Source organism: Rhodococcus sp. BH5 (genome assembly GCF_027583855.1).
Lineage (GTDB): Bacteria > Actinomycetota > Actinomycetes > Mycobacteriales > Mycobacteriaceae > Rhodococcus_F > Rhodococcus_F qingshengii.
Genome location: NZ_JAJHVW010000001.1, coordinates 173,015 through 230,685, shown reverse-complemented (window position 1 = coordinate 230,685; position 57,671 = coordinate 173,015). Strand labels below are relative to the sequence as shown.

The 57,671-nt window shown below is 63.2% G+C and carries 45 protein-coding genes (2 of these 45 running past the window's edge); 17 read left to right on the top strand and 28 right to left on the bottom strand.

What is annotated here, in order from left to right:
- Positions 1–1,245: the 3' portion of an enoyl-CoA hydratase-related protein gene (locus RhoBH5_RS00955; protein WP_270007856.1), read on the top strand. It extends 549 nt beyond the left edge of the window; the window shows 1,245 of its 1,794 coding nt (coding positions 550–1,794); its start codon lies beyond the left edge, outside the window; it ends in the stop codon at positions 1,243–1,245.
- On the opposite strand, the gene RhoBH5_RS00950 is transcribed toward RhoBH5_RS00955, so the two are convergent.
- Positions 1,235–2,026 carry a hypothetical protein gene (locus RhoBH5_RS00950; RefSeq protein WP_007727857.1) on the bottom strand — a complete coding sequence of 264 codons (792 nt, stop codon included), beginning with the start codon at positions 2,024–2,026 and terminating at the stop codon, positions 1,235–1,237. The two genes, RhoBH5_RS00955 and RhoBH5_RS00950, sit on opposite strands and share 11 nt — an antisense overlap.
- Before the next feature lie 67 nt (positions 2,027–2,093).
- Here RhoBH5_RS00950 and RhoBH5_RS00945 point away from each other — a divergent pair, with 67 nt between their 5' ends.
- From RhoBH5_RS00945 to RhoBH5_RS00935, 3 genes are read left to right on the top strand one after another with little or no spacing between them, the layout of a single operon-like run.
- Positions 2,094–2,921, top strand: coding sequence for a DUF3097 domain-containing protein (locus RhoBH5_RS00945; RefSeq protein ID WP_042449128.1), 828 nt, complete (start codon positions 2,094–2,096; stop codon positions 2,919–2,921).
- 42 nt (positions 2,922–2,963) lie between these two features.
- Positions 2,964–3,395: an NfeD family protein gene (locus RhoBH5_RS00940; RefSeq protein WP_003944877.1), complete on the top strand. Its 432-nt coding sequence runs from the start codon at positions 2,964–2,966 to the stop codon at positions 3,393–3,395.
- The gene (locus RhoBH5_RS00935; protein WP_270007855.1) at positions 3,395–4,678 is read left to right on the top strand and encodes an SPFH domain-containing protein; all 1,284 of its coding nucleotides are present in this window, start codon (positions 3,395–3,397) and stop codon (positions 4,676–4,678) included. The genes RhoBH5_RS00940 and RhoBH5_RS00935 overlap by 1 nt, the downstream gene beginning before the upstream one ends.
- Positions 4,679–4,721: 43 nt before the next feature.
- Here RhoBH5_RS00935 and RhoBH5_RS00930 read toward each other — a convergent pair whose 3' ends face one another.
- Genes RhoBH5_RS00930 through RhoBH5_RS00920 form a run of 3 tightly spaced genes read right to left on the bottom strand, consistent with a single transcriptional unit; the run spans position 4,722 to position 6,646 of the window.
- Entirely contained in the window at positions 4,722–5,255 is a 534-nt protein-coding gene (locus RhoBH5_RS00930; RefSeq protein WP_003944797.1) for a hypothetical protein, read from the bottom strand.
- A gap of 55 nt (positions 5,256–5,310) precedes the next feature.
- Positions 5,311–5,907, bottom strand: a complete 597-nt coding sequence (locus tag RhoBH5_RS00925; RefSeq protein ID WP_003944858.1) for a hypothetical protein — start codon at positions 5,905–5,907, stop codon at positions 5,311–5,313.
- A gap of 31 nt (positions 5,908–5,938) precedes the next feature.
- Positions 5,939–6,646: a TVP38/TMEM64 family protein gene (locus tag RhoBH5_RS00920; RefSeq protein ID WP_270008053.1), complete on the bottom strand. Its 708-nt coding sequence runs from the start codon at positions 6,644–6,646 to the stop codon at positions 5,939–5,941.
- A gap of 423 nt (positions 6,647–7,069) precedes the next feature.
- On the opposite strand from RhoBH5_RS00920, the gene mutA reads away from it, so the two are divergent.
- Genes mutA through meaB form a run of 3 tightly spaced genes read left to right on the top strand, consistent with a single transcriptional unit; the run spans position 7,070 to position 12,224 of the window.
- Positions 7,070–8,965, top strand: a complete 1,896-nt coding sequence (gene mutA, locus RhoBH5_RS00915; protein ID WP_270007854.1) for a methylmalonyl-CoA mutase small subunit — start codon at positions 7,070–7,072, stop codon at positions 8,963–8,965.
- Positions 8,962–11,214 carry a methylmalonyl-CoA mutase gene (scpA, locus tag RhoBH5_RS00910; RefSeq protein WP_042449118.1) on the top strand — a complete coding sequence of 751 codons (2,253 nt, stop codon included), beginning with the start codon at positions 8,962–8,964 and terminating at the stop codon, positions 11,212–11,214. Before mutA ends, scpA begins: the two co-directional genes overlap by 4 nt.
- A gap of 17 nt (positions 11,215–11,231) precedes the next feature.
- Positions 11,232–12,224, top strand: coding sequence for a methylmalonyl Co-A mutase-associated GTPase MeaB (gene meaB, locus RhoBH5_RS00905; RefSeq protein WP_003945003.1), 993 nt, complete (start codon positions 11,232–11,234; stop codon positions 12,222–12,224).
- Between the two features lie 62 nt (positions 12,225–12,286).
- On the opposite strand, the gene RhoBH5_RS00900 is transcribed toward meaB, so the two are convergent.
- The 15 genes from RhoBH5_RS00900 to RhoBH5_RS00830 all read right to left on the bottom strand — a co-directional run bounded on the left by RhoBH5_RS00900 (position 12,287) and on the right by RhoBH5_RS00830 (position 29,176).
- Entirely contained in the window at positions 12,287–13,234 is a 948-nt protein-coding gene (locus RhoBH5_RS00900) for a sulfite exporter TauE/SafE family protein (RefSeq protein WP_007727818.1), read from the bottom strand.
- A 63-nt stretch (positions 13,235–13,297) separates the two neighbouring features.
- Positions 13,298–13,438, bottom strand: a complete 141-nt coding sequence (locus tag RhoBH5_RS00895; protein WP_156423186.1) for a hypothetical protein — start codon at positions 13,436–13,438, stop codon at positions 13,298–13,300.
- A 26-nt stretch (positions 13,439–13,464) separates the two neighbouring features.
- Positions 13,465–14,499 (bottom strand): nucleoside hydrolase, encoded by a 1,035-nt coding sequence (locus RhoBH5_RS00890; protein ID WP_007727817.1) that lies wholly within the window; start codon positions 14,497–14,499, stop codon positions 13,465–13,467.
- Positions 14,492–14,968: an OsmC family protein gene (locus RhoBH5_RS00885; protein WP_007727816.1), complete on the bottom strand. Its 477-nt coding sequence runs from the start codon at positions 14,966–14,968 to the stop codon at positions 14,492–14,494. Before RhoBH5_RS00885 ends, RhoBH5_RS00890 begins: the two co-directional genes overlap by 8 nt.
- A 31-nt stretch (positions 14,969–14,999) precedes the next feature.
- Complete coding sequence (locus RhoBH5_RS00880; RefSeq protein ID WP_064114339.1) at positions 15,000–16,313, bottom strand: CoA transferase; 1,314 nt, start codon at positions 16,311–16,313, stop codon at positions 15,000–15,002.
- A gap of 18 nt (positions 16,314–16,331) precedes the next feature.
- Positions 16,332–17,210: a 3-methyladenine DNA glycosylase gene (locus RhoBH5_RS00875; RefSeq protein WP_270007853.1), complete on the bottom strand. Its 879-nt coding sequence runs from the start codon at positions 17,208–17,210 to the stop codon at positions 16,332–16,334.
- Positions 17,211–17,213: 3 nt separating this feature from the next.
- Positions 17,214–18,302, bottom strand: coding sequence for a hemolysin family protein (locus RhoBH5_RS00870; RefSeq protein WP_003944826.1), 1,089 nt, complete (start codon positions 18,300–18,302; stop codon positions 17,214–17,216).
- Positions 18,295–19,677 (bottom strand): hemolysin family protein, encoded by a 1,383-nt coding sequence (locus tag RhoBH5_RS00865; RefSeq protein WP_003944847.1) that lies wholly within the window; start codon positions 19,675–19,677, stop codon positions 18,295–18,297. Before RhoBH5_RS00865 ends, RhoBH5_RS00870 begins: the two co-directional genes overlap by 8 nt.
- A gap of 311 nt (positions 19,678–19,988) precedes the next feature.
- Complete coding sequence (locus RhoBH5_RS00860; RefSeq protein WP_020969620.1) at positions 19,989–21,425, bottom strand: GuaB1 family IMP dehydrogenase-related protein; 1,437 nt, start codon at positions 21,423–21,425, stop codon at positions 19,989–19,991.
- 3 nt (positions 21,426–21,428) lie between these two features.
- The gene (locus tag RhoBH5_RS00855) at positions 21,429–22,310 is read right to left on the bottom strand and encodes a DMT family transporter (protein WP_003944968.1); all 882 of its coding nucleotides are present in this window, start codon (positions 22,308–22,310) and stop codon (positions 21,429–21,431) included.
- Between the two features lie 4 nt (positions 22,311–22,314).
- Complete coding sequence (locus RhoBH5_RS00850) at positions 22,315–23,817, bottom strand: DEAD/DEAH box helicase (RefSeq protein WP_064114337.1); 1,503 nt, start codon at positions 23,815–23,817, stop codon at positions 22,315–22,317.
- Between the two features lie 62 nt (positions 23,818–23,879).
- A complete protein-coding gene (gndA, locus tag RhoBH5_RS00845; protein ID WP_007730904.1) occupies positions 23,880–25,337 on the bottom strand; it encodes an NADP-dependent phosphogluconate dehydrogenase in 1,458 nt (485 codons plus the stop codon).
- 217 nt (positions 25,338–25,554) lie between these two features.
- The gene (locus tag RhoBH5_RS00840; RefSeq protein WP_064688200.1) at positions 25,555–27,522 is read right to left on the bottom strand and encodes a DEAD/DEAH box helicase; all 1,968 of its coding nucleotides are present in this window, start codon (positions 27,520–27,522) and stop codon (positions 25,555–25,557) included.
- Positions 27,523–27,783: 261 nt separating this feature from the next.
- Positions 27,784–28,737, bottom strand: coding sequence for a M56 family metallopeptidase (locus tag RhoBH5_RS00835; protein WP_007730909.1), 954 nt, complete (start codon positions 28,735–28,737; stop codon positions 27,784–27,786).
- 25 nt (positions 28,738–28,762) lie between these two features.
- The gene (locus RhoBH5_RS00830; protein WP_003944876.1) at positions 28,763–29,176 is read right to left on the bottom strand and encodes a BlaI/MecI/CopY family transcriptional regulator; all 414 of its coding nucleotides are present in this window, start codon (positions 29,174–29,176) and stop codon (positions 28,763–28,765) included.
- A 192-nt stretch (positions 29,177–29,368) separates the two neighbouring features.
- Here RhoBH5_RS00830 and RhoBH5_RS00825 point away from each other — a divergent pair, with 192 nt between their 5' ends.
- Complete coding sequence (locus RhoBH5_RS00825; RefSeq protein WP_270007852.1) at positions 29,369–31,942, top strand: bifunctional lysylphosphatidylglycerol flippase/synthetase MprF; 2,574 nt, start codon at positions 29,369–29,371, stop codon at positions 31,940–31,942.
- A gap of 10 nt (positions 31,943–31,952) precedes the next feature.
- Here RhoBH5_RS00825 and RhoBH5_RS00820 read toward each other — a convergent pair whose 3' ends face one another.
- Genes RhoBH5_RS00820 through RhoBH5_RS00810 form a run of 3 tightly spaced genes read right to left on the bottom strand, consistent with a single transcriptional unit; the run spans position 31,953 to position 35,349 of the window.
- Positions 31,953–32,804 carry an ABC transporter ATP-binding protein gene (locus tag RhoBH5_RS00820; RefSeq protein WP_030536377.1) on the bottom strand — a complete coding sequence of 284 codons (852 nt, stop codon included), beginning with the start codon at positions 32,802–32,804 and terminating at the stop codon, positions 31,953–31,955.
- Complete coding sequence (locus tag RhoBH5_RS00815; protein ID WP_003944960.1) at positions 32,801–33,892, bottom strand: FecCD family ABC transporter permease; 1,092 nt, start codon at positions 33,890–33,892, stop codon at positions 32,801–32,803. Before RhoBH5_RS00815 ends, RhoBH5_RS00820 begins: the two co-directional genes overlap by 4 nt.
- Positions 33,889–35,349 (bottom strand): FecCD family ABC transporter permease, encoded by a 1,461-nt coding sequence (locus RhoBH5_RS00810; protein WP_073512408.1) that lies wholly within the window; start codon positions 35,347–35,349, stop codon positions 33,889–33,891. Before RhoBH5_RS00810 ends, RhoBH5_RS00815 begins: the two co-directional genes overlap by 4 nt.
- A gap of 202 nt (positions 35,350–35,551) precedes the next feature.
- On the opposite strand from RhoBH5_RS00810, the gene RhoBH5_RS00805 reads away from it, so the two are divergent.
- Positions 35,552–36,334: a hypothetical protein gene (locus tag RhoBH5_RS00805; protein WP_003944809.1), complete on the top strand. Its 783-nt coding sequence runs from the start codon at positions 35,552–35,554 to the stop codon at positions 36,332–36,334.
- Between the two features lie 236 nt (positions 36,335–36,570).
- Entirely contained in the window at positions 36,571–36,999 is a 429-nt protein-coding gene (locus tag RhoBH5_RS00800) for a PaaI family thioesterase (protein WP_003945020.1), read from the top strand.
- An 83-nt stretch (positions 37,000–37,082) separates the two neighbouring features.
- Here the strand turns inward: RhoBH5_RS00800 and RhoBH5_RS00795 are convergent, their stop codons facing one another.
- Positions 37,083–38,498, bottom strand: a complete 1,416-nt coding sequence (locus RhoBH5_RS00795; RefSeq protein WP_003944885.1) for an NAD(P)/FAD-dependent oxidoreductase — start codon at positions 38,496–38,498, stop codon at positions 37,083–37,085.
- Between the two features lie 411 nt (positions 38,499–38,909).
- On the opposite strand from RhoBH5_RS00795, the gene RhoBH5_RS00790 reads away from it, so the two are divergent.
- The gene (locus RhoBH5_RS00790) at positions 38,910–39,707 is read left to right on the top strand and encodes an ArsR/SmtB family transcription factor (RefSeq protein WP_082661450.1); all 798 of its coding nucleotides are present in this window, start codon (positions 38,910–38,912) and stop codon (positions 39,705–39,707) included.
- A gap of 451 nt (positions 39,708–40,158) precedes the next feature.
- Here RhoBH5_RS00790 and RhoBH5_RS00785 read toward each other — a convergent pair whose 3' ends face one another.
- Positions 40,159–40,440: a hypothetical protein gene (locus RhoBH5_RS00785; RefSeq protein WP_042450929.1), complete on the bottom strand. Its 282-nt coding sequence runs from the start codon at positions 40,438–40,440 to the stop codon at positions 40,159–40,161.
- A gap of 52 nt (positions 40,441–40,492) precedes the next feature.
- Here RhoBH5_RS00785 and RhoBH5_RS00780 point away from each other — a divergent pair, with 52 nt between their 5' ends.
- The 5 genes from RhoBH5_RS00780 (at position 40,493) to galE (ending at position 45,889) form a co-directional block, all read left to right on the top strand.
- On the top strand, positions 40,493–42,580 hold the full coding sequence (locus RhoBH5_RS00780) for a glycosyltransferase (protein WP_047270411.1): 2,088 nt from the start codon (positions 40,493–40,495) through the stop codon (positions 42,578–42,580).
- A 46-nt stretch (positions 42,581–42,626) separates the two neighbouring features.
- Complete coding sequence (locus RhoBH5_RS00775) at positions 42,627–42,899, top strand: PqqD family protein (protein WP_007732082.1); 273 nt, start codon at positions 42,627–42,629, stop codon at positions 42,897–42,899.
- Positions 42,900–42,963: 64 nt separating this feature from the next.
- A complete protein-coding gene (locus RhoBH5_RS00770) occupies positions 42,964–43,785 on the top strand; it encodes a hypothetical protein (protein WP_042450933.1) in 822 nt (273 codons plus the stop codon).
- Positions 43,764–44,894: a nucleotidyltransferase family protein gene (locus RhoBH5_RS00765; RefSeq protein WP_042450935.1), complete on the top strand. Its 1,131-nt coding sequence runs from the start codon at positions 43,764–43,766 to the stop codon at positions 44,892–44,894. Before RhoBH5_RS00770 ends, RhoBH5_RS00765 begins: the two co-directional genes overlap by 22 nt.
- The gene (gene galE, locus RhoBH5_RS00760; RefSeq protein ID WP_270007851.1) at positions 44,891–45,889 is read left to right on the top strand and encodes a UDP-glucose 4-epimerase GalE; all 999 of its coding nucleotides are present in this window, start codon (positions 44,891–44,893) and stop codon (positions 45,887–45,889) included. The genes RhoBH5_RS00765 and galE overlap by 4 nt, the downstream gene beginning before the upstream one ends.
- 7 nt (positions 45,890–45,896) lie before the next feature.
- Here galE and RhoBH5_RS00755 read toward each other — a convergent pair whose 3' ends face one another.
- On the bottom strand, positions 45,897–46,880 hold the full coding sequence (locus RhoBH5_RS00755; protein WP_058038792.1) for a hypothetical protein: 984 nt from the start codon (positions 46,878–46,880) through the stop codon (positions 45,897–45,899).
- Between the two features lie 603 nt (positions 46,881–47,483).
- On the opposite strand from RhoBH5_RS00755, the gene RhoBH5_RS00750 reads away from it, so the two are divergent.
- Positions 47,484–48,533: a GGDEF domain-containing protein gene (locus tag RhoBH5_RS00750; RefSeq protein WP_270007850.1), complete on the top strand. Its 1,050-nt coding sequence runs from the start codon at positions 47,484–47,486 to the stop codon at positions 48,531–48,533.
- Here the strand turns inward: RhoBH5_RS00750 and RhoBH5_RS00745 are convergent.
- The 3 genes from RhoBH5_RS00745 to RhoBH5_RS00735 form a co-directional block, all read right to left on the bottom strand.
- Entirely contained in the window at positions 48,522–48,995 is a 474-nt protein-coding gene (locus RhoBH5_RS00745; RefSeq protein WP_003945009.1) for a DUF5709 domain-containing protein, read from the bottom strand. The two genes, RhoBH5_RS00750 and RhoBH5_RS00745, sit on opposite strands and share 12 nt — an antisense overlap.
- Positions 48,996–49,068: 73 nt before the next feature.
- The gene (locus RhoBH5_RS00740) at positions 49,069–50,244 is read right to left on the bottom strand and encodes a lipase family protein (RefSeq protein ID WP_054827626.1); all 1,176 of its coding nucleotides are present in this window, start codon (positions 50,242–50,244) and stop codon (positions 49,069–49,071) included.
- Positions 50,245–50,354: 110 nt separating this feature from the next.
- Positions 50,355–57,671 carry the final stretch of a non-ribosomal peptide synthase/polyketide synthase gene (locus RhoBH5_RS00735; protein WP_270007849.1) on the bottom strand. The gene runs 19,260 nt beyond the window's last position, so the window shows 7,317 of its 26,577 coding nt (coding positions 19,261–26,577); its start codon lies off the right edge, out of view — the gene reads right to left on this strand; its stop codon occupies positions 50,355–50,357.

The window sequence follows — 57,671 nt, the reverse complement described above, 5'->3', positions numbered from 1 at the left end:
AACGGGGCAACCAAATCCTCGGTATACAACGAGGAAGTCACCGACGCGGCGATGGAGTGCATTACGGAGGTCGTCGAACATTTCCGTACTCCTGACTTCCAGGCGATCCCATCGGACCGAGTTGCGCGGCCCGTGGCATCGGCCCGATCGAGGCCCAGCATGAAACAGGCCGATCGCGTTTTCAGCTGGGAGGAAGACGCGTCGAGCATCGTCCGCGCCGTCAACGCCGCCGACGGGTTTCCCGGCGTCGCCGTTCAGTTGGGGCTCGACCGGGTCTACGTCTACGACCCTCACCTCGATACCCACGTCGATGCAGCGCCCGGCACCATCGTCGAGTACTTCCACCAGGCAATACGTGTTGCCACCGGTGCGGGCTCCGTATGGATCGGACATGCGCGGCTCGTCGGCGCCGGCAATGTCAAACTTCCGTCGACCGCGGTCGTACGTCCGGACGTGTTCGTTCCACAGGTCTGGGAGAGTCGTTACCCCGAGACCGACTATCACCGCGACGGCGAAATCGGATATCTCTCGTTCCGCTTCTACAACGGTGCGATGAGTACGAAGCAATGCGCGCGACTGGCCTCCAGGCTCCGCTGGGCGATCACGCAGGACACCAAGATCCTTGTCCTCACGGGTGACTTCGACAGATTCAGCAACGGTATCCACCTCAACGTCATCGAGGCCGCGTCGGATCAAGCCGGGGAAGCGTGGGCCAACATCAAAGCCATCAACGAGATCGCGAAAGCGATCGTCACCTGTACGGAACAGGTTGTGGTGGCGGCATTCACAGGCAACGCCGGTGCCGGCGGGGTCATGCTCCCGCTTGGAGCCGACGTAGTCGTGGCCAGGGACGGTGTGGTTCTCAATCCTCATTACGCCACGATGGGCCTGTTCGGCTCGGAACTGCACACGTACACACTTCCGGCTCGGGTCGGCGAGCAGCAGGCCCGCAGTCTGCTGGCCGAGTGCAGTGCGATAGGCATCCGTCGAGCCTTGGACATCGGACTTGTCGACGCGATCGGCCCCAGGCGGCCGGATCTGTTCGAGGCGTGGTTGCGCGAGGTCGCCACCGACTTGCTCGAAGGAGATCGGCTGGAATCGATGCTGGAGCGCAAACGTCTTCGACTGGAACGTGATCCGGTGGAGCCCTACGAGGAGCGTGAGCTCGAAGAGATGAAGATCGACATGTTCGGTGACCGCAACGGGTTTGCCGAGAAACGCCGGAACTTCGTGCTCAAGCTCTGATCGACACGCTGTTCGCCGACGCGACACGGGCAGTGCGAACAACGTCCCACAGTCGTCGCAGCAGGTCGTCACGCCTCTGCGCAGTGGACACGCTCGGGGCCTGGTTGGTCGATACCGACGCAGCCACGGTGAGAATGGCTGCCACGTTGTCGGCTGTGTCGATCACCTGTAGATGGCGAGGTGACAGTGTCGACGGCCAGCGGTGTCCGGCCTGTGCCTGCAGGGCTTCGGCGACCAGCGTACGAGCGTCGTTTCCAGGCATTCCGGTGGCTACGGCCGGAAGCCCGCCGAGCACCTCGGCTGCGTCCCGAACAGCTTGGCGCAGTTCGTATTCGGCTTCGCGGAGTCCGATCGATTCGGCGCTGCCCGCCACAGTGGGAATGGAGAAGACCGTCCATCGCAGGACGTCCGGGCCTTCCTTCGACGGCACGAGTCCGACTCCGGGCTTGCCGACGGCGCCGATCTGTATCCCTTCACCCGTTGCGATCGCAGCGCGCGCGAACTCGGTCCCGGTGGGCAGACCACGTACATCACCGGCCGTAGGAAGGACCAGGCGGACCTCGGCAGCCTCCGAGCGCGCGATTCTGAGCAGGGTGGGCACACCGGAAGCCGTGACTCCCGGCCATTCGAGATCGTGGCGGACCGCGGTTTCCGCATCGGCGGCGCCGATCAGGTGCATCGGTGCCCACGCGGCAAGGGCGTCGATGACGTCGTCCGGCGCAGCGTCGCCGGCGAGCCATGACGCTGCCCACACGGTGAGGGTTGCGCTGGGAGAACTCATGACCGTGAAGTTTAGTTCGGCGTGGCGACATGCGCGGCCCCGGCGTTGTGACCTAGCGTGATCCGGCGTGAGCGGTGGCAACGGATACGGTGACATTTTTGCGGGTCATACCCGCAAACAGAAGCGCGTGACGCCTGAAGTGGCGGCCGAGCGTGATCTTGTCGTCGAGGATGCGGCGACGGGATTCTGCGGTGCGGTAGTCGGTTTCGAGCGCACGTACGACGGCGATTTCGTGCGGCTCGAGGACGGTCGTTCCCGGACGCGGTTGTTCGCGATGCGCGAGGCGGCCTTCCTCATCGACGGCTCACCGGTCACCCTCGTACGCCCGGCCCCCAAGCCCGTGTCCACCAGACCCGCACGGTCGGCTTCGGGTTCGACGCGAGTCGAAGGCTTACGCGCCCGCACGGCACTGCCCAGCCGGATCTGGGTGGAGGGAGTACACGATGCTGCCCTCGTCGAGCGGGTGTGGGGTCACGATCTTCGCGTCGAAGGTGTTGTCGTCGAACATCTCGAAGGACTCGACAATCTGGGGGAGCGGCTTGCCGAATTCGGGCCTGGTCCCGGCCGCCGCGTCGGGGTCCTGGTCGACCACCTGGTCACCGGTTCCAAGGAAACCCAACTGACTCAGGGCCTCGGCCCGGACGTGTTGGTGACCGGGCACCCGTACATCGACGTGTGGGAGGCCGTTCGTCCCAAATCTGTCGGAATCGCCTCCTGGCCGAAGATTCCACGCGGCGAGGATTGGAAGACGGGAATCTGCCGCGAACTGGGCTGGGGGACACCTCAGGAGGGCTGGCGGCGGGTCTACAACTCGGTCGAGAGCTTCCGCGATCTGGAAGCTCCTTTGATCGGTGCAGTCGAACAACTTGTCGATTTCGTTACCGAGCCGAACTGACGTAGCGGCGGCCTGGGTCACACATTCTGGTTAGATGGTGTTGTGGCTGCACTTATTTGGCTGATCGGAGCACTGGTGCTCGCCGGGGCCGAAGCGCTGGTGGGGGATTTCTTCCTGCTGATGCTCGCCGGTGGGGCGCTCGCTACTGCCGGTGTCAGTGCTGTCACCGACTTCCCGGTGTGGGTCGACGCCGTCATGTTCGGAGTGTTCTCCGCCGCCCTCGTCCTGGGCGTGCGACCGATCATGTTGCGTCGCTTCGGTAGTCCGCCGCCGACCCCGACCGGAATACAGGCACTCGAAGGTAAGCACGCTCTGGTTCTGGAAGAAGTGGGCGAGCATTCCGGGCAGGTCAAGTTGGACGGCGAGGTGTGGACTGCCAGGCCGTACGACACCACCGAGGTGTACCCGCCGGGCACCAAGGTGACGGTGATGGAAATCAACGGCGCAACAGCAGTCGTCTGGAGGGGACCTTAATGGCAGCACTCATAGTGCTCGGTGTGTTGGTGCTATTCGTGATCTTGGTGGTCGCGAAGTCGGTAGCACTGGTACCGCAGGCAGAAGCCGCGGTGATCGAGCGGCTCGGTAGGTATTCGAAGACGGTGTCCGGGCAGCTCACGTTCTTGATCCCGTTCGCCGATCGTGTGCGCGCCAAGGTGGATCTTCGTGAGCGGGTGGTCTCCTTCCCACCGCAGCCGGTGATCACCCAGGACAACCTGACACTGTCCATCGACACGGTGGTGTACTTCCAGGTCACCAATCCGCAAGCTGCGGTGTACGAGATCAGCAACTACATCGCTGCCGTCGAGCAGTTGGCAACCACCACGCTGCGAAACGTCGTCGGCGGAATGACCCTCGAAGAGACGCTTACCTCGCGTGATTCCATCAACGGTCAGCTTCGTGGTGTCCTCGACGAGGCGACTGGTCGCTGGGGCCTGCGAGTGGCCCGCGTCGAGCTCAAGAGCATCGATCCGCCGCCCTCGATCCAGGAGTCGATGGAAAAGCAGATGAAGGCGGACCGCGAGAAGCGCGCGATGATTCTGACGGCTGAAGGTCACCGCGAATCCGCTATCAAGACCGCCGAGGGTGCCAAGCAGAGCCAGATTCTTTCTGCCGAGGGAAACAAGCAGGCCTCGATCCTGAACGCCGAGGGTGAGCGTCAGTCCCAGATCCTTCGCGCTCAAGGTGACCGCGCGGCCAAGTACTTGCAGGCTCAAGGCGAGGCCAAGGCCATCGAGAAGGTTTTTGCTGCAATCAAGTCCGGTAAGCCGACTCCGGAATTGCTTGCATACCAGTATCTTCAGACGTTGCCGCAGATGGCGCAAGGCGATGCGAACAAGGTGTGGCTCGTACCCAGCGACTTCGGTGACGCGCTGAAGGGATTTGCCAAAACGCTTGGCGCGCAAGGGCGGGATGGCGTTTTCCGGTACGAGCCGCCGGCCGCCGAAGAGAATCTTCCCAATCCTGAGGACGATTCAGCCGAGGTGGCGGAGTGGTTCGAGACCAAATCCGATCCGGCTATCGCGGAAGCAGTGCGCGCTGCTGAAGTTGCTGCACGCACACCGGTCGAAGACCCGGCAGCTGCGGTCAGGCACCGCCGTGAGAGTGCGCCCGAGCAGCCTGGATTCGTAGATCCCGCGTTGCCACAGCAGGGCGAAAATCCTTGGCCGGGTCAGTTGCCGCTGCCGCCCGAGCGTGAAGATTTCCAGCAGAAGTACCCGTACCAGGGGCAGCCGCCCGAGGGTGGCCAGCGCCAGTAGACGCCTCTCGTAGCGAACGTTGATCGGGACGGGCACTCATCACCTACGTGATGAGTGCCCGTCCCGTTCCGCATACGGCGATCGCCCAGAGGACACTGACGAAGGTTCCCATGATGAACTGCTCGGACGCATGAGGTTCGCGAAGTTCCGGGTACCGCGCGAGCCCCTTGACTGCCAAGACGATCGCGATGCCTTCCGGCCAGGTTGCGAGAATCGATGCCGCCACCGCGAGCCGTTCGAGGATGCCGATCACACGTCCGCCGCGAAGAGGTCCGGCGTCCGGTGCCGGGCTCCCGTCCGGTTGGCGACGAGCGATCTTGAAGGTGGCAAGTACCAACGGTGCACCGGCCGTGGCGGCGGCAAGTACGCACAGGACAAGCGTCGCCCCGAGAGCGAAACCGGTGACCGGGGTCGTTCGGGTCGATGCCAGTGCGGCAACACCCAGCGCCGGAAGAGCCACCACGGACGACGCCCATTCGGGGACTTCGAGTCGACCACGACTGAGCGGTCCCAGTGCCGCTGCAACTGCTGGTGCCGCGGCGGCGACGGCGAGCGCGATCAACGCCAGAACGACCATGTATTCGAGCCCCCTGCTGTGTCGACGAGTTTGTACCGGTGCGAGCGTGAGCAGTCTAGGGCTGGAGTCTGACCAAAAGTCGTTCTGCGAGTCTGCGCCCGGCGAGTTCTGCGTGCCACCCGGCTGTCAGGAGTCGCTTGGACATGGCCTGTTTGGTGATTCCGAGGTGGGCCGCTGCGCTGACCTGAGTGAGTCCGCTGTCCATCAGGGCGATGGCTTCGCGTCCGTCCTTCGTCTGTCTCGTGACGATCGTTCCGAGCAAGGTGAACGCGGCATCGACATCTGCGGCGAGTTCGTCGCGTGAGCTATCCGCCGGCGCCTGTTCGACGGCAATTCTGGCCGGAGCTCGCTTGGCTCGCTCGACGGCGATCCGAGCAGCTTCGAATGCCGGTCCGCGTCCGGCCCGGGTCTGCCGTGGGAGAGGCTGCTCGACGGGACCGATCCCGATCCCGACACTCCAGTGCTCGCGCCGAATCAGCTCGAGTGCGACGAGGACGAGTAGCGCCGGATCGTCGGTCACCGCTTGAATCTCGTCGCCCGCTGTGCGCTCGAACGGCCGCAGGAGCCTGCGATCGGCCATGTCGTCGATGATGTCCCCGACGCGGTCGACATCCCGTCGGCTACCTCGCTGATCCACCGTCAGTACAAACATTAGTCAATGCTAGATAGTTGACTTTCAATAGTCAATCGTTTTGGGTTGACTCAATCAAATCAACCTCTTGGGGTTGACCGTCGTCAACGATGGTTTCGCCCGGTGAAGGCTGACGGCGAGCGTCGAACACCAGACCGGCGATGCCGATCGCAATGCAGATCCCGGACAGAATCAGGAGACGAGGATCGGCTTCGCCGGAGAGCGCATCGCCCAGAACGACAATCCCAACAGTGCCGGGCAAGATGCCGACGACGGTGGCAAGGATGTAGGGCACGATCCGGATCGACGAAATGCCGCAGCAGTAGTTCACCACCGAGAAGGGGACAAACGCGATCAAGCGCAGAGAGCCGACGGCCAGCCACCCCCGCTTTTCGATCCGCTCGTCCACCCGCCGGATCGTCGGACTCGAAATCCGTTGCCACACGACGTCGCGGCCGATGGCGCGGACCAGGTAGAGGGCCAGAACGGCGCTCACAGTCGTTGCCGCCACGGTAAGAGCGATGCCGGTCACCGAGCCGAAAAGAACCCCCGCGCTGAGCGTGAAGACGGTGCGCGGGAACGGCGCGACGGTGACTATCGAATGAACCAGGAAGAACACGAGGGGAAACGCCGGGCCAACCGAGTCCGCCCACTCTCGCACCTGGGACACCGTGGGATGTGGGGCGAGGAGGGCTGCGAGGAACAAAGCGAGCACTACCAGGACTATTGCGATCAATCTTCGGTCCAGCAGGCGTCCCATCACAGGTCACAAGGCTACCTGCGAACGGTGAACCGGGCCGACTGCCGACCCGCAATCGTGAGTCGAACATCGCCACGGGGGCGGGAAAGCGACGTGCTCCAGGCGACAATGAAACGGCGCTGTGACGAAAACCACTAGGCTTTCGGAGTGGCCTTCACCTGCAGTCCCGGCCAGTGAAACGAACTCGCGGGTAACCCGCAAACATGCTGAACAATCGCTAGGTAAGGGCCGGTTACACGTGCACGAACGACCGAATCCGCACGTCGCCCGGCCGGTCGGAAAGTGGCCACGAACAGCCCTGTGAAGAACATGACGTGATCCTCACGATATCTGGGCTCAACCGCGGGTTAGCATCACAGAACTAACGAACAAATCCGATTATCGGTAAAGCGCTCACGCAAAAAATGAGAGGGAGCGGACACAGTGTCATTAGCTTCAGAAGCCGAGGCTGTCGAGCAGGCGTACGCGGAGTGGCAGCGCTCCGTAGCCGGTGTGCTCGCCAAGTCCCGCAGAGTCGATGCGGCAGAACTGGGCCCCGAGCCACAGAAACTGCTCGAAACCGTCACCTACGACGGTGTCACTGTCGCACCGCTCTACAGCCCACGCGACGAGCGTCCCGAGCAGAGCTTGCCGGGCACGTTTCCGTACGTGCGTGGCGTCGACGCTCACCGTGATGTCAATGCCGGTTGGTTGGTTTCCGCTGCATTCGGAACCGCCTCGGCGGCCGAGACCAATCGCGCCATCCTGGACGCCCTCGAAAACGGAGTCAGCGCACTCTGGTTGAAGGTGGGCGCCGACGGCGTTCCGGTCACCGACCTCGCCGCTGCGCTCGAGGGCGTGCTTCTCGACCTCGCACCGCTCACGCTCGATGCAGGCGCAGCGACAAACGATGCAGCCCGAGCACTCTTCTCACTCCTCGATGCACGCAGCGAAGCCGGCGACGGTGTCAGCGATCGCAGCAGTATCCGAGTTCACCTCGGTGCAGCACCGCTGACCAGTTCGTTCTCCGGCGCAGCCGACGTCGAATTTGCAGGCGCAGTCGAGTTGGCCACCCTCGCCGCCGCTCGTGCGGAAACCGTGCACGCGATCACCGTGGACGGCACGGCCTTTCACAACGCGGGTGCCGGCGACGCCGAAGAACTCGGAGCCGCAATCGCCGCCGGCCTCGAGTACCTCCGTGCACTCACCGCCCAGAGCGGCCTGACCATCGGTGCTGCGTTGTCGCAGTTGGCTTTCCGCTACGCGGCAACCGACGATCAGTTCCAGACCATCGCGAAGTTCCGCGCCGCACGTCTCGTATGGGCACGCATCGCCCAGGTCTGCGGAGCTTCCGATTTTGGTGGAGCGCCGCAGCACGCAGTCACCTCCGCCGCGATGATGGCTCAGCGTGATCCCTGGGTGAACATGCTGCGCACGACCCTCGCTGCATTCGGCGCCGGCGTCGGCGGAGCAGATGCAGTGACTGTTCTTCCGTTCGACGTCGCCCTGGCCGACGGCACCCTCGGTGTCAGCAAGTCCTTCTCCTCGCGCATCGCGCGCAACACACAGCTGCTCCTGCTCGAGGAGTCGCACCTGGGCCGTGTCCTCGATCCGTCGGCCGGGTCTTGGTACGTCGAGGACCTGACACAGCAGATTGCCGCCACCGCGTGGGAGTTCTTCCAGGAAATCGAAGCAGCCGGAGGATATCTGGCGGCACTCGAAGCGGGAATCGTCTCCGGTCGCATCGCTGCCACGAAGGCCAAGCGCGACTCCGACATCGCACACCGCAAGACCACGGTCACCGGTGTCAACGAGTTCCCGAACCTCGGCGAAACGCCGCTGTCCGCCGAAGCCGTCGAGCCCGGCCAGTCCGTCGCCCGCTACGCAGCTGCATTCGAAGCGCTTCGTGACCGTTCGGACGCGTTCCTCGCCGCCGGCGGCGCCCGTCCCACTGCGCTTCTCGCGCCGCTGGGCTCGATTGCAGAACACAACGTGCGCACCACGTTTGCGTCCAACCTGCTCGCTTCGGGTGGTATCGATGCAGTCAACCCCGGCCCGCTCGAGGTGGGCGCCGAGGCCATCTCCGCTGCAGTCAAGGCTTCCGGTGCCACCGTCGCCGTGCTGTGCGGCACGGACAAGCGCTACGGCGAGAGCGCCGCAGCGGCCGTCGCCGAACTTCGCGCCGCTGGCATCAGCAAGGTGCTGCTCGCAGGACCGGAGAAGGCAGTCGCCGACGCGACCGGCGATTCTCGCCCGGACGGATTCCTCACCGCCCGCATCGACGCAGTGTCGGCTCTGACCGAACTGCTCGACTTCATCGAGACGGGAAGCTCCAAGTGACGACACGAGAGGTCAAGCACGTGATCGGCAGTTTCGCCGAGGTCCCACTCGAGGACCCGCAGTCTCCGGCACCCACACCGCCGTCGGTCGAGCAGGCCCAGGCGCTCATCGAAGAGGGCGCCAACGCCAACAACTACGCCGCCGAGCAGGTTGTCTGGTCCACCCCCGAAGGTATCGACGTCAAGCCGGTGTACACCGGTGCGGACCGCACGGCCGCCGCCGAGTCGGGTTACCCGCTCGACAGCTTCCCAGGCGCAGCGCCGTTCCTGCGTGGTCCGTACCCGACCATGTACGTGAACCAGCCGTGGACCATTCGCCAGTACGCCGGATTCTCCACTGCCGCGGAGTCGAATGCGTTCTACCGTCGTAACCTCGCGGCCGGTCAGAAGGGCCTCTCGGTCGCCTTCGACCTCGCTACACATCGCGGCTACGACTCCGATCATCCTCGCGTTGCCGGTGACGTCGGAATGGCCGGTGTCGCAATCGATTCCATCCTCGACATGCGTCAGCTCTTCGACGGAATCGACCTCTCGCAGGTGTCGGTCTCGATGACGATGAACGGCGCCGTGCTGCCGATTCTCGCGCTGTACGTCGCTGCGGCAGGCGAGCAAGGTGTCACTCCGGACAAGCTGGCCGGAACGATCCAGAACGACATCCTCAAAGAGTTCATGGTTCGTAACACCTACATCTATCCGCCGAAGCCCTCGATGCGGATCATCTCGGACATCTTCGCGTATTCCAGCGCGGAAATGCCGAAGTACAACTCCATCTCCATCTCGGGCTACCACATCCAGGAAGCCGGAGCGACGGCCGATCTGGAACTGGCGTACACCCTCGCCGACGGCGTCGAGTACATCCGCGCCGGCCTCGACGCCGGTATGGACATCGACAAGTTCGCACCTCGCCTGTCCTTCTTCTGGGCCATCGGCATGAACTTCTTCATGGAGGTCGCCAAGCTCCGCGCCGGACGCCTCCTGTGGGCCGAGCTTGTCGCCAAGTTCGATCCCAAGAGCGCGAAGTCTCTCTCGCTGCGTACCCACTCGCAGACCTCCGGCTGGTCCCTGACCGCGCAGGACGTCTTCAACAACGTTCCGCGTACCTGCGTCGAAGCCATGGCTGCCACCCAGGGCCACACTCAGTCCTTGCACACCAACGCACTCGACGAAGCGATCGCATTGCCGACGGACTTCTCCGCCCGCATCGCCCGTAACACCCAGTTGCTGCTGCAGCAGGAATCCGGCACCGTGCGTCCCATCGACCCGTGGGGTGGCTCGTACTACGTCGAGTGGCTCACCAACGAACTCGCCAACCGGGCTCGTAAGCACATCGAAGAGGTCGAGGAAGCCGGCGGAATGGCTCAGGCCATCAACGAAGGCATCCCGAAGCTGCGCATCGAGGAAGCTGCCGCCCGCACCCAGGCACGCATCGACTCCGGTCGGCAGCCGCTCGTCGGCGTCAACAAGTACGTTCCCGACGAGGTCGACACCATCGAAGTTCTCAAGGTCGAGAACTCCAAGGTCCGCAAGGAACAGCTCGAGAAGTTGGTTCGCCTTCGCGCGGAACGTGATCCGGAAGCCGTCGAGGCCGCACTGGCGAACCTCACTCGCGCTGCCGCATCCACCGAAGGCGGCATGGAGAACAACCTCCTCGCCCTCGCTGTCGTCGCCGCCCGCGCGATGGCTACCGTCGGCGAAATTTCCGACGCCCTCGAAAAGGTGTACGGACGCCACCAGGCCGAGATCCGCACCATCAGTGGTGTGTACCGCGACGAGGCAGGAACGGTGAGCAACATCAGCAAGGCGATGGAACTGGTCGAGAAGTTCGCCGATGACGAGGGACGTCGTCCCCGCATCCTCGTCGCGAAGATGGGCCAGGACGGTCACGACCGTGGCCAGAAGGTCATCTCCACCGCCTTCGCGGACATCGGATTCGACGTCGACGTCGGACCGCTGTTCCAGACCCCCGAAGAGGTCGCCAATCAGGCGGCCGACAACGACGTCCACGTAGTCGGTGTGTCGTCGTTGGCCGCCGGTCACCTCACCTTGGTGCCGGCGCTGCGGGAGGCTTTGGCTGCGGCCGGTCGTCCCGACATCATGATCGTCGTCGGCGGCGTCATTCCGCCCGGTGACTTCGACGAACTCTACGAGGCCGGCGCTGCTGCCATCTTCCCGCCCGGCACCGTCATCGCCGACGCTGCCAGCGGATTGTTGGAGAAGCTCTCCGCCCAACTGGGTCACGACAACAGCTGAGAAGGGGGTCACTGAAGATGGCACGTCAGCCCATCGACATTGATTCCCTCGCCGAGGCGGTGCGCGGAAATCAGCGTGCCGGCCTCGCTCGGGCGATCACCCTCGTCGAGTCCACTCGCGACGACCACCGGGCCCTCGCGCAGCAACTTCTACTGAAGTTGCTGCCGGAGGCCGGGGGAGCGCACCGGATCGGCATCACCGGCGTTCCCGGCGTCGGCAAGTCGACCTTCATCGACGCGCTCGGAATGTACTTGCTGGGCAAGGGACATCGGGTTGCGGTGTTGGCGGTCGATCCGTCGTCCACCCGCACCGGCGGCTCGATTCTCGGCGACAAGACACGCATGGCTCGGCTCACCGTCGAACCGAATGCGTACATCCGGCCGTCACCGACGTCCGGCACGCTCGGTGGTGTTGCCAAGGCAACCCGCGAGACCATCGTGCTTCTCGAAGCTGCCGGTTTCGACGTCATCCTGGTGGAAACGGTGGGTGTCGGCCAGTCCGAAGTCACTGTTGCCAACATGGTGGACTGCTTCACGTTCCTGACCCTCGCTCGTACCGGTGATCAGCTCCAGGGCATCAAGAAGGGTGTCCTCGAGCTCGCAGATCTGGTGGCGGTCAACAAGGCCGATGGCAAGCATGAGCGCGAGGCAAAGGGCGCTGCCCGTGAATTGGCGGGTGCGCTTCGCCTGATCTACCCGCACGACGCCATCTGGAAGCCGCCCGTCATCACGATGAGCGGTCTCGAAGGTGTCGGGCTGGACGAGTTCTGGGGAACTGTCACCAAACACCGTGAGGTGCTCACCGAAGCGGGACAGTTCGAGGAGAAGCGTCGCAAGCAACAGGTCGATTGGACCTGGACGATGGTCAACGATCAGCTGCTACGCAGGCTCTCGAGCAACGATCGGGTGCGTGCGATCCGGGCCGACGTCGAGCAGAGCGTGCGTGACGGTTCGCTGACGGCAGCGTTGGCGGCGGGGCGAATTCTCGACGCGTTCGACGGAAGCAACTAGCGCGGAAAGAACGAAATCCCGGGTATCCGAGCGCGGATACCCGGGATTTCTTCTGTGACGAGCTATCGTTCGCGCTTGACTGCAGGCTCGGTGAGTTCGGTCTCGACAGCGAGTTCGACTCCCGTGAAATCGCCTTCTGCCTCGGCCGGGGTGAGAGTGGACCGCTTCCACGCGTAGAACAGCAGCGCTGCCCACGCGCCGAGAATGGTCAGGTAACCGGCCACTGTGACCGCCCCGGTGATGTCGAAGGATTTGAACAGCTTCTGTGCGTTGGTCAACACGATGACGCCGCCCACCGCCGTTCCGAGCAAGGTTGCAGGTACGCGGCTGACCAGCCACGCCGCGAACGGAGCTGCGATGACACCGCCGAGCGCGAGACCGGCGACAACGAGGAGGTTTCCCGCCGACTCACGTCCCAATCCGACAAGGAATCCCAGCGACGCGGCTGACGCGACCAGAAACTCCGAGGCGCTGACCGAGCCGATCACGGTGCGCGGCGCGGTCTTTCCTCGTGAGAGCAGCGTGCTGGTGGTGATCGGACCCCAACCACCACCGCCGGATGCATCGATGAAACCACCGAACAGGCCGAGTGGGGACAGGAAACGTGCAGTGTGCGGGGTGGTACGAGCGTCCGCGACGGCCGGTGGGCGGACCGAAAAGCGTAGTGCCACATAGATACCGATGGCCAGCAGGATCGTCGCCGTGATGGGGACTGCCGCTTCGGTGGACAGACCCGAGAGCACAGTTGCGCCGATGAATGCACCGACTGCGCCGGGCACACCGAGCTTGGCGACGAGCTTCCAGTCGATGTTCTTGAACTTCCAATGCGACACACCCGAAGCGAGGGTGGTGCCGACCTCGGCCAGGTGAACAGCGGCGCTGGCCTGAGCCGGACCGAGGCCACCGATCATCAACAGAGTGGTTGCGGTGACACCGAAGGCCATACCGAGGGCGCCGTCGACGAGCTGGGCGCCGACGCCGACAAGGGTGAACAAAAGAAGATTGAACATGAGAAGACAGACTCCGAGCGAAGAAGCGACAAAGTCAGGGGTGCAGGCAGCGAGAATCGCCGCTCAGCAACACGCCTGATCGAAGCATGCGCTACGACGAGTGGGCCAGAACGCCATCAATCCGAGCGCAAATGCCGGGGAGGCATCGTGGCTGGAAATCTGCACGTCAGGTCCTTTGTTCTCGTACGTTGGTGTTCTGTCCATGCGAGCATAGCCGGTGCCCGGCTCGGTCAACCCACGACGCGGGCGTAATTTCCCACTCGGTGGACAAGTCGATCGAAGAATTCCGCCGGATCGGTGCTGACCGCGATATCCGCGTTGGGCTCACGCTTCCAGTGCCCGACCCAGTCCGCAACCGTCGTTCCGATCAGCAGTGGACTCTCGGTTTCGACATCTACCGTTGCCGGTTTCAGCGTCGCCAGGCTCGGATCGAGCGCGACGGCAGCAGCGAAGGGATCATGCATGTGAGCAAGAAATCCCTGGTCGTATTCACGATGGAATTCCATGTAGAACCGGATTGCGTCGGACATATGCCTGATCACGCTGTTGGACGCGGAACTGCGGACGTCGGGACCGTCGTCAGGCGAGATGATCTCTTCCGGGGTGCTCCCGGCAGCTTCGGCGAGCCGACGCACATGTTCGGGGAACATCTCGATGGATTCGGTGACGTTGAGGCCGCAGATGATCGGGCGCCGGTGCGCGGGTACGACGGAGAACGCGTCGAACACCTCCTTGGCGGCGTGCGGATCCACCGAGACGTTCCACTCCGCGGTCGGCGTCGTGTTGCCCGGATAGTTGAACGACCCACCCATCACTACCAGTCGCTTCAGCAGAGACGGCAGATCGGGTTCACGTCTGATCGCCAAGGCCAGGTTGGTGAGCGGCCCCGTCACCAGCCCGGTGAGTTGTCCGGGGTACTCCCGGACGAGATCCACCCAGAGGTCGGTGGCGGTTCGGACCGAGCGCTTGCGACCCGAATCGGGGAGGACCGCATGGCCGATTCCTTGCGGACCGTGAGTCTCCTCGGTGGTGCGCAACGGTATGACCAATGGCTCGCGGGCGCCGAGTGCAACCTCGATGTCCGGGGCGCCGCAGAGCGCAAGCCAGTTCAAGTTGTTGGCCGCGACCTGTTCCACCGGAACGTTGCCGGCGGTGCTCGCAATCCCCAGTATCTCGGCTTCGGGGCTGGCAAGGAGATAGAGAAGCGCCAACGAGTCGTCGATACCGGTGTCGACGTCGACGATGAGTTTGTGCATGTCACTCATCGGTGGCCACCAGGATCGTCGGGGAATGCAGGACGGGGAAGTTCACCGACCGAGCGATGAAGCACTTCGTGTGTGCGGGGCCGTGAAGCTCCTGGGCCTTCTCGACCATCGACGCCTCCGCGACCAACACCGTCGGATTCAACGTCACTTCGATGAACTGGCCGCCGCCATCGGATTCCTCGATCATGCTGCCGACCGGCTGATCGCTGTAGTCGAGAACGACGACCCCAGCGGCAGCTGCCAGCCCGAGGTACCAGAGCATGTGGCACTGGGCGAGGGAGGCAACGAGCAGTTCCTCGGGGTTCCATCGCTGCGCGTCACCGCGGAACGAGGGATCGGAGCTGCCGAGAAGTTCCGGCTTTCCGACCGCGGATATTGCATGATTGCGCGAATATCCCTGCGTGCTGGACGTTCCGGTTCCCAGATCGCCCGTCCACTGAAGGTCGAGTGTGTAGGTATGTGACTTCACAGGTCCATCTTGCCCTGAATGTGCCGGTCCCTCAGTGTGCCCACTCCGCGCGATCCGATCCCCACGGATGGGCTGGTTCGGGGTAGTCCTCGAACTCTGCCAGCGCGGGTCGTGCGGTGGTCACGTCGGCATGGTTGACAACAACATTCAGGCCGGGAGCGGTCGGTAGACCGGGATGGACGGTTCGGCCGGGTGCGTCGAGAAGACGGGCGCCGGTGCTGGCCAATGACACGTCGACATCGCGGCCACGGCCGTCCTGCGAGCGCAGCGTCAACGCGTCGAGGATCCCCGCTGCCAAGAAGTATCCGGTCGAGTGGTCGAGTGCCTGCGCCGGAAGCGCACCAGGGTTCTCACCGCCCTCGAGGAACGAGATACCGGATGCGGCCTGCACGATGCTGTCGAAGCCGCGGCGATTCGCCCACGGACCTTCCCATCCCCATGCGCTGACGCGCCCGTGAATCAGGTGGGCGGGAAGATCCTGCCCGATGAGCGCTTCGAGTGCACCCGGCCGGTAGCCGGTGACCAGTACGTCTGCGGTTTCGAGGAGTTCTCGGAACGCTGTCGCTCCCGCCGAGGACTTCAGGTCGAGAAGCGCCGACCGCTTGCCCTGTCCACTGTCGAGGTGCTGCCATCCGATCTCGGGGATCGCCGGGGGATCGATCCGCAGAACGTCAGCGCCGACCAGCGCCAGGGCACGCGTCGCGACCGGACCGGCGATGACGCGGGTCAGGTCGAGAACGCGTGGGCGCGTCGGATGCGTGCGGGGTTTTCCCTCGTCGCGTGCTCGGATGGATACCAGAGGCGCAGACCTCGCAGCTGCGCACTGCTCACTCAGGCGCCACTCGGTCTCGGTACGAACACGGACCGCGATGGCTCCGATCTCGGCGGCCTGCAGCTCGATCTCGATGGCGCTGAGTTCGGATATCCGTTGCACCACTGCATCTTTGGGTGATCCATGATCGAGCGCGAGGATGGCGAGCAGGCGGTCGCGATGGTGCGGATAGTTGCCGTGCGTGCGGACCCAACCGTCGCGGGCGGCAAAGAACCCCGAGTGCTCGGAGAACCCGTTGATCGGCTCGCCGCCGATCCGGAACAGTCGATCGCTCGAGAAGGACGCGGCGATGCGCTCGGGATCGAGGGTCCAGTGTCCGTCGCCCGGGCTGGTTGACCGATGAATCGCCGAGGCGAACGCCGCTACCGAGCCCGCAGCGAGGTCGAACACCGGCAAGTGCGCCGCAAGGAAACCCGCCGAGTCCGGGCATTCGATGTGCCCGCGGCGGTCGTCGGTGTGCACCCCGACGTCACGCTGGTATTCGTCGAGATAGAACCCGTACCCGTGATCCATGCGACGCCTTTCGGCAGTTCAGTGGCCGAGAAGCTCCCGGCACTTCTCTGCCAGCGTATCGCGGAGCGGCGCAGCACGATCCGCCAACTGTTGTTGCTGACGCACGTATTCGGCGCGGCCCGCGGGAGTTTCGATACGAATGGGGGAGAACCCGTACTCGGCGAGGTCGTATGGGCTCGCGCGCATGTCGAGTTCACGGGCCAGGAGCGCGTGTTCGAAGCACCGCATCACCAGGTCGGAATCGACGAGTGGCAACAATTTGAAGCTCCACTTGTACAGGTCCATACCGGCGTGCAGGCAGCCCGGCTGTTCGTGATCGATCTGAGTTTCGCGTGCAAGCGGGAGCGAGTTCTTGGGGGCCGCGTCCGGTGTGAAGAACCGGAACGCGTCGTAGTGCGTGCATTTGAGTGGCAGGGATTCGACGACCGCGTCGGTACCGGCGAACCCGAGTCGCAGCGGCACCGACTGGTGACGGATTGCGTCCTCGCCCCCGCGATAGACCATCGCCCATTCGTGGAGGCCGAAGCAACCCAGCACAGCGGGCCGCGCAGACGTCTGATTCAACAGATTCCACACGAATTCGACTGTGTGACGCCGACGCTCCAGCACTGAGGCCTCGACCGTCGCGGTACCCGACTCGTCGACGCGGTAGCCGGAGAAGGCTGCGTATTCGGCGGCGTTCTCGAGCGCGACTCCGTACCCGGGGTGCCAGCGGCGCAGTTGGGCGGGTTTGAAGTTGTAGTACGTGAAGAGGAAGTCGTGCACCGGGTGAGAGATACCGGCGCTACGACGCGCTCGGTGCGGCTCGACGAGCTTCTCCACCTCCTCGAGGTGAAGCGCCCGCCGAGCCGTCCACTCGCTCTGCGCGAGTGCGAGTGAATGCACCGAACGTGTCATCGATCAGCTGTTTCTTTGTCCGGGAACAGCATCCGTGCCGCGGTGCGTGCCGTCGCGGACCGTTCCGACGTACTCCTCGAGGAGATCCTCGAGCGCGACGATACCGATCACCACTCCGTCAGCGTCCGTGACAGCGCCGAGGTGCGAGCTGGCCCGACGAAGGCCGGCCAACGCTTCGGCCAGCGGTGTGCTGAGCGGAACGATGGGCAGCGGCCGGATATCCGACGTCGGAACGACGGTGTCCGGTCCAGCGGCCTCGTCGAGCACCTCGTCGAGTACGTCCTTGAGGTGTACGTACCCAGCCAGCGATCCGTCGCTCGCTCGCACCGGGTAACGCGAGTATCCGGTCTCGATGACCGCACGCTCGATCTCACCCAGTGTTGTTCCCGACGGTGTGAGGGGAATGGTCCGCACCTTGTCGAGAGTGATCAGGACCTCGGAGACGGTCCGATCGGTCGATTCGAGTGCCTGCTTCAACCGCCGGTGTTCTTCGGCGTCGATCAGACCTTCGGATCGCGATTCACCGATCATCGCGGACAACTCCACCGCCGAGACCGTGACGTCGAGTTCGTCCTTGGGTTCGACGCGCAGGAGCTTGAGCACTCCGTTCGCGCACAGGTTGTAGAACGCGATGATCGGGCGAGCGATCTTGATGAACGCCAGATGCACGGGAACGAGCAGCATGGCCGTCTTCTCGGGGCCGGCCAACGCGATGTTCTTGGGCACCATCTCGCCGAGCAGGATGTGCAGCACGACGACGAGCGACAGCGCGATGGCAAACGAGATCGGGTGCAGCAATCCGTCGGGCAGGCCGACGGCTTCCATCGGCACCTCGAGGAGGTGCGCAATGGCGGGCTCGGCGACCTTACCGAGGAGGATCGAGCAGATCGTGATGCCCAGCTGAGCCGCCGCAAGCATGAGCGAGAGGTTCTCACCGGCCTTGATGACTGTGAGCGCCCGCTTCTTGCCTTGCGCGACCAGTGCTTCGAGGCGGTCACGTCGTGCGGAGATCAGTGCGAACTCCGCACCGACGAAGAATGCATTGCCGGCGAGCAGCACGACGGTGAGGAGTACACCGAAGAGGTTATTCATCGTCGGACTCCTTCTTGCTGTCGTCGGCGGATTCGGGTTCGACGTAAGCGGGGACCGGCGTGATGGTCACCCGGTCGATACGGCGGCCGTCCATGCCGGTCACTCGTGCAATCCACTTTCCGCGCGAATCACCGGACGAGTCGACGTCGGGCAATTCCACCTCGTCACCCTCGTCGGGGATGCGGCCCAGTTCGGTGAGCACCAAACCGCCGAGCGTGTCGTAGTCGCCTTCGGGAGCGGTGTACCCGGTAGCCGAAGTGACCTCGTCGATGCGCAGGAGACCGGAGCACGACCATCCGTCGCCGACGCGCTGCACGTCGAGTTCGGGTTCGTCGTGTTCGTCGCGCACATCGCCGACGATTTCCTCGATGAGGTCTTCCATCGTGACGATGCCGGCAGTTCCGCCGTACTCGTCGACGACGAGCGCAACCTGCATGCCGTCGGAGCGGATTCGCTCCATGACGGTGTCTCCGTCCAGGCTCGACGGCACGACGGGAACACGTTGAGCCAGACTGTCGACGCGCGTCGTGCGCCGACGTTCGGCCGGAACGGTGAACGCGTGCTTGATGTGTACGACGCCGACCGTGTCGTCGAGATCGCCGCGAACGACCGGGAAGCGCGAATAGCCGGTCCGCGACGCCGTCACGATCAGGTCTGCGACGGTGTCCGAGAGTTCCAGCGATTCGATCTTCACTCGCGGAGTCATCAGCTCTTCTGCCGTGCGGTCACCGAACTGCAGTGAACGGTCGACGAGCATCGCCGTGCCCTTGTCGATGGACCCGCGCTGCGCGGACGTCCGCACGAGGGACCCGAGTTCCTGCGGTGATCGCGCGGAGCGCAATTCCTCCGCGGGTTCGATGCCCAGGCGTCGCACGATCCAGTTGGCGGTTCCGTTGAGGCCGTTGATGGCCCACCGGAAGATCAGCGAGAACCCTGCTTGCAGGCCCGCAGTCGCGCGGGCGGTGGGCATCGGCTTGGAGATTGCGAGGTTCTTCGGTACGAGCTCACCGAAGATCATGGAGAACGAGGTCGCGATCACGAGCGCCAGGATCAAAGACGTTGTCGAGGCCGCGGATTCACTGAGCCCGACGGCCTTCGTGACCGGTGTGATGAACCGTGCCAGGACCGGCTCGGCCAGGTAACCGGTGATCAGGGTTGTGATCGTGATGCCCAGCTGAGCGCCGGAGAGCTGGAACGAAAGAGTCTTGTGCGCGTGTTGAACCTGCCGCGAGCGTCGGTCGCCGCCACGAGCAGCTTCGTCGACGGTGCTGCGTTCGAGCGCGGTCAGTGAGAATTCGGCCGCCACGAAGAGGGCGGTGCCTGCAGTCAGCGCGATGAAGCCGACCAGGCTGAGAATGGTGAAAACGATGTCCATGTGTCATCGCCACCTGAGATGTGCACGGGGGCCGCCGGGTTTGTCTCCCGGCTCGCTAGAGGAGCCCTCCGAACCGGCGGAATCAGAAGATTCCTCGGATAAAACGACGGGTGTAGCGCCGGGTAAGTGTGTGGGTGCCTCGGGCACCGGGTTCCTTTCGTCAGAGCCGAGTAGTTCTCGGCTGTAGCGGGCTCGGTCGGGTCGCCGAAGGGCACCCGACCGAGTTTTGTTTTCTGTTTACGGATCCAATGATACCGGCGGGTGCCCGGGAGTAGGGACCCGAGCACCCGCCGACAGTCACAGAACGTGGTTCACCAACCAGACGGAAGCGGCCGTCCTTCGGCAAATCCGGCGGCGGACTGCACGCCCAGAACGGCCTTCTCGTGCAGCTCCTCGAGAGAGCGCGCACCCGCGTACGTGCAGGTACTGCGCACGCCGGAACAGATCTGATCGATCAGGTCCTCGACTCCAGGGCGCTCGGGATCGAGACGCATCCGCGAACTGGAGATGCCTTCCTCGAACAATCCCTTACGGGCGCGATCGAAAGCCGTTTCGGTGGCTGTGCGAGCGGCAACAGCGCGCTTGGAGGCCATACCGAAGCTCTCCTTGTACGCGTTGCCCGCCTGATCGACTTTGAGATCGCCGGGGGACTCGTACGTGCCGGCGAACCACGAGCCGATCATGACGTTCGACGCGCCCGCCGCGAGGGCGAGTGCAACGTCGCGGGGGTGTCGAACGCCGCCGTCGGCCCAGACGTGCTTGCCGAGCTCACGTGCCGCTGCAGCACATTCCGCGACGGCCGAGAACTGCGGGCGTCCGACGCCGGTCATCATGCGAGTCGTGCACATGGCTCCGGGTCCGACGCCGACCTTGACGATGTCCGCGCCTGCGGCGATCAGATCACGGGTTCCCTGTGCGGAGACCACGTTGCCTGCGACCAACGGGACGCCGAGATCGAGCGCCTTGAGGGTGGTGAGTGCATCGATCATTCTCTGCTGGTGACCGTGAGCCGTGTCCACGACGATCACGTCGGCACCGGCGTCGACGAGTGCCTTGGCCTTGGCGCCCACGTCACCGTTCACACCGACCGCCGCAGCGACCCGGAGTGCGCCGCGCTCGTCGACTGCGGGGTCGTAGATGCCGGCACGGATCGCGCCGGTGCGGGTGAGGACGCCGGCAAGAGTCCCGTCTTCGTTGACGATGACCGCCAGCGGATCGTGCTTGGTTTCGAGCAGTTCGAAGACCTCACGCGGTGTGGCGGTGACCGGGGCCGTGACGAAGTCGGTGATCGCGACGGTACGTAGGCGAGTGAACCGATCGACATCCGCGCAGGCAGCCTCCGTGACGACACCGAGAGGCTTACCGTCCTCGACCACCACGACCGCGCCGTGAGCACGCTTGGGAAGCAGCGCCAGCGCATCGGAGACGGCGTCGTCCGGACTAAGCGTGACCGGCGTATCGGCGACGAGGTGGCGGCTCTTGACGAACGCCACGGTCTCGGCGACAGCTTCGGTGGGGACGTCCTGCGGAATGATGACCAGTCCGCCGCGGCGGGCGACAGTCTCCGCCATGCGGCGGCCGGCGACTGCGGTCATATTGGCGACCACGACGGGAATGGTCGTTCCGGATCCGTCGGAAGAATTGAGATCGACGTCGAACCGAGAGGTGACCTCGGTCCGGTTAGGGACGAGGAAGACGTCGTCGTAGGTCAGGTCGTATGGGGGGCGTTGCCCTTCGAGGAACTGCACGTTTCACGAGCCTACCGTCGATTCCGCCGTAGCGCCCTCGGTGTCGCGCGCTTGTGAGCGGGAAAGGGCGATCGTGGTCATGATCATGACGGCGACTGCGCACCCGATGAGAGCAATTCCGGGACCGTCGACGCGGAGGCGTTCGTCGAGCACTGTCATCCCCAGGAAGATGGCCGCGATCGGCTCGCCGATCGTCAGGGCGGGTAGCGACGCCGACAGCGGCCCGACCTGGAACGCGCGCTGTTGCAGGTAGACCCCGATTGCGCCCGAGGCGATCAGCGCCCACGTCTGCCATGCCGAAATCACCCCGACGACGCCGTGGCCGAGTAGGTCGGTGACGTACTTGGTGAATGCGACGGCGACGCCGTAGAAGATGCCTGCCGCAGAGCCGAGAAGCAGTGCGCGCCAGCCGCCGTCGAGTTTGGACAAGCCGCCGACAGTTGCGGCCACGGCCACTGCGACCGTAATCGTCAGGGGCACAGCCCAATCCGACCATGGAGCATTGCTGTCTCCCTCGGTGGGATCGCCGACGACGAGGAAGATCGCCAAGGAAATCGCGAGCATGATCGCCAGTGACCACGCGGAACGGGTGATGCGGATTCCCGAGAATTTGGCCGAGAGAGGCAGCGCGAACAGCAACGAGGTCACGATCAGCGGCTGCACCACCAACACCGAACCCAACGACAGTGCAACGGCCTGCATGACGTACCCGCCGCCGTCACCGATCAGCCCGGCCCACCACCGAGGACTGCGAATCAACGACGCCACCAACGCCTCGCCCTCGGGAACCGCGGACGCCGCCCGTTGCTGAGCGACCGAAGCGCACGCGAAGAGCAGTGCAGCGAGAAGTGCGCAGAGAACCGAGATCAGTGGAAGATCACCCATTCCCTCAGTGTGCGCGCTTGCCCGCCCGATTTCCGGCAGACGGCTTTCCTGCGCCGGGTGCGCCGCGACGCGGGGTCAAGCCCTTGGACGCCAGACGCTCCGAACGGGTCGGGACCGGAGTGCCGTCCGCACGGATCTTCTTCACACTCTTCGGATCGGTGACGCGCCGCGAGGAGGCGGCGCGCTTGTCGCCGTCCTTCTTCATCCGGCCTCCGGCAGCGGTCCGGCCTGCAGTGTCGTGTTCCTGACGGCCACGCTTGGCGGTGTGCTTGACGGCAACCGTCGTATCGGGAGCCTCGACCGGAATTCCCGTCGGCTCCATCGCACCGGTGATGCGCGTGAGTTCAAGATCGTCAGGACGAACCCGCACACCGTGAACCTTGACGCCTGCCTGCTTGGTCAACTTCTCGACCGAATCACGTTCCTCGTCGGTGACGATGGTGACGACGACGCCTGATTCCCCGGCGCGTGCCGTCCGGCCGGCCCGGTGCAGGTAGTCCTTCGCCTCGGCCGGGGGATCGACGTGAACGACGAGCGTCACGTCGTCGACATGGATTCCGCGCGCGGCGACATCGGTGGCGACCAGGACCGGTGTTGTCCCGTCGGAGAACGACGCGAGGGTCTTGGTCCGATTGTTCTGCGTCTTGCCGCCGTGCAGGGCCCCGGCCGAGACGCCGATCAAATGCAGTTGCTGCGCAAGACGATCCACACCGTGCTTGGTCTTGACGAACATGATGGTCCGCCCCGCGCGCGAAGCGATATGTGCGACAACGGATCTCTTGTCGTCGCGGTCGACGAAAAGCAGATGATGTTCCATGGTCGAGACGGTCGCAACCGGGGGAGCAGTCGAGTGCGACGCCGGATTGCGCAGGTAACCCGCGACCAGATCGTCGACCTTGCCGTCGAGTGTCGCCGAAAAGAGAAGACGCTGACCGTCTTTCGGAGTCGTGTCGAGAATCTTCGCAACCTCGTCGATGAAACCCATGTCTGCCATGTGGTCGGCTTCGTCGATGGTCGTGATCACGACGTCGTCGAGAATCACCGACTTCTGCTCGAGTAGGTCGAGCAGGCGCCCGGGGGTCGCAATCAGCAGATCGACGCCGCGGGCAAGGATGTCGGCCTGACGCTTGATCGGAACGCCCCCGACCGCATTTGCCACACGCAAACCGATCTCGGTAGCGGCGTCGTCGAGTGCCTTGTGGATCTGGATCGCCAGCTCACGGGTGGGAGCGAGCACCAAACCGCGCGGACGATTCCGCTTGCTCGCCCCACCCTTGAGGCGCACCAGCATCGGAAGCCCGAAGGCCAGAGTCTTTCCGGAACCCGTCGCACCGCGCCCGAGTACATCCCGACCGGCAAGAACATCGGGGATGGTTGCCGACTGAATGGGGAAGGGGGCATCGATGCCGCTTCGGCGCAACGCGTGCACCATCACGGCGGGGATTCCGAGGTCGACGAACGAACGCCCTTCGGTCGAGGTGGGCGAGTCGATCGTCGATTCCTGCATTTGTCCAGGCTACCGGGTATCGGTAGACGCAGATGACCGCATCTACCGATACCCGCTGTGAATCAGGCCTCGATTTCGCTGCGGTCACCGCTCCACAGTGTGTGGAACTTGCCCGGCTTGTCGATGCGCTCGTAGGTGTGCGCGCCGAAGAAGTCGCGCTGACCCTGAGTCAGGGCGGCCGGCAGACGCTCCGCGCGGAGACCGTCGTAGTACGACAGCGAGGACGCGAACGCAGGTACCGGAATGCCGAGCATCGTCGCGGTGGCGACCACGCGGCGCCAGCTGTCGATGCCTGCCTCGATGGCCTCGCGGAAGTACGGCGCCAGGATCAAGCTCGGCAGGCTCGGATCGGCGTCGAACGCGTCCTTGATGCGGTTGAGGAACTGCGCACGGATGATGCAGCCACCGCGCCAGATCGTCGCCAGGTCGGCAGGCTTGAGGTTCCAGTCGTACTCGGCGCTGCCGGCAGCGATCTGATCGAAGCCCTGCGCGTACGCCACGATCTTCGACGCGTACAGCGCGGCCTGGATGTCGGCGGCGAACTGCTCGGCGTCAGCAGGCTTGTCGCCGAGAGAGCCGGCAGCCAGACCCTGCGCCTGAGCTGCAGCGCGCTGATTGCGGCTACCGGACAGTGCGCGAGCAAACACGGCCTCGGCGATACCGGTGACCGGCACGCCCAGATCCAGAGCAGACTTGACCGTCCAGCGGCCCGTGCCCTTCTGCTCGGCAGCGTCGACGATGACGTCGACCAAAGGCTTGCCCGTCTCGGCGTCGACCTGGCGGAGCACCTCGGCGGTGATCTCGATCAGGTAGGACTCGAGGGTGCCCTTGTTCCACTCGGTGAAGACGTCGGCAACCTGACCGGCGTCGTAGCCCAGAGCGTCGCGGAAGAGGTTGTACGCCTCGCCGATGAGCTGCATGTCGGCGTACTCGATGCCGTTGTGCACCATCTTGACGAAGTGACCGCTGCCGTCGGGGCCGATGTGCGTGCAGCACGGGGTGCCGTCGACGTGAGCGGAGATGGACTCGAGAAGCGGGCCGAGAGCCTCGTAGGACTCCTTCGGGCCGCCCGGCATGATCGACGGACCGTTGAGTGCGCCTTCTTCGCCACCGGAGATACCGGCGCCGACGAAGTGCAGTCCGCGGGCGCGGATCGCCGCTTCACGACGGATCGTGTCGGTGTAGAGCGAGTTGCCACCGTCGATGATGATGTCGCCGGGCTCCATGGCGTTTGCGAGCTCTTCGATGACAGCATCGGTCGGGGCGCCGGCCTTGACCATGATCAGGACGCGTCGCGGCTTCTGAAGTGCGGCAACAAACTCCTCGACGGTCTCGGTGCGCACGAAATCGCCCTCGGAACCATGCTCGGCGATCAGGGCATCGGTCTTCGCGATGCTGCGGTTGTGCAGGGCAACGGTGTGACCGTGGCGGGCGAAATTGCGGGCAATATTCGAACCCATGACGGCCAGGCCGGTGACGCCGATCTGAGCTCGGGGTGATTCGGTGCTAGTGGTTGACATGCTTACAGCTTTCCCTCTCGGTCCGCGGCTGTGAAATCCTGCGCTGTGCGCAGCCGAAAACGGTGCGGCCGCGACGCGCGTGAACATCAGACCGTGCATACAAAACACGGATGCAGATCACTTTAATTGCAGTGACCTGCATCCGTCTCGATACAGCTTCCGGCACAGCCGGAAGGTTCTCAGTGTTCAGTTGTCGAGCCGCAGCTCAGCGCAGGTATTACCGCTGATCGCGCTTCGGGCCGTCGAATCCGTCATAGCTACGACGGTCGGTACGGCTGCGGAAGCCGCCACCGCTGGTCGAGGCTGCACGGTTGTCGCCGCCTTCGCGGTTTCCCTGGTATCCACCGGAGGAGCGGTTGCCCTGGTAGCCGGTCGAGGGGCGGCTGTCGCGATCGCCGTACGAGCGGTTGTTGTCACGGTTGCCCTGGTATCCACCACCGGAAGAGCGGTTGCCCTGGTATCCGCCGCGGCTCTCGCCGTCACGGTTGCCCTGGTAACCACCCGAAGAGCGGTTTCCTTGGTAGCCGGTCGAGGGGCGGCTGTCGCGGTCTCCGTAGGACGGACGGCTGTCACGGTTGCCCTGGTAACCACCGCTGGAGCGATCACCCTGGTATCCACCGGAAGAGCGGTTGCCCTGGTATCCGCCGCGGCTCTCGCCGTCGCGGCTTCCCTGGTAGCCACCCGAAGAGCGGTTTCCTTGGTAGCCGGTCGAGGGGCGGCTGTCGCGGTTGCCCTGGTAACCACCGCTGGAGCGATCACCCTGGTATCCGCCGCGGCTCTCGCCGTCGCGGTTGCCCTGGTAGCCACCCGAAGAGCGGTTGCCCTGGTATCCACCGGACGAGCGGTTGCCCTGGTAGCCGCCACGGCTTCCACCACGATCACCGAAGGAACGCTCGCCACGAGAAGAGCTCTCGCGCAACGGTTCTCCGGTCGGCTTCTTGGCGCCGGTGATGCGAGCAAGTTCAGCAGAACCCGGGGTGACGGCAACGGCTGCGGCATTGACGCCGGCCATACCGGTCAGACGCTTGAACTGACGCTTCTGGTTCGGCAGCACGATGGCGACAACGGTGCCCTTCTCGCCGGCGCGAGCGGTACGACCAGCGCGGTGCAGGTAGTCCTTGTGGTCGGCCGGGGGATCGACGTGAACGACGAGGTCGATGCCGTCGACGTGGATGCCGCGTGCTGCGACGTCCGTTGCGACGAGGACCGGGGTGCGGCCGTTCTTGAAACGCTCGAGGACGCGGGTGCGCTGGTTCTGTGCCTTGCCGCCGTGAAGCGACTCGGCAGCGATGCCGACTGCGCGGAGGCGGTCGGTGATTCCCTCGCAACCGAGCTTGGTGCGGGCGAACATGATGGTGCGTCCGTCGCGGGCACCGATCTCGGCGAGGACTGAATCCTTCTGTCCACGATCGACGAGGAGGACGTAGTGCTCCATCGTGTCGACGCTTGCGCGGCCGTCTTCGGTGGAGTGGGTGACGTGGTTGGCCAGGAACTGACGAACCAGCGACTGGACCTCACGGTCGAGGGTTGCCGAGAACAGCAGACGCTGTCCGTCTGCGGGGGTCTCACCGAGGATCGAGCGAACCTCGGGCAGGAAGCCCATGTCCGCCATCTGATCGGCTTCGTCGAGTGCGGTGATTTCCACCGAGTCGAGGATGCAGGTGCCCTGACGCAGGTGGTCGCCGAGACGACCCGGCGTTGCGACGAGGACGTCTACGCCGCGGCGAAGCTGATCGACCTGCTTGGCGAACGGCGTTCCACCGACAGCGGGGCGAACCGTGAGTCCGAGTGCTCCGGCGTAGGAGTTGAGGGAGTCGACCACCTGGAAAGCAAGCTCACGGGTGGGGACGAGCACGAGTGCGCGGGGACGCTTGGCGGCCGGGCGATCTTCGTGGCGTGAGAGGCGGGTCAGCATCGGCAGGCCGAAGGCGAGGGTCTTGCCCGATCCGGTCTGTGCGCGGCCGAGAACATTGGTACCGGCGAGCGCGTCCGGGATGGACTGCGCCTGGATGGGGGACGGGACGGTGATGGAGTTGCGCGCCAATGCGGCAACAAGCTGCTCGGGCAGGCCGATCTCGGCGAAGGTGATACCCGGCTCGGTGGCGACTGCTTCTTCGGCAGCGGGGGTGTTGACGGTGGGGTCTTCGATGTTCTCGGAAGACGACATTTGGACAGCGTTGGTCACGCGGAAACCTCTCCGGACTACGGGCACGTCGCGGAGCGGAAGAAGCCATGCTGAAATACACGACACAGTTCGCAAAGGGACGAGCCAGGGCACATGTCACCTGGCAATCCGAACGCATACTGCGGGGAATTGGGCTGTGTGCCGTTATATGTTGACGGACCACGATGGTGGCCGTGATCCACTCTACGCCACCGGGGACACCGAAGTCAGGTAGCCCCGCCTGTGACCTGCACTACTACACGGGGTTACGCAGGTCAAGACTCAGTATGCGTTGAAAAGCAGTCGAAGTTCGGTGAGCCAGGGCACAGCAACCGCAACCGTGGGAACAACGAGAATCGCGACCGCCCCGAGATACGCAAAAACTGCGATGCGGGGATCTGCGTCGTCGGCCGAGAGGCGCTGCACCCGGATGAGCGTCGACGGCCCGCCCGCTGCCATTGCCCCGCGGGGTGCCGTCGATCCGGCACACGCGACAAGCGCCCGCGCGAGGGGAGTGGGACCGGTAGCCCGCACGGCTGAATCGTCGGCGAGCAACTCCACCAGTAGCTGCACCGATCCCAGGGCCGACTTGCTACGAACGAAACGGGGGAACGCGTGGTTGACGGCAGTGAAAGCCTCGAGGACCAGATCGTGACGAGCTCGCAGGTGGGAACGCTCGTGCGTCAGGATGGCTTTGACCTCGGCATGATCGAGGTTCTGCAGAGTGCCTTGACTGAGAACCACGCGTTGACGCAGACCTGGCAGGCAGTATGCGATCGGTTCGTCGACGTCCAGTACCCGCAGATCGGGTGTGCGTTCCACCGACGCGGGCATGGCGCAGTCGTCGAGAAGGTCCACCAACACGCGGTGACGTGCACGGCGACGTCGGGTTCTCACAGCGACCTGGATGATCGAGAAGATCAGCTTCGCGCCGATCAGAAGCGTCAGGGCAAAAACAACCACGTACAGAATCCACAGCGGGAGCCCGAGTGCATCGATTTCGGCGGTCGGGGCCGTCGTCGGCCTACCGTCAGTGCCGGGAACGAGCAGCTGGCTGGCAATGGCCAGGCCCGAGCTGAATGCCGACAGCACCGCAGCAATTGCGACGGCTTGCCACAGAACCAACGCCGCGCGTGGAGCGCGGTAAGGCCACGTGGAGCGGCTCAGGAGTGCGGGAACCGGACCGGCCAGCAACAAGGCAAGCAGTCCGAAAACCAGTGCAGTAGTGGCGTTCATGTCCTACACATCATGCACGACGAAATCAGTTCGGCCTAGAAATTCCGGGCTGCGCAGCCTTTTTCGCGGACTCGCGCACCTCGAGGGCAGCGAGCGCTTCGCGAAGAGCATCGGCTTCGTCAGCATTGACCTGTCCCACGAAGTGGACGAGTGCCGCGGCGCGACCGCCGGACTCCGGAGCCTGGGCCAGAGCGTCGACCATCAGGCTCGCGACCAGTTCTTCGCGCTTGTTGACGGGAAGATAGCGATGTGCGCGATCGTCACGCTGCTGAATCACCAGATGCTTCTTCGCCAGGCGCTGCAGAACGGTCATTACCGTCGTGTACGCCAATTCGCGATGCGTCGCGAGTGCTTCATGCACCTGTCGCACAGTTTGCGGTTCCGATGTGGACCACAAATGATCCATCACCGCGCGTTCGAGTTCACCTAGACCTGCCATTCTTCGATTCTACGGACTTCCACGACGAAATACGTACTACTGGTAGTAGTAACCACCTCGGTGGGGGTGTGGTATTGGCCATAGTGATCTGCGTGACGGTTACGGTGGTGTGAGACGACGAAAGTCCCGACAATGACGATGCCCGATAATTGCAAGCCAAACAGTCGATCCGCAGAAAGTAGCCGCACGTAGATGACGATCGACAGTTCGCCGGGCACCGAAGAATCGACATCACGGGCGCGGGTAGTCACGCAGAAAGCTGCCGGCATCATCCGTTTCGGCATTCGCGACGCACCGTTGACGGTCGTTCTACTTCTCACCATGTGGATCGTGGGTGCCGCAACCGGCAGCCTCGTTCACGGACCGTCCCGCGATCTCGAGCACACGATCGGTGCCGGAATGGGCTCGATCCAGCACGGCCGCATCTGGACGCCGCTCACGTCCGTGCTGTGGGCAGGAAACCTGCTCGGGTACCTCGGCGCGACCGTGCTCTCGATCGCAGTCGCCGCACCCCTCGAACGCCGAATGGGAACGATCAAACTTGCGATCGCCGGCGCAAGCACTCAAATCTTGGGAGTCCTGCTCGGGCTCGGCTGGGCGTCGTTTGCGAAGGTGTTCGATTCCAGTTGGGGATTCCGCCTCCACGTGGGCTCCGCGGTCGGAGCCAGTGCATGGATCGTCGGCGCTGCGATGGCCGCCAGCTCGAACATGGGCACCCTGTGGCGCCGTCGCATTCGCGTCGGAACTTTGGCGTTGACGATCACTTTGGCCTTGTTCAGTGGTCAGCTGCAAGACGTCATCCGATTCTTTGCCGCTGTGGTGGGTTTGGTGATCGGTCAGTGGATCGTCGGACGATCGGCGCGCGGTGAGCGCATCGCCGGGACACAGCGAGAGGGTCGCGTCCTGGTCGCCATCGTCGTCGCGGCGAGTGCGATCGGCCCGATGATCGCCGCATTGTCCCCGCAGGCGGTCGGCCCACTCGCGGTCCTCCGTGACCTCTTCCGCGGAGTTCCCTGGACTGTCGCCGAGGTTCGAGAACTGTGCGAGGAGTCCTCGTCGGATCCGGACTGCCGACGAGGACTCCTCGAGCTCAGACTCTCCGGTATCGGCCCGACTCTGCTCTCGCTAATGCCGTCGATCTTCGTTCTCGTGTTGAGTGACGGGCTCCGTCGTGGCCGCAGATTCGCCTGGATTGCGACAGTGTGTGCTCAGGTAGTCCTACTCGTCCTCTCGATCGGGAACTTCGTCATCAGGTTCGTCGACGCCGTCGACAGTGACAGCTTGTTCTACGGAATCAGCGATCCGAACGTGTACCGAACTCTGGTGCCGTTCCTGACACCGCTCTTCGTACTGATCCTGCTGATCGCGACACGTCGATACTTCGACGTCGCGGCCCCGGCCAAGACATACCGACGTCTCGGTGCTGCGATCGTGACCTTGCTCGCGGTCCTCGCCGTGATCTACGTCGGCGGCGGAATGCTCGCCAGGCACGGGTTCGATCGCGAGCCCACTGTAACGATGTTGCTCGCGGACTTCCCTCAGCGCCTTGTACCGCCCGTGTACCTGCAGTTGATCGATCCGCGTCTGCTTCCCGTGGACATCGAGTCGACGTTGCTCTTCGAGTGGACCGGCGTCGTGTTCTGGGGCGTCGCCGCCGTGTTGGTGTTCGTGAGTTTCCTCAAGCCGGTCAAGACCGCCGATCCCAAAGCCGCCGAACGAGCGCGATCCATGTTGATCGCCGGTACCGGCAGCCCGTTGTCCTGGATGACGACGTGGAAGGGAAACACATACTGGTTCAGCGCGGACGGTTCGAGTTACGTCGCGTATCGCGTCATCGCCGGTGTTGCTCTCACAACCGGTGATCCGGTCGGTCCTCCAGATCGCATGCGCACGGCGATCGAGGAGTTTGCCGAGTTCGCTTCGTCGAACGGTTGGATTCCCTGCTTCTATTCAGTGACCGACGACGCCCGAAGCATCACTGATTCCATGGGCTGGAGCGGCCTGCAGGTCGCCGAGGAAACCGTGCTCGACCTCGGACAGGTCGCGTTCACAGGAAAGCGGTTCCAGGATGTGCGAACAGCACTGAACCGGGCGAAGAAGTCCGGGATCACGGCCGAGTGGATTTCCTTCCCTCATGCACCTCTCGCGATCAAGGATCAGATAGTTGCGATCTCGGAGGAATGGGTGGCGGACAAGGGGATGCCCGAGATGGGATTCACCCTCGGCGGACTCGACGAGATCGACGACGAACAAGTGCGGTGCCTGATCGCCGTCGACGAGGATCGCACCGTGCACGGTGTCACGTCGTGGCTACCGGTGTACCGCGACGGCAAAGTCGTCGGGTGGACACTCGACTTCATGAGGCGACGCTCCGAAGGATTCCGTCCCGCGATGGAGTTCCTCATCGCCTCCGCTGCACTGAAATTGGAGGAGGAGGACGTCGAGTTCCTCAGTCTGTCCGGTGCACCGTTGGCAACAATCGCCGGTGACTCCGAGAGGAATGCGAACGAACCGGAGGCCACGACTTTCTCGGCGATGATGGACAGCGTGCTCGACCTGCTCGGTCGCACCCTGGAACCGGTGTACGGATTTCGTTCGCTGTTGGCCTTCAAATCGAAGTTCCAGCCTCGGTACGTGCCGATGCACATGACCTTCGCCGATCCAGCCGCGTTGCCGAGCATCGGGAACGCGGTCGGACGGGCGTACCTGCCGACCGTGACGATCGGTCAGGGATTCAAACTTGTTCGGACGATTCTGGGTCGCTGATTCGCGATCGTCACGCAGGCTTTGCCGGCCCGCCGACGGCGCCGAACACGTGCCGGGTTCCGATCGGAACGATCAGCGGCCGATCCGAGACGGGATCGTCGATGACCGCAGCTTCGAGACCGAATACGTCGAGCAGAAGTTCCGCGGAAATGATGTCCTTGGGGACACCAGAAGCGACGACGGCGCCGTCGCGCATCACGATCAGATGATCGCTGTATCTGACCGCGAGATTGAGGTCGTGCAGAACCATCACCACGGTGCGCCCCATTTCCTCGTGGAGTTGATCCACCAGGTCGAGGACTTCCATCGAGTGCGCGAGGTCCAGATAGGTAGTCGGTTCGTCGAGAAGCAGAATGTCGGTTCCCTGGGCGAGAGCCATCGAGATCCAGGCCCGCTGGCGCTGACCGCCGGACAATTGATCGACGGGTCGATCGGCGAGATCCGAGACACCGGTCAGCTCCAGCGCTTCGGCGACCTCGCCCTCGTCGTCCGCGGACCACTGCCTGATCCACGACTGGTGCGGGTGGCGCCCACGTGAGACCAGATCGGCGACCGTGAGTCCTTCGGGCGCAACCGGAGTCTGGGGGAGCATTCCGAGCACCCGTGCGACTTCCTTGGTCTTCATCGAACTGATCGCCTTGCCGTCCAGGACAACCGATCCGCCCTTGGGCTTGAGCAGACGACCGAGCGCACGCAGGAGCGTCGACTTGCCGCAACCGTTGGGGCCGATGACCGTCGTGATCACGCCGGTAGGGATCTCGAGATCGAGTCCGTCGACGATGATGCGGTCCCCGTACCCGAGCGTCAGGTTCTTGGCGACGAGACGCGAAGGAGTATCGGTGGACTGGGCGATGGTGGTCATGCTGTGACCTTCCGATTGTTACGAACCAACAGGTAGAGCAGGAACGGACCACCAAGTGCGGAAGTCACGATTCCGACGGGGAGTTCCACAGGCAGAATTGTTCGAGCGATGACGTCGCTGCCGACCACCAGTACAGCACCGGTCAGCGCGGACGCCACGATGGGCGGGCCGGCAGAGCGCACCAGACGCATAGCGACCTGTGGCGCAGCCAGGGCGACAAAGCCGACCGGACCTGCTGCGGCGGTTGCGATGGCGGCCAGCGCCACGGCGGAGAGCAACAGTTTGGCCTGCGATGATTGCAAGCGAACACCGAGAGAGGTGGCGTTGTCGTCGCCCAACCGCAGCGCTCCCATGGTGAACGAAGCGATCACCGCGTAGCCGCCGACTACCGCGACAGCGATGGCTACCGGCCACATCTGATTCCAGGTGGCACCGTTGAGCGAACCGTTGAGCCACACCTGTGCGCGGGAAGCATCGTTGATGTCCGCCGAGATGAGAAGCCATCCCGTCGCTGCCACCAGCATGGCGTTGATGCCGATACCGATCAGGATGAGGCGGAACCCCTCGACGCCCTTGCGCCACGCCAGGGCGTAGATCACCACTGCTGTCAGTAGGCCGCCGCAGAGTGCAGCCAACGGAATCCCCAGTGTGGCAAGCAGTCCCACGAACGACCCGCCACCACCGAGCACGATGAGAGCAACCGCGGCAGCACTCGATCCGGCCGTGATTCCGAGGATGTCGGGGCTGGCGAGGGCGTTGCGAGCGATCGTCTGGGTGACCGCACCGGCAATGCCGAGTGCCATACCGATGAAGAGTGCGGTGAGCGATCGAGGAAGTCGGAGGTCGAAGACGATCAGGTTCTGTGTCTTGCTTCCATTACCGAGCAGGACGGAAATGACATCGGGGATCGAGATCGGATAGTCGCCGCGTCCGATGTTGATGCAGAGCAGAAGGAAGAGTGCGACCGCGAGGGCAATGCACACCGACACCGCGAGTGGACGGTAGACCAGCGAGAATCCACCGATACGAATCGACTTACGTGAGGGGACGGTCCGGGGGAGTACCCGGAGTTCTTGCTTGAGCGTCACAGACTTGCCAACTTCCTGCGGCGTACGAGAGCGATGAAGAACGGGGCGCCGAAGAGGGCCAGGATGATTCCGACCTGCAACTCGCCGGGGCGCACGACTACGCGACCGATGATGTCCGCGGTGATCAGCATGACCGCACCGAGCAAGCCCGCGTACGGGACCAGCCAGCGGTAGTCGGGTCCGGTGATGGCCCGGGCCACGTGGGGGACCACCAATCCGATGAACGCGATAGGTCCACACGCTGCGGTCGCGGCGCCGGTCAGCAGGGTGATCGCGATGATGCCGAGTGTGCGACTGAACGCGATGTTCGTTCCCAAGGCTTTTGCGACGTCTTCACCCAAGCTGAGGACATTGAGACCAGGCGTACTTGCCAGGGCGATGACCAATCCGAGTATCAGGAAGGGGAGGACCTGCCAGAGAACGTCGAACCCGCGACCGGACACCGACCCGACTACCCAGAAACGGTAGGCGTCCAGGCTCGTCTGGTCGAGGATTATCACGGCGTTGGTCATGGCTTGCAGGAAGAACGCGACGGCCGCGCCCGCCAGAGCCAGACTCAGAGGACTTGCGCCGCCGTTTCCGATGGAGGACAAGCCGAAGACGACGATGCTGGCGACGAACGATCCTGCAAACGCGAACCAGAGGTACTGACTCGGTGCGGTGAAGCCGAAGAGATAGATCGCCATGACTACGAAGAAAGCCGCGCCGGCGTTGAGGCCGAGTAGTCCGGCATCTGCCAACGGGTTACGCGTGTGTCCCTGAATCAGGGCGCCGGCGATACCGAGTGCGATGCCGACGACAAGACCCAGGATGGTCCGCGGAGCGCGCAACGTTCGCACGATGATGTCCGTCTGGGTGCCGTCCGAACTGAAGATGGCGTGGAAGATCTCGGCAAACGTCAGCGGACGTGCGCCCACCGCGATGCTCGCGAGCATGACGAGCGCGAGAAGAACCGTGAGCACCGCGAGACCGATCAGCCGGCGTCGACGAGTTGCCCCGACGCTGTTGTCGCGCGCGAGTTCCTCGAACCCTTCTTCGCGCGCCGTGCTTTCACGGACCACCTCGATACCGGTTCGATCGAACGGCCTGCGCAGAGCCCGGCGAACACCGATGGGCTGCTTTGTCTTCGCGTCACGCGTGACCAGACCTACCCATCCCTTTCCCGAGGTCCGGCCTGTGGCACCTTCGCGGAATCCCAGGTTCCACACGAGGAGACCAACGGCAATGGCTATTGCCGTCCCACCGAATACTGCGCGGTCGGCTTCGCCGCCACCGTTCTCGTCTCGGAGCGACTGAACGACGTACCAGCCGACGAGCAACGGAAGCAGGAACACCCCCGCGTCGAAAATCCCAGCTAGAACACGCATTCGGACAGGAGCCGGGCCGCGCGGCACTATGCGCCGTCCGTACGTCTCGCTGGGTCCTCGGGGATGTCCGTTCCCGAGCGGTTTGATCATCGTCACTGGCGGTTCGAGCTCCTGGTCTTTGTGCGCAGGGAATTCGCATCTTAGGTTACGGAACCCTATGTGGGCGTGCTCCCTGCGGGGCAAGTTCCTGTGAATATGCGGTGCCCAGCGTCACAGTTCTTTACTCTTGAATTATGGTGAGGCTAACCTACATTAAGAACCACAAGACAACTTCGGCCGATTGGAGTGCACGGTGACAATCACCTTGACCACCCAGCATGCGGATGTTCGTGAATTCGAACTCCGGTCGAACGCATTGAGCCGCACCAGCGTTCGCCTACGAGCACTCAACCCTGACTACCCGCGCGTCTACGCGGTTGCCGCCATGTCAGGTGAAGGCAAACGGCGTTGGTGGCAGTTGAGTGAAGGCTTGTGCGGGGATCGGGTGCATCAGATGTTCGCCCGCTCGCTCCAGGATCTCGACAGTGCCGAAGCTGCGGCGATACAGGTCGCAACATCACTGATTCACGCTGTGGTCGGCAGGGTTGCCGCATCGATCGTCTCCGAAGGTGCCGCTTGGGATCCAGGCCTCGAGAACCTGTTCATCCACATGGACAGCGACGGCGGTATCGACTGGGCCGGGGTGATCGACGAAACTCTGCGAGTTGCGCCGAACGGACGGGAGTCCGGCAGTGACGGCGTCGTCGACATGCCGTGCGAAGAAGCGCTCCTCGTCTGGACCGCGCACCGTTGCCTGACCTCGCTACGGGCGATCTACGACGCCGTCTCCAGGTGTGCGCCCGTCGACCAGTTCAGATTCTGGGGCTTGGTAGGGGAGTCGATCCTGGGCGCAGCGGCATATGTCCCCATCTTGGCCGGCGGGGGCGAATCAGCCGCTCAGCGCCGCGGGCAGGGGCTGCTGGACGCTTTTGTCGCCGCCGGACTGCCCGTGCGTGCACGCCGCAAGGTCTCGCTACGTCCTCGTTGGAACCAGTTCGACGAAGGGCTTGCTAAATTAGGTCAGCCTTGCCTATGATTGTGGAACACCGCGCGGAGAGCTACACCCCGCGAGAGTGACGAAACTGCCGGACCGCGCCGGAGTCCTGAGGGCTGCAGAGACTCCCGGTCCTTCCCACGGCGGGTTTCACATCGAATGATGTGAAACCCGCCGGTTCTTTTTCCAGACCTGATTCCAAGCTCGAGTTACCTCTCGTGTAATCAGGTAGGGAGTGGCAGCCACACCGGCGCCAGAGAATCACAGATGGAGATGGCATGGTCGACACTGCTGAGACCGCAGAGATGATGAAACGGCTCGGAACGGGCTTCGACGCCACCATCGGCCTGGAATACACCGAACTGAGCCCAGATCGCGTGCGGGCGCAATGGACCGTCAAGCCCACGCTGCACCAGCCCGCCGGGATACAGCACGGGGGTGTGTACTGCTCGGTGGTGGAGTCTCTCGCCAGCGTCGGTGGCACCGTGTGGCTGGGTGAGCGAGGACACGTGGTCGGAGTCAACAACAACACCGACTTCCTGCGCGCAACGCGGGAGGGCACTCTCACCGCTGAAGCCACCCCGATTCATCGCGGACGCACCCAGCAACTCTGGGAAGTTCGCATCACCGACGAGAACGACCGACTCGTTTCCAAGGGACAGGTTCGCCTCGCGAACATCACCGAGGTGGCGAAGATCGGAAACTGACAACACGGCAGTCGATCGAATGACGGAGGGCAGCTGTGGAGTTGAACTCCACAGCCGCCCTCCGCCGGTCACTCAGGTGTTGATCAGCCGGCGGCCTTCTGCTGCTTGCCGGCAGCCTTCTTGGCTTCGCCATTCGAAGCGCTGCCGGACTCCGTCGCTTCCTTGTTTTTCTTCTCCAATTCGCCCATCGCGTTTCGCGCGAAGACCTGCTGCTCGGTGGACGCCATCTGAGCACGGCCACGCCCGAAGAACGTCACCGCCCATGACAACAGCGTCGAGGCACGGGAACGGAATCCGACGAGGTAGAGGAGGTGAATTGCCAGCCAGGCAACCCACCCGATGAAGCCGCTGATCTCGAGCTTGCCCACCTTGGCTACCGCGCTGAAGCGCGAGATCGTTGCCATACTGCCCTTGTCGAAGTACTTGAACGGAACTCGTTCCGACGGGGACTTGCCGTCCAGTGACGCTTTGATCTGCTTGGCCGCGTACTTGCCACCCTGCATGGCAACCTGAGCCAATCCGGGCAGCTTGTCGAGCGACATCATGTCGCCGATGACAAAGACGTTGGGGTGCCCGGGCAGAGACAAGTCGGGATTGACCATGACGCGGCCGGCGCGGTCGGTTTCTCCGCCGCTCTGTTCTGCGAGCTGCTTGCCGAGGGGGCTGGCCTGCACGCCGGCGGACCACACCTTGCACTGCGACTCGATACGGCGAAGCGTGCCGTCCTTCTCCTTGATGATCAGACCGTCGTTGTCCACGTCGGTGACCATCGCGTCGAGCTGGATCTCGACGCCGAGCTTCTCGAGCGTCTCGGCAGCCTTGCGGCTGAGCTTCCCGCCGTACACGGGCAACACGGCAGGGGCGCCGTCGAGGAGCACGACGCGCGCTTCACGAGGATCGATCTTGCGGAACGCGCCGTCCAGCGTTCGACGGGAAAGCTCGGCGATCTGCCCGGCCAACTCCACGCCGGTGGGGCCGGCGCCGACAACGACGAAGGTGAGCAAGCGCGCACGCTCGGCGGGATCGTCCGACAGTTCGGCCTGTTCGAAGGCCCCGAGGATTCGTCCGCGCAGTTCGAGGGCGTCGTCGATCGTTTTCATTCCGGGGGCGAACTCCGCGAACTGGTCGTTGCCGAAGTACGACTGACCGGCACCGGCTGCCACGATCAGACTGTCGAACGGCGTAACAGTGACGCGTTCGAGCAGGCGCGAGGTCACGGTCTGATTCTCGAGATCAATGGTCTCGACCTCACCGAGCAGTACCTGTGCGTTCTTCTGCTTGCGCAGCACCAGTCTCGTGGCGGGAGCGATGTCACCGACCGAGAGGATGCCGGTCGCAACCTGATAGAGGAGCGGCTGAAACAGATGGTGGGTTGTACGCGCGATCATCGTGATGTCGGCATCGGCTTTTTTGAGAGCCTGAGTGCCGAACAATCCTCCGAAGCCGGAACCGATCACCACTACGCGGTGGCGGTGCGGTTCAACCGACTGGATGCTCATTCCGTACTCCTCGAGTTCTAGGCGACAGTCCTACGGTAGTCCCACCGCGGCCGAGCTTCTCTGCGAGCAGTTCGACGCGCGCCGGTGTGTCCGAATCGATCAAGCGGCCTCGAGGGTGATCACTCCCGAGGTGATCGGCTTGGCCGGACCCCGGGGTGATCACCACTTTGTCGAGGTGTCGGCTACTGGCGGACGGACAAGATGAACAGTGCGATGCACCCGCCGACGAAAACCAGGATCGACAGGGCCACCGAGGCATACCCGACACCCACTCCAATTGCTGCCCAGTCCATGTGCCCAACCTCTCTTACGGTGTAATCCGGGATTCAGATCACATCTGCCTAGAGACATCACACCTCATCTGTCCCAACTTTCGAAACCCGGCACGCCCAACCGTTGACATGCAAGTAAATGCTTGCATATTGTGAAGTTGTGAACGACCGGATGAATGCAGCCTTCAAAGCACTGGCCGATCCCACACGAAGGCTTCTCCTGGACCGCTTGTTCGTAGCCAACGGTCAGTCGCTCGGCGAGCTGTGCGACAGCCTCGACATGAGTCGGCAAGCTGTCACTCAACACCTCACCATGCTCGAGGACGCCAATCTGATCAGCACGGTCCGACAGGGGAGGGCAAAGCTTCACTATCTCAATCCCGTTGCGCTCGAGGAGATTCGAGAGCGGTGGATCAACAAGTTCGAGGTACCGCGCCTTCGTGCGCTCAGTACCGTCAAAAAAATCGCGGAGGAAGCCATGACCGACAAGCCCAGTTTTGTGTACGTCACCTACATTGCGAGCACGGCGGACAACGTCTGGAAAGCGCTCACCGACGCACAGGCCACCGCAGAGTATTGGGGACACAGCAACGTCTCCGACTGGCAGCCGGGATCGACCTGGGAGCACCGCCGGATCGACGGTTCGAACATTGCCGATGTAGTCGGCACCGTAGTCGAGAGCAACCCTCCGTCGAGGTTGGTCACCACCTGGGCTGATCCGAACGGCGAACCGGGCGTCGACATCTCTCGGGTGAGTTTCGACATCGAAGCCTTCGGCGCGATCGTGCGACTGACCGTCAAGCACACCGATTTGGCGGACGAATCGGCTCGCATGGAGGTGGCCGGCGGATGGTCGGCGGTGCTGTCGAATCTGAAGTCCTACCTCGAGACCGGAAATACTCTTCCGGTGGCGCCGTGGGAGATGCCGGTCGGTTGACGGTTGTCGACCGGGACAAACGAGTCCCCTGAACAGGAGGAGATCGCCGTACGTTTGTCCGAACAGTCGGCCCAGTCCGGACTCAAATTCGCATAACCGTCAAATATCGGCGCGTTCAGTCTGTAAAGTTGCCAGAAGGATGCTAGCGTTTTGCCCGACATCGAGTGAGGACGACCTCGTCTCGGACGCATGGGAGAAACGCTATGGGCGGCGACGCTTTTCAGAATGTTCCAGTTGATCGACGCAAGTTCGTCAAGACAGTTCTAGCGGCCTCGGCGGTAACTGTGCCAGTCGTGACGTCGATCAGCCTCGGTGGTGCGGCGCCGGCCTTCGCAGCCGGTGACACGCCGAATCTTTCCGGAGCGCCAAGTCGTGGCCAGCAGAATCCGAATCAACCAGGCGGCGAGCAACCAGGCGGGAATCAGCCCGGTGGTAATACTCCGGGAGGGAATCAGCCGGGCGGAAACGAGCCGGGCAATCCCGGATCATCGGGAAGTTCGGGATCGTCAGGAAGTTCGGGTAGTTCCGGGAGTTCGGGACCGTCCGGAAGTTCCACAGGTTCCGGATCAACCGGTAGCTCGTCAGGTTCGGGTGGAACGACGACCGCCAAGCCCACCGGGCCGACAGCGCCGACGGAGCCGACCGTCCCGACTGTGCCAACCGTACCGACGGTACCGACCACTCGCACCGAGCCGACCTTCCCGACCCCTCCGACCCAGCCGACGAATCCCACGGAACCTACGTAGCCGACACGACGCGACTGGTTCCGAGGGGGAACACCGACGATGACAGAGTTCGACGTCGCGCTACACCGCGCTCTGAAGAAGTTTCAGAGCGCGGGGTCGGTTCAGGTGAAGGAGACTCCGCCACACGGAGAACCGGCCGATCTGACTGTCGCTATCGCGACCTACGACGATTTCGACGGCGCGTACTTCACGATCCACTCGATCTTGGTCCATCATCGCGAGGTTCTGGACAGAGTCGAATTCGTCTTGTTGGACAACAACCCCGAGGGGTTGCCGGCGCCGATGCTCGAATCGTTTGCCGGTTACATCGGTCGGTTCCGCTACATCCCGTTCACCGACGTTCGATCGACTGCGGTGCGGGACGTCCTGTTCCGCAAGGCCACCGGAAAGTATGTCCTTGTCCTCGACTCTCACGTGATCTTGGCACCGGGATCGTTGTCGGCGTTGCTGGCGTATTTCGATGCGGACCCGGAAACCGACGATCTGATCCAGGGACCGATGCTCTCCCAGGATTCCTCGCACATCGCGGCCACCCACATGGACCCCAAGTGGCGCAACGGGATGTTCGGCTCGTGGGGAGTTGATCCGCGAGCGAAGCAACACCCTGACGTGCCTTTCGAGATCGTCATGCAGGGCCTCGGCTCATTTGCCTGCAGGCGTGAGGCATGGCCGGGATTGAACTCGCACTTCACCGGATTCGGCGGTGAAGAGGGATACATCCACGAGAAGTTCCGGATCAACGGCGGAAAGGTCGTCTGCCTTCCGACATTTGGTTGGCACCATCGATTCGAGCGCCCGGCCGGTGTCCCGTATCGAATAAACTGGGAAGATCGTGTTCACAATTACCTGCTCGGTTGGAGTGAGGTCGGATGGGATCTCGACTCACTCCATCGTCAGTTCTCCAGGTACCTCGGTGATTCGTATCCCGAGATTCGTCACCGTGCCGAGCTGAGCGTCCAGCGACCCGAGTTGGTCTTCGGTGGGGTGGTCGTTCTCAGCGACGACGGCCGAGTCGCTCCGTGGCGTTCATGCCTGGCGGAGGCCGAGTCGATCGAACTGACCGTTCACCGTGCCATTCCGGCGGAGGACGACGGTCCGGATGGGTGGAGGACGGCCTCTGCGTTCGTCGCCGGACTCGACAAGGCAATTCTGCTGGGCTGGAAGTCGGTGGTTTTTCTGGACGAGGCGCGCGTGATCGAACCCGCGGTTATGTACAAGCTACGGAACATCGTCGACGACCTCCCCGCCGAAGCCGATACGGCTGTCATCCACGCACACGGCGAAGATCTGGTCGGAGCTGCACTGATTGTTCGCGCGGCGACATACGGAACTTTGCGAGACGAACTCTCACGAAGGATCAACGGACCCGTGCCGTCCGACTTCTCACTGGCGGCTTATCTGCTCGAGCGAGGCGCAGTCGACGTTGTGCTCGATCGCCCACTGTCGCCTGTCCGAGTAGGGGGAGAACCCAACCCCGTTGTCGAGGATTCTCAGTCGGACCTCGGTGTTGCCGTCGTGAATCTCGATCTTGACATCGACAGATGGAAAGCGTCCTGGCATAGATTCATTCGCTTACCGCGCGTAACAGCGGTGGAAAGAGTGTCGGCTTTCGAGGACGCGATGAATCAGGACGCGGCCTTCACCGTCTCGTGGCGTCGTGCGCTCGCTCGGGCGACTGAGAAGGGCTGGGATTCGGTCCTCATCGCTGCTGACGACGTCAGTTTGCTGGATGCCGCCGCATCGATCCTTGGCCATGCCCGCGAAGAGTTGGATCACGGCGATTGGGATGTCGTCCACCTCGGACACGACCCGAAATCGAGGGACGGAGCTCTGCTCGACGGTTCGGCACTCTTGCGCACCAGTCCTGAGAACTGTGGCGTCCACGCCGTTCTCGTACATTCGCGCGCCTTCGAGCGAATTCTCGATGAGATTGCGGATCCGGAGTCAGATCCCGAAGCATTCGGACAATGGGCGGGTCACTACCGAACTCTGGGCGACTACCTGGTGGATGCGAGTGCCGGGGGAGCGCTCACGTGCCTGACGCTGTCGCCCGGCATCGCCTCCACACGCAGCCTGATTCGTTCGGGCGCAATCGAATCCGAATACTCACGACGCTTCGCACTGTGAGACCACCACCGAAACGAAATCGGATTCGCTGAATCAAGGAGATATCTTGACCGAACTACTCGAAGGTGTGAGACCGCAACGCTCTCAGACGGTGGAGAGCAACGATCTCACCGACGGTGTTGTGCTGTACGACAGTTCCAGCGAGGTTGCCCATCACCTCAACCCGGTCGCGACGTTGGTGTGGGAACTGTGTGACGGCCGGACCGTCAGCGAAATTGTCCAGGCCGTGGCAGAAGTGCTCGAGATCCCTGACGACGAGGCGAAGTCGGTAGTCAACGAGACGTACGGACAGCTGAGCACCTCTCGTCTGCTGGTGTGAGAATTCCGTGACAGGCAACCACGTACCACAATTCCGGGCGCATTACCTTTGGGTTGACGCGATTGTGCGCGGTTTCCGCATACCCGAGGTCGGTGTCGTCGAGCATCGGATTGCCAGCCCGTGGCCTGCGGACAACAACGTCGAAGTTCGGATTCAGCGGAATCGAGCGACATTCGGTCGCTGGGACGTCACCATCGAATCGACCATCAGCGGCAGCCGTGAAACGCTGATCGGTCTGGACGGTCTCCAGCTCGCGGAGAGCGTGTACCGCACGGTGCACCGGGATGTCATGACGGCCGCGCACGCCCGACATTGGACACGCCTGCACGCCGCTCTGGTCGACTGCAACGGTGTGAGAGTGGCGATCGCCGGGCATTCCGGGGCGGGCAAGACCACCTTGGCGCTCGCCCTTGCCTTACGGGGTGCACAACTGCGTGCTGACGAAGGCGTCTTCATTCGTGGTACCGAAGCTGTGGGCTTACCACGGCGGGTCCACCTCAAAGCCGGTACGTTCGACGTCCTCCCGGAGATCAAAGCGCACGATTCGCTGTATCTTCCGTACGCCCCGCCGGTGTGGGCGTTGGACCCGTCAACCTTGCCTGCTGAACGAAACGTCAGCTCGGCGGTTCGCGGAATCGATCTGGTGCTGATCCTCGATGGATGGGACGAGGGGCCGACTCGACTCGCTCCGATGCCCGTACCCCAAGCGATACAGTCGCTAGCCGAGCAATCCGCACTGTGGTCCGACAACCACGGATTGACCCTGAGAAACATCGCTGCTCTACTCTCGAATGCCCCGTGCTACAGACTGATTCGACATCACGGCGATACCGGCGCCGACACCGTGGAGGAACTGGTGGCGTCATGCGTGACACCCGGTACCTGATTTCCATGTTGAAACCCGAGTGTGGGGCCGACGTCATCCGCTTGTGTTCGCAGCAGGATTGGCCCAGAGTCATCGACGCCGCTGTAAGGCACAAGGTATTGCCGCTGCTCGCCTCCCGAGCGGTCGAGGCCGGCTTCGCATCGGTCCTACCTGCGAGCTTCGCGGAAATGCTGTCGGAATCCTCGGCCACCGCATCGAGTCCGGAATTGACGCTGAGCCTTGTCCATCACCGAAACACCATAAGGATCTCGGACCTCGACGCGCAGCGAGTGGAACTGCAAGAGTTGTTACACAGCAACGGATTTCCGACGGTTGCACTGAAGGGTGCCGCCCTTCTCGAGCGAAAAATCTGGCCGAACCCGGCAGCTCGACGGATGACGGACATCGACCTTTTGGTCGTCGACCCTGCACATGCCGTTCCGGCCAACGACGCGATCCTCGATTTCGGCTACCGAATGGTCCGCCCCGACGAAGTGGACTCCGACTCCATCGATCACGACGATCATCAGGAACCGGCACTCCTTCGCGACGACCGTCATGGCTCCGTCGAAATCCATTCGCACTTACTTCCGAGGTTCGCCCGTCACGCGCTGACCCGGGAGGCCGCAGTCCGAGGAATCAGCGCGGAGGCGGAAGAATCCCGCCTTGCGATGGCCGACGTGACGCTGCACGTCATCGCTCACGCGCGGCTTGCCGATCGGGCCTTGATTCGAGCCGATTTGTCGTTGAACAGTGTCTTCGACGTGGGGTACCTGCTCACTTCCGAACCGGAACTCGCTGTGACGCTCTCCAGACGCCAGTTGCCACGCGATGTCCGTCGGGCGGTGAACGTCCACTGGGCGGCGGTGGAATCGATCTTCGGCGTCAGTACCGGAATGACGACCATCTCGGCGCGTTGGTGGTGGCGATGGACGCTGTGGTTGGCGGATCGCCCACGCCTGCACTCGCTCTACCGCGATCTGGTCATGGTGCCGCTCTTTCTCGACCGTGATCGGCTTTCCATCCGGGACGGGCGCGACCTACGTGGATGGGACTTGGCCCGCTCACGCGTGTCCCACTTCGTCCGTCGTGCGAGGACTGCCGTCGAAGATGCCGGGGGAGCGGCGTGAAAGTACTGATCACGGGCGGAGCGGGATTCATCGGAAGCACCGTAGCGTCGAAGTGCGTCGACGCCGAGATCGATGTCGTGATTCTCGACAACCTGCTGACCGGCCGCGCCGAATTTGCGCACAGATTCCCGTTCTACTGCGGCGACATCGCGGACGAGAAACTGCTCGACAAGGTATTCGCAGATCATTCCGATATCGATGCGACAGTTCACTGTGCGGCCTTGATCGTGGTCGGAGATTCCGTGAGTAGCCCGGCACGGTACTACGAGAACAACGTATCCAAGTCGCTGACGCTGGTATCGAGTGTCCTTCGGAACGGGTGTGAGCGCTTCTTGTTCAGTTCCTCTGCGGCGGTGTATGCGCCGAGCGACGGTGGGTGTGTCGACGAACGCTGGGGGATCGCACCGCAGAGTCCCTATGCGCACAGCAAGGCTCAGTTCGAAACGATGCTCGACGACATTGCGGCGGCCACTGAATTATCGGCGATATCTCTACGCTACTTCAATCCGGTCGGGGCAGATCCGGAGCTGCGAAGTGGTACACCATCGGCACACCCGACCCACGCACTCGGAAAGCTGTTCGAATCATATTCGACAGGAACGCCTTTCAGGGTTACGGGAACGGATTGGCCGACGCGCGACGGATCCGGAGTGCGTGATTACGTTCATGTCTGGGACCTTGCAGACGCTCATGTTCGAGCACTGGAAAGGTTCGACCGGGTCACCGCTGAATCATCACGCATGACTGTGGTCAATCTGGGCAGCGGGCGGGGGACGACGGTGTGGGAATTGGTACACACATTCGAGAACGTGCTCGGTGAAGATATCGACGTGGTCGCTGCCGGCCGACGCACCGGTGACACTGCCGGCGCTTATGCGTCGAACGATCGTGCGTTGCGACTACTCGGGTGGGTTCCGACATTCACCCTGGAACAGGGGATCGAGGACACCGCGCGGTGGCTGGCAGTGCGGCCGCACCTGCTCAACTCGGTGTAGCCGAACGTCAGCCCGTCGGGTCGTCGTCAACGGTGATGTTGTTGCTACGTAGCCAGAAGGTGGCGTCCGGATTCCACCCGGCGAGCACAGTGGCCCCCGCGTTGGCCGAAAACGGGATCGCGACACCTGGCGTGGTCAGATAAGCCATCATGGTCAGGTGCACGGCGTCGTAATCCGCGGACACCGAAACCCAGTCCGGAATGAACCAGTCACGGTATTCACCGGTCGTGTCGTACCACACGGAGCGACGTGAAGCGGGCACTGGCAGGGGATAGGTATCGACCAGATTCGCCCAGTCCTGCGGACCGGTGATCTCGTAGATCCGGGGCGCGCCGTAGATCCTTACCGGCTGCACCCGCGCCTCGTTCGAGGAGCTGTCTTCTTCGAGAAACACCCCGAGGGCCCCGATACCGTCGCGGGCCCTGGTTGTTTCGGTTGTGCCGTTGGCAAACGGGATAGACCACCATTCGCCTCCGATGTGACGGTCCGGATCTTCGATCTGGTATTCCAGAAACCGGCGTTCGTAGTCGAGTGCCTCAGCACGCCACTGTTCGAGGCCGTCCTCTGCACGGTAAATCCGCAAGGGAAGGTCCGACCAGCCGTAAATAGGGTTTCGCTTTTCAACCAGATTCTGGTTCAGAAGGTCAGCAGGCTCGGCCCACCAGGCAGTGTGTGGCGAGTCGAGTAGTGCTTCGGCAATCGGTCGCAATGCCGCGATCACCTCAGGGCGGACGAAGATCAGATCTTCTTCGTCCGGCGGCTCCCAGTAGCGTGCAAAATCTACGGCATACGCAAGACAGTGCAGAATCTCGAGTTCGGACATCTCGCCGATTGCCCGGATATCAACAGCGCCGAGAACTTGGAGCGCATCGTCCGGCGATTGAGGCCAGTGTCCACCGGATGTGCGTGCGCCGGCGCGGCATGCGTAACCGACGTTCGCACAGAAGCGACGGCCACGTGGTGAACCGAGGACGAGTGCAACGGAATCCATGTGGGTAAAGCTAGCGGACAAGCTGACGGGGGAAGTTCGAATATCCATTACTTGACATAATGTAGATTATCGGCAAATTCTCCACCTGGCGATATCCGGCTCACGCCTGGTTCGTGCAACCTTCCTTGTTTCCGCCCACCTATGTCTGTCTGCCGGTACATTTGCCGGCTTTCCTGCGTTTCCGTTTTAGATCTGCGACCGGCTTGCACGACTCGACCATTGCGACTCCGCGATCGCCGGCTGAATTGCTACCGATCACCGCCGGGCCTCGCCGGCGACTGCGGCTACGCCGCGCGACCTGGACGTCAGGAACGACCAATAAGTGCTCTGATGTGGATTGATGTCGATAAACACGTCTCACCGACTTCCGGCTATCCCACCTCAATTCGTCACTGTGACGTATTATGGTTGACAGGCTGGAGGCGAGTTCAGTTCCATTGTCATCGCCACGGACTACTATCGCCGCATGTGTTGTATTCGACCGGCCGCTTCTCATGGTCAGTGGCCGCGATGAGCGACACACCCAAGGTCGTGCATCGCTGGCTCGCAGTGCCAGACCAGTTTGACCGATTCACGCGATTCTTGCGCGACAACGGAATTCTCATGCCGACTCGGATAGGCATCGGCGTATTGGTTTTCCTCCTGGGTATCACGATTCTGCTGAAGCGACTGGGCACTCATTCGGTACAGACCATCGGATTTCCGTTGGACGTCGTCGTCGCAGTGCTTGTGATGATCGGCGGAATTGCCCTGCCTGTCGTAGCGACCACCCGTGAAAGGTCGTATTTCTTCGTAGTTGCCGGGGACTTCGCTGTTGCGGTGATCGTGCTGGCTGAGGCGAATCCGGATCAGAGATTGCTTGGATGTCTCGTCTTCGGGCTCGTCGGCTCGTACATAGCCTTCTTTCACAATCTTCGAACTCAGCTGTGGCACCTGCTGTTTTCCGGGGCGGTCATCGTTGTCGCCAGCATCGGCGTGTTCACCGATGTACCTTCTGGCCTTCCAGACGTCCTGGGGCGCATTGCCTTTGCCATTCCTGTCATCACTGTCATACCGGTGGTCACGCAGATTGCTCTGGCGCTCCTGAGCAACGACGTTCAAAGCTCAGAACTCGATCCGTTGACGGACCTGCTGAATCGGCGCGGACTCGCACGGCGGACTTCCGAACTACTGCAAGCGAAATCCAGCCTCGACCAGTCTTTGCTGGTGGTGGTGATCGACATCGACAATTTCAAACACTTCAACGACACCTACGGTCACGACGTCGGCGACCGAGTCATACTGCGCACGGCCTATCGACTACACGACTGGGCCAGATCGGACGCGGCGATAGCGCGCATCGGCGGTGACGAGTTCGTCGTCGTTCAGATGATGCCGTTGCCGTACGTCGGCGATCTACTGGCCCGGATCGCGCCCATCATGAACTCCCCTACAGGCGAACCAATCTCGACGACAAGCATCGGCATAGCCATCCACAACGGCGCCTGGCCGGACGTACAAGCAGCAGAAAGTGGCGTTCACGATCTACATCGCCTCGCCGATTCGGCGATGTACGAAAGCAAGAGAATGGGTGGAAATCACGTCCACTCCATCGTTCTCACCGATCAACAGCTACAACAGCCACAACAGTCAGGCGGTCGTTCAGTCCTCTGAATCGTCGATCAGATGCATCGCGGCTTCCTCTGCCGACGCTGCGCCGCCGTCGATTCCGACGTCTCCGGCAATGAGTTCACTTTCCTCGTCCTCGTATCTGCCCTCGTCTTCGGCAACGAGACGCCCGACCCGACGGTTACCCACTTCGTCACCGTTCGGGAATTCTTCTTCCCGTTCGAATTCGTCGGCATCGGCGGGATCCTTCAAAGGATCTCCGAGCGACGCGTACGGATCGGGTTCTTCTTCGGCCAGGCGCTCGTCGAGGGTCTCCCCCGCTGATTCCTCGCTGCCGGTCAACCCGTGGGCATCAAGTCCCAGTGGGCGTTCCGGTGGTGAGATTCCCTCGTCGAGAATGTCGTCGACGCCTCGATCGATCAGAGTGTCTTCAGGTTGAAGCTGGTCGTCGGGATCGAGACTGTAATCGCCATTGCCGGCCGCGCCGGTGTCATCCGTGTCGCTCATACGATCAACGATGCCACGGGCACACCGAGTTGGCCATGTGCCGCGCCTGCTCGATACGTCACTCCGGAGACATTCAGCACGAACGCGGGGCCGGCACTCCGTCGAATCGGTCCTGTAGGTACTCGAATGCGGTGGGCAGACCGAGGACCGCAGTGGTGAGGTGGTCCGGGCTGGGGAACAGTTGGGATTGAATCGTGGCTCCGGCGGCGCAGTACCGCGAAATCGTGTTGACCACCGAATCGATGGGGATCAGAACGTCGTCGGGCGTGTGCCATTCGAACACCGGGGCAGTCGGCACACCGGGATAGAGTTCGACGCTGTTGTCGTCCATCACCTTTCGCACTTCAGGGCTGGACAGCAAGGATGTCGACGTCGACACCTGAGAGGCACTGCGCCCGGCACCGACCCTGAGGATGTCGTTGGTGCACGCGTTGGTGAGTTCGGCCCGCATCGACCGTCCGAGGTCGTTGAGTTGGTTGCTCAGCGGCAGTAGGTCGGGATACTCGCGTTCGAGGCCCATGGCTGCGGCGAAGGCGAGGCCGAATGCCGGGTGCGGATCCTGTCCGAGGCCGTTTGCCATCTTGGACAGATTCATCGGGACGCCGCCCTCGGCTACACCGACAAGGTTGACCTCGGGTGCGTAGCTCGGGGCCAGTGCGGCCGCCCACGCGGTGGCCATGCCGCCGCCGGAGTAGCCGGCAATACCGACAGGGCTGGCGCCACTACGCAATTCGGGGACTTTCTGAACGGCGCGGATACCGTCGAGCGTGATCTGTCCGCCCAGGCGCGCGGCGCCGTACGCACTGTTGGGTCCGAGATGGTCGGGAAGGGCAATGGTCCATCCACGTTGCAGCGCGACGTTGAGGATGGGCGCTTCACGGATGACGATGTTGGGATCCGATGCGTAAAGCGCGCGAGATGGCGCACATCCCGTACCGAGTGCATTGACGATGTGCTGATACGAGAGCAACGGGCCGTCTTGTGCTTGATTCGGCGGGACCAGGATCGTACTGACCGCGGCAATAGGCTTGTTCTCGGAGTTCGTGGACCTGTAACTGACCTGCCAGATCGCGACGCCGGGAAAGGTCATCAGGTCAGGGGCCCGGCGCACGGAGATCGGCGTGCCGGCGGTCCCCTCGGCCGCTGCTTGCGAATAGAACGGGTCCGGGTCCGGTGCCGGATATGCGGGATCGGCCTGTGCAGTCCCCCCGGAGAGCAGTGCGGCAGTCAGTGCAGCGGCAGTCAGCATCGATCCGGTAAACACGCGTGTGGTTCGCAGTTTCAACGTTTTCCCCTCATCCGGACCCACCCGGGGTCCATCACCCTGTGTGTTTCACTCATACCCATGTCGAACCTGGTTCAGACACCCCACTGAGCGATAACTTCTCGCAATCGTACAGCTATGGTTGCCGCCGGACCCGGTTCGATCATCTGGTTGTGTTCGCAATCGACTTCGGTGACTCGGATGTCCCCTTCTACAAACCTTCGCCATTCGGCGACATCGTGTCCGTTCTCCGTAGATCTTCCGGCTACGAAGAACTCGACGGCTCCAACGTGGACAGGCGGTTGGTGCCGATTCGTCAATTCGACGGAGTGGGAGTAACCGCGACTGATCCGCGCCAGATGCTCCGCTTCGATTCCGATTCCGGCACCCAGGGTTTGCTCCAGCAATTCCGCCGCTTCTTCGAAGGTCTCGACCGTCTTGGATCCCGCCGGCATCGCGAGCCCGGCCAGTAGTTCGGAGACCGAGAGTTCTGCGGGCTGATCGGAATCCGACGACGGATAGCTGTCGAGTATCGACAGAGTCACGTCACGTCCGCTCCGAGTGAGGCTGTGTGCCACGGCGTGTGCGATCACGCCGCCGAGCGACCAGCCGGCCAGATGGATCGGGCCGGTCGATGCCACGGCTGCAATGCGATTCGCGTAGTCGTCGGCGAGTTCGGTCAGCGAGTCGAAGCTGGGCCCGCCGCTCAGGGACGGTAGCTGAAGACCGTAGACGGGTTGGTCCAGCTCGAGATGCTTGACGAATTCTGCGTAACCCCAGGACAATCCGATACCCGGATGGACGAAGAACAGTGGTGCACGATCGGATCCGGCGCGCAGCGTGATCATCGGGGCGAGAAGATCCGACGAATCGTCCGGCGAGTGTGCGTCCATTCCGTCGGCAGCCCGGGCGACTCCGGCAGGTGTCGGGTCCAGGAAAAGCGATTGCAACGGCACTCGCATCCCGAGACGCTTCTCGAGTTCGATGGTGATGCGAGTGGCCACGATCGACGTTCCGCCCAGTTCGAAGAAGTCGTCGTCGACGCCGATGTGCTCGTGCCCGAGCACGGTCTCGAAGATGTCGACGACCGTTCGTTCGGTGTTGTTTGTCGGCGGTGCGTACGGGACCGTGCGTCGCTCGAAGCTCGGGGTCGGCAGTGCCTTGCGGTCCAGCTTGCCGACCGGTGTCACCGGAATGCGGTCGACGACGACGATCGCGCCGGGAACCATGTGCGCGGGCAGGCGAGAAGACAGATGGCGGCGAAGCTCCCAGTCGTCGACGGTCTGTCCTTCCACGGGCTGGATGTAGGAGGCGATCATCGTCTCCCCCGACGGCGCTTCGTGCCCGAGTGTGGCGGCGAAGTAGACGGATGGGTGTGCCATCAGGACAGAGTCGATTTCGCCGAGCTCGATGCGGAATCCGCGGACTTTGATCTGGAAGTCGCTGCGGCCCAGGTATTCGAGGGTGCTGTCGGAGCGCCAGCGCACCAGGTCGCCCGTGCGGTACATCCGTTGGCCTGGTTCGCCGAACGGATCGGCGACAAATCGGTCGGCGGTGAGGTCGGGACGATTGTGGTATCCGCGGGCGAGTCCGGGGCCGGTCACGTACAGCTCCCCGATGACTCCCACCGGCACGGGCTTGAGGTGCCCGTCGAGGACCAGTCCGGCGAAGCCGATGGCCGGTCGTCCGATGTTGATGTCCTTGCCCGGCCGCATGGGTTCACTGACGCTGGCCTGGATGGTGGATTCGGTAGGTCCGTATCCGTTGAACATGCGACGGTCGCGGCCCCAGATGTCCACGAGTTCGGGTGGGCAGGCTTCGCCACCGACTGCGAGTACGCGGAGTTCGGGTAGCGCGGAGCTTTCGATCGAGCTGAGCGCGGTCGGAGTGATGAACGCGTGTGAGACGTGTTCGTCGGCAAAGATTTCGGCCAACTCGGATCCGCCGAAGACCGTCGGTGGGATAACGACCAAGCACGCTCCGCTGCCGAACGCCATCATGAGTTCGAAGACCGAGGCGTCGAAGCTCGGTGATGCCAGGTGAGAGATCCGCGAATAGGGCTGGACGTTGAATCTCTGATGTTCCTCGGCATTGAGGTTTGACAACCCGAGGTGGGTGACGATGACGCCCTTCGGCTTCCCGGTTGAACCCGAGGTGTAGATCAGGTACGCGGGATGCCCGTGATGCAAGGGGATCGTGCGGTCGCGATCGGTGATCGCGGCTGCGCTCTGGGCGTCGATCTCGTCGACGGTCTCGGCTTCATCGAGGACCATCCACTCGACCGTGTCGGGAAGTTGACTGCGGTGAGCGTCGTCGGTGATGCCGAGTACGGCCCGCGAATCGTCGAGCATGTGGTTGATGCGATCGTCGGGATAGTTCGGGTCGACCGGCAAGAACGCTGCACCGGTTTTCGTGACCGCCCAGATCGCGACGATCTCCGCAGTGGACCGCGGTAGACCCAGCGCCACAAAATCTTCGGGACCGACGCCGCGCCGACACAGCGCGCGCGCCAGCTTCGTCGATTCCTCGTCGAGCTCGCGGTAGGTCATCGACCTCTCGCGACTCGAGAGGGCTGGGGCATCCGGGTTCGAGGCGACTGCTTCGGCGAGGATCTCCGGCCACACCCGCGCTCGAGTCGCGGCGGCACCGGATGCCGGCACCAGGGCAGCTGTTTCGTCGGCGCCGAGGATGCCGATGTCGGCGATACGTGTTGCGGGTTCGCGTCCGACAGCGTCCAGGATCAGGCGCAGTCGGTCGGCAAACCGCCGAATGGTGGCGGGTTCGAAGAGATCGGTTGCGAAGTCGAAGGCCGCGGACATCCCAGCCGGGATGCCGAACTCGTCGAACTTCTCGTCGACGATCAGCTCCAGGTCCTCCTTCGCGAATTTGGTTTCCACGGTCAGTCCGTCGATGTCGAGGCCGGGTAGGTGGAAATGTGCGGGTTCGTTGTTCTGAAGTTCGAGGGCGACCTGGAACAACGGTGAGTACGACGTGGATCTGGTTGGGTTGATGACGTCGACGAGCCGTTCGAATGGCAGGTCCGAGTTCTGGAATGCGGCCAGGTCGATTTCCCGGACGTGCTCCAACAGGTCGGCAAACGTGATGTCGGGATCGACGCTGGTTCGCAGGACCAGTGTGTTGACGAACATTCCGACGAGATGGTCGAGCGCTGCCTGACCTCGGCCGGCGATCGGTGTGCCGATGGTGACTTCGTCGGCGCCCGACAACTTGGACATCAGCACTGCGAGTGCGCCGTGCAGCGCCATGAACATCGTGACACCGTTTGCCCTGGTGAGGTCCGCGAGGGCGCGGTGGGTGTTCGCGTCGATGTCGAAGGTGAATCGGTCACCGTGGAAGGTCTGTTGCACGGGTCGCGGGTGGTCGGCGGGCAGTGCGATGACGTCGTCGAGTCCGGCGAGTTGCTCACTCCAGTAGTGCAATTGGCGACTGATGACGGATTCCGGGTCGTCTTCCGATCCGAGGACGCGATGCTGCCACAACGTGAAGTCTGCGTACTGCACCTCGAGCGGCGCCCACGTGGGCTCGGTCCCTGCCGTACGCGCCAGGTAGGCCGTCATCACGTCGCGTGCGAGCGGCGCCATCGACGAACCGTCGGCGCAGATGTGATGGACCACGACAAACAGAATGTGAACGGGTTCAGCGGTGTCGAGTCGGAACAGTGCCACGCGCAGCGGCAGGTCCACCGACACGTCGAAGCCGGTCGTGGCGAGTCGTTGCATGCGCTCCGCGAGCTCGTCCTCCCCCAACGTCATTTCACGGACCGGCGGTACTGCCTCGTCGACGGTGAGCACTTGCTGAATCGGATCGCCGCCGACGGCGGGGAACACCGTCCGCAGTGTTTCGTGCCGCTCGACGACGTCGGCGATGGCCTGTTGCATGGCCGTGACGTCGAGGTCACCGGTGAGGCGAACAGCTAGTGGGATGTTGTACGCGGCTGAGCGTGTGTCGAATTGGTTCAGGAACCACATGCGCTTCTGCGCCAACGAGAGCGGGACGCTGCCACTGCGCTCCATGGGAGTGAGCGGCACAGTGCCGACGGCAGTGACAGCGCTGGAGAGCCGTTCGGCGAGCTGAGCCGTCGTCGGTGCCTCGAACAGCACGCGCACCCCGACGTCGATGTTCAGTGCGGAGTTGAGCCGCGAGACCACGCGAGTGGCGATCAGCGAGTTGCCGCCGAGCTCGAAGAAATTGTCGTCGACGCCGACCCGTTCGACGCCGAGTACGTCGATGAACGCATCGGCGATCCGACGTTCGAGGCTGGTGCCGGGCGCCCGGAATTCCACACCGGTTCCGGTGAACTCCGGCGTCGGCAACGCTTTTCGATCGAGCTTGCCGACCGCGGTGCGCGGTAGCTCGTCGACGATCATGATGCTGGCCGGAACCATGTGCGAGGGAACACGTCCGGCGAGGTGCGCGGTGATCTCTGCCCCGGTCAGCGTCGATCCTTCCTCGACGGTGAGGTAGGACGCTAAAACTGTGGCGCCGGCCGGTCCGTCGACGCCGAGTGTCACGCAATTCGTGACACTCGCCATTGCGGTGATCTGGGCGTCGACCTCGCCGAGCTCGATGCGGAATCCGCGAATCTTGACCTGGAAGTCGCTACGCCCGACGTATTCGATGGTGTGATCGCTTCGCCAGGAGACGATGTCGCCCGTGCGGTACATCCGGTCGCCTGGCTTGCCGAAGGGGTCGGCGACAAATCGCTCGCTGGTCAGGCCGGGACGCCGGTGGTATCCGCGAGCCAGGCCGATGCCGGCGATGTACAGCTCACCGGGAGCTCCGACGGGTACAGGTTGCAGGCGCGAATCGAGGATCATCTCGTGCACGCCGCGGATCGGTCCACCGATCGTGATGGGTGCGCCCACTGTCATGGGTTCGCTGATGTCTGCCATGACGGTTGTCTCGGTCGGGCCGTAGGCGTTGACGAATTCTCGTCCGGGAGCCCAGAGGCCGACGAGATGCGGCGGTAGTGTCTCTCCCCCGACGACGACGTGCCGGAACTCGTCCAGGCCGGCCGGGTCGACGGTGGCGAGTGCTGCCGTGGTGACGAACGCGTGAGTGACGTGTTCGCGGCGGATGAGACTTGCCAGTTCGGCGCCGCCGTAGATGTCGGTCGGGACGATCACCATGGTTGCTCCGACACCGAATGCCTGCAGGTACTCGAAGACGGCTCCGTCGAAGCTGGGGGTGGCGAAGTGCAGGGTTCGAGAGTGGTGATCTGCGTGGAATCGACGCTGCTGGTCGAGTGCGAAGCTGTCGAGTCCGGTGTGGGTGACGACAACTCCCTTGGGTCGGCCGGTGGATCCCGAGGTGTAGACCACGTAGGCGGCGTTGTCCATGACCACCGGTGCACGCCGTTCGTCCTGGGTGATCGGCAGCGTGCAACTGGTGGCGACGTCGTCGTCGAATGCCTCTTCTCCGAGCACCAACCAGGACACGATGGGTGGAAGTGTGTCGATGGCGTCGACGACGGTCAACCCGAACAACACCTCGGAGTCGCTGAGCATGTGTTCGATTCGGTCAGCCGGATAGGTGGGGTCGACGGGGACGAACGCTGCGCCGGTCTTGGCCACCGCCCACACCGCGAGTACGGATTCGACGGACCTTTCGATGCCGATGGCAACCGACGTCTCGGGCCCGGCGCCGCGGCGAATCATGGCTCTGGCCAACTGGTTCGAGCGCCGGTCCAGTTCGGCGTAGGTCATGGAACGGCTGCCGGCCGAGAGCGCGATGCGGTCGGGATAGGTGGCAGAGACGTCGGCGAGAATCTCTGGGAGCGTTCGCGCGGAGCGCCCCGGGGAGCCGAAGACCGGCGCAAGATCACGGCTCTCGAACTCCGTGAGAACCTGCAGACGGGCCAGCGGCTGATCCGGTGCCGAGGCGAGTTGCCCGAGGACGATGCCCACGTGCTCGGTGATCTTGGCGACTTCGCGGGCGGAGAAGTGCGTCGGCAAGTACTCCATCTTCAGATTCAGCGTGTCACTTTCGGACGCCACCACGGCAATCGGATAGTGCGCCGAGTCGCGTCCGTCGATGCCGAGAACGTGCATTCCCGCGATGTCGGTTTCGGCGGTCAGGGCTGTCTCGTCGACGGGATACGACTCGAATACCGTCAGGGTGTCGAAGGAACCGGTGGCGCCGACTGCTCCGGCGATGTCCGACAGTCCGATGTGGTGGTGGTCGAGCAATGACGCTTGCTCGGATTGGACGCGAATGGCCAGTTCGGCGAGGGTTTCTCGGGCGTCGAGGCGGACTCGGACAGGCACCGTGTTGATGAACAGGCCGACTATCGATTCCACGCCGGGCACCTGTGGTGGGCGTCCTGAGACCGTTCCGCCGAAGACGACGTCGTCGCGTCCGAGAAGTTCGGCGAGCACGATTCCCCATGCCACCTGTACCAGGGTCGCCATGGTCAGGCCGCGGCTTCGCGCGAACGCTCGAAGAGTCTCGGTTCGTTCTGTCGGCAGCGAGTACGAGTGGATTTCACTTGCCACGGTTTCGGCGGCGGTGTCTGCCCTCGAGAGGTGGGTGGACGTGTCGACGCCCCGTAGCGCTTCTTGCCACGCCCGTAGCGAAGTCTCGGGTTCTTGCTTCGAGATCCAGGAGAGATAGTCGCGATACGACTGAACGCGGGGCAGAATCTCGGGGTCACCGTCGGTTGCGTAGAGAGTGAGCAGGTCTCGAAGCAACAGCGGGGTGGACCAGCCGTCGAGCAGGATGTGGTGGTTCGTCACGACGAGGCGTGCTGTGTCCGGTCCGATTCGCACGAGCATGAAGCGGATCAACGGGGCTGTTTCCATGTAGAAACGATGAGCGCGATCGCGTTCGAGCAGCTGACCGAACGCGACTTCACTGTCTTCGGCCCCGGACAGGTCGATCTCGGCCCAGCCGATGTCGACACCGGAACGGATCACCTGCAGTGCCCGCCCTCCCGGTGCGGAGACAAATCCCGCGCGCAGGCTCGGATGACGATCAACCAAGGCCTGCGCGGCGCGGCGCAGGCGCGGCGCCTCCACCCGACCCCCGAGCTCGAGGGTCAGTTGCACCATGTACGGGTCGATTTCGGTTTCGTCGAACTGGGCGTGGAAGAGCATGCCCGATTGCAGAGGTGACAGTGACCAGATGTCGGTCAGGTCGGGGAATCTGCGCTCGAGCTGTTCGATGCTCTGTTGATCCGCGGTGACGAGATCGAGATCGGTGGGCGTGAGCTCGCGCTCGGAGTGTTCCTCCACGTATTCACTCAGTGCGCCCAGTGCTCGGGCCCAGAGCTCCGCCAGTTCGGTGACTTCGGCCTCGCTGAGAATGCCGCGGGGGAAGGACCACGTAGCGCGCAGAATCGGACCGTGTGCGGTATCGGTCGTGACGGCGTTGATGTCGAGCACCGACGCGGC

Coding starts and splice junctions, on each gene's coding strand:
- RhoBH5_RS00950 (WP_007727857.1), bottom strand. CDS start 2,026: ATGAGTTCTCCCAGCGCAACCCTCACCGTGTGGGCAGCGTCATGGCTC.
- RhoBH5_RS00935 (WP_270007855.1), top strand. CDS start 3,395: ATGGCAGCACTCATAGTGCTCGGTGTGTTGGTGCTATTCGTGATCTTG.
- RhoBH5_RS00930 (WP_003944797.1), bottom strand. CDS start 5,255: ATGGTCGTTCTGGCGTTGATCGCGCTCGCCGTCGCCGCCGCGGCACCA.
- RhoBH5_RS00925 (WP_003944858.1), bottom strand. CDS start 5,907: ATGTTTGTACTGACGGTGGATCAGCGAGGTAGCCGACGGGATGTCGAC.
- RhoBH5_RS00920 (WP_270008053.1), bottom strand. CDS start 6,646: ATGGGACGCCTGCTGGACCGAAGATTGATCGCAATAGTCCTGGTAGTG.
- meaB (WP_003945003.1), top strand. CDS start 11,232: ATGGCACGTCAGCCCATCGACATTGATTCCCTCGCCGAGGCGGTGCGC.
- RhoBH5_RS00900 (WP_007727818.1), bottom strand. CDS start 13,234: ATGTTCAATCTTCTTTTGTTCACCCTTGTCGGCGTCGGCGCCCAGCTC.
- RhoBH5_RS00895 (WP_156423186.1), bottom strand. CDS start 13,438: ATGGACAGAACACCAACGTACGAGAACAAAGGACCTGACGTGCAGATT.
- RhoBH5_RS00890 (WP_007727817.1), bottom strand. CDS start 14,499: ATGAGTGACATGCACAAACTCATCGTCGACGTCGACACCGGTATCGAC.
- RhoBH5_RS00880 (WP_064114339.1), bottom strand. CDS start 16,313: ATGGATCACGGGTACGGGTTCTATCTCGACGAATACCAGCGTGACGTC.
- RhoBH5_RS00875 (WP_270007853.1), bottom strand. CDS start 17,210: ATGACACGTTCGGTGCATTCACTCGCACTCGCGCAGAGCGAGTGGACG.
- RhoBH5_RS00870 (WP_003944826.1), bottom strand. CDS start 18,302: ATGAATAACCTCTTCGGTGTACTCCTCACCGTCGTGCTGCTCGCCGGC.
- RhoBH5_RS00865 (WP_003944847.1), bottom strand. CDS start 19,677: ATGGACATCGTTTTCACCATTCTCAGCCTGGTCGGCTTCATCGCGCTG.
- RhoBH5_RS00855 (WP_003944968.1), bottom strand. CDS start 22,310: ATGGGTGATCTTCCACTGATCTCGGTTCTCTGCGCACTTCTCGCTGCA.
- RhoBH5_RS00850 (WP_064114337.1), bottom strand. CDS start 23,817: ATGCAGGAATCGACGATCGACTCGCCCACCTCGACCGAAGGGCGTTCG.
- gndA (WP_007730904.1), bottom strand. CDS start 25,337: ATGTCAACCACTAGCACCGAATCACCCCGAGCTCAGATCGGCGTCACC.
- RhoBH5_RS00835 (WP_007730909.1), bottom strand. CDS start 28,737: ATGAACGCCACTACTGCACTGGTTTTCGGACTGCTTGCCTTGTTGCTG.
- RhoBH5_RS00830 (WP_003944876.1), bottom strand. CDS start 29,176: ATGGCAGGTCTAGGTGAACTCGAACGCGCGGTGATGGATCATTTGTGG.
- RhoBH5_RS00825 (WP_270007852.1), top strand. CDS start 29,369: ATGACGATCGACAGTTCGCCGGGCACCGAAGAATCGACATCACGGGCG.
- RhoBH5_RS00820 (WP_030536377.1), bottom strand. CDS start 32,804: ATGACCACCATCGCCCAGTCCACCGATACTCCTTCGCGTCTCGTCGCC.
- RhoBH5_RS00810 (WP_073512408.1), bottom strand. CDS start 35,349: ATGATCAAACCGCTCGGGAACGGACATCCCCGAGGACCCAGCGAGACG.
- RhoBH5_RS00800 (WP_003945020.1), top strand. CDS start 36,571: ATGGTCGACACTGCTGAGACCGCAGAGATGATGAAACGGCTCGGAACG.
- RhoBH5_RS00795 (WP_003944885.1), bottom strand. CDS start 38,498: ATGAGCATCCAGTCGGTTGAACCGCACCGCCACCGCGTAGTGGTGATC.
- RhoBH5_RS00790 (WP_082661450.1), top strand. CDS start 38,910: ATGCTTGCATATTGTGAAGTTGTGAACGACCGGATGAATGCAGCCTTC.
- RhoBH5_RS00780 (WP_047270411.1), top strand. CDS start 40,493: ATGACAGAGTTCGACGTCGCGCTACACCGCGCTCTGAAGAAGTTTCAG.
- RhoBH5_RS00765 (WP_042450935.1), top strand. CDS start 43,764: ATGCGTGACACCCGGTACCTGATTTCCATGTTGAAACCCGAGTGTGGG.
- RhoBH5_RS00755 (WP_058038792.1), bottom strand. CDS start 46,880: ATGGATTCCGTTGCACTCGTCCTCGGTTCACCACGTGGCCGTCGCTTC.
- RhoBH5_RS00750 (WP_270007850.1), top strand. CDS start 47,484: ATGCCGACTCGGATAGGCATCGGCGTATTGGTTTTCCTCCTGGGTATC.
- RhoBH5_RS00745 (WP_003945009.1), bottom strand. CDS start 48,995: ATGAGCGACACGGATGACACCGGCGCGGCCGGCAATGGCGATTACAGT.
- RhoBH5_RS00740 (WP_054827626.1), bottom strand. CDS start 50,244: ATGCTGACTGCCGCTGCACTGACTGCCGCACTGCTCTCCGGGGGGACT.